General features: G+C 45.9%; 39 protein-coding genes (1 of these 39 running past the window's edge). 21 read left to right on the top strand and 18 right to left on the bottom strand.

Annotation, left to right across the window (positions count from 1 at the left end):
* Both QT990_RS12185 and QT990_RS12190 read left to right on the top strand, forming a co-directional pair.
* The coding region (locus tag QT990_RS12185; protein ID WP_333465285.1) for a DALR anticodon-binding domain-containing protein at positions 1 to 826 on the top strand (826 nt) is incomplete at its 5' end.
* Positions 827 to 1,529: 703 nt separating this feature from the next.
* Positions 1,530 to 3,059: an MFS transporter gene (locus tag QT990_RS12190; RefSeq protein WP_333140270.1), complete on the top strand. Its 1,530-nt coding sequence runs from the start codon at positions 1,530 to 1,532 to the stop codon at positions 3,057 to 3,059.
* Between the two features lie 190 nt (positions 3,060 to 3,249).
* On the opposite strand, the gene QT990_RS12195 is transcribed toward QT990_RS12190, so the two are convergent.
* From QT990_RS12195 to QT990_RS12210, 4 genes are all read right to left on the bottom strand, one after another.
* Positions 3,250 to 3,498, bottom strand: a complete 249-nt coding sequence (locus QT990_RS12195) for a hypothetical protein (RefSeq protein WP_333140272.1) — start codon at positions 3,496 to 3,498, stop codon at positions 3,250 to 3,252.
* 119 nt (positions 3,499 to 3,617) lie between these two features.
* Positions 3,618 to 4,778: an ATP-binding protein gene (locus tag QT990_RS12200; protein ID WP_333140274.1), complete on the bottom strand. Its 1,161-nt coding sequence runs from the start codon at positions 4,776 to 4,778 to the stop codon at positions 3,618 to 3,620.
* Positions 4,775 to 5,146 carry a response regulator gene (locus tag QT990_RS12205; protein WP_333140276.1) on the bottom strand — a complete coding sequence of 124 codons (372 nt, stop codon included), beginning with the start codon at positions 5,144 to 5,146 and terminating at the stop codon, positions 4,775 to 4,777. The genes QT990_RS12200 and QT990_RS12205 overlap by 4 nt, the downstream gene beginning before the upstream one ends.
* A gap of 639 nt (positions 5,147 to 5,785) precedes the next feature.
* Entirely contained in the window at positions 5,786 to 7,249 is a 1,464-nt protein-coding gene (locus QT990_RS12210; protein WP_333140279.1) for an ATPase domain-containing protein, read from the bottom strand.
* Positions 7,250 to 7,346: 97 nt separating this feature from the next.
* Between QT990_RS12210 and QT990_RS12215 the strand changes: the two genes are divergently transcribed.
* The 3 genes from QT990_RS12215 (at position 7,347) to QT990_RS12225 (ending at position 10,790) form a co-directional block, all read left to right on the top strand.
* Positions 7,347 to 8,783 carry an FAD-binding oxidoreductase gene (locus tag QT990_RS12215; RefSeq protein WP_333465286.1) on the top strand — a complete coding sequence of 479 codons (1,437 nt, stop codon included), beginning with the start codon at positions 7,347 to 7,349 and terminating at the stop codon, positions 8,781 to 8,783.
* 312 nt (positions 8,784 to 9,095) lie between these two features.
* The gene (locus QT990_RS12220) at positions 9,096 to 10,505 is read left to right on the top strand and encodes a heterodisulfide reductase-related iron-sulfur binding cluster (protein WP_333410937.1); all 1,410 of its coding nucleotides are present in this window, start codon (positions 9,096 to 9,098) and stop codon (positions 10,503 to 10,505) included.
* 90 nt (positions 10,506 to 10,595) lie between these two features.
* On the top strand, positions 10,596 to 10,790 hold the full coding sequence (locus QT990_RS12225; RefSeq protein ID WP_333140285.1) for a hypothetical protein: 195 nt from the start codon (positions 10,596 to 10,598) through the stop codon (positions 10,788 to 10,790).
* 106 nt (positions 10,791 to 10,896) lie between these two features.
* Here QT990_RS12225 and QT990_RS12230 read toward each other — a convergent pair whose 3' ends face one another.
* Positions 10,897 to 13,140, bottom strand: coding sequence for a beta-propeller domain-containing protein (locus QT990_RS12230; RefSeq protein ID WP_333465296.1), 2,244 nt, complete (start codon positions 13,138 to 13,140; stop codon positions 10,897 to 10,899).
* A 151-nt stretch (positions 13,141 to 13,291) separates the two neighbouring features.
* Positions 13,292 to 13,426 (bottom strand): hypothetical protein, encoded by a 135-nt coding sequence (locus QT990_RS12235; RefSeq protein WP_333305156.1) that lies wholly within the window; start codon positions 13,424 to 13,426, stop codon positions 13,292 to 13,294.
* 395 nt (positions 13,427 to 13,821) lie between these two features.
* On the opposite strand from QT990_RS12235, the gene QT990_RS12240 reads away from it, so the two are divergent.
* Together QT990_RS12240 and iscB are read left to right on the top strand one after the other, a co-directional pair.
* Entirely contained in the window at positions 13,822 to 14,346 is a 525-nt protein-coding gene (locus QT990_RS12240; RefSeq protein WP_333305235.1) for a phycobiliprotein lyase, read from the top strand.
* A gap of 239 nt (positions 14,347 to 14,585) precedes the next feature.
* On the top strand, positions 14,586 to 15,860 hold the full coding sequence (gene iscB / locus QT990_RS12245) for an RNA-guided endonuclease IscB (protein ID WP_333107803.1): 1,275 nt from the start codon (positions 14,586 to 14,588) through the stop codon (positions 15,858 to 15,860).
* Positions 15,861 to 16,093: 233 nt separating this feature from the next.
* Here the strand turns inward: iscB and QT990_RS12250 are convergent, their stop codons facing one another.
* The 4 genes from QT990_RS12250 to QT990_RS12265 all read right to left on the bottom strand — a co-directional run bounded on the left by QT990_RS12250 (position 16,094) and on the right by QT990_RS12265 (position 22,249).
* Complete coding sequence (locus QT990_RS12250; protein WP_333305158.1) at positions 16,094 to 17,038, bottom strand: hypothetical protein; 945 nt, start codon at positions 17,036 to 17,038, stop codon at positions 16,094 to 16,096.
* 40 nt (positions 17,039 to 17,078) lie between these two features.
* On the bottom strand, positions 17,079 to 19,607 hold the full coding sequence (locus QT990_RS12255) for a DUF3769 domain-containing protein (protein WP_333305160.1): 2,529 nt from the start codon (positions 19,605 to 19,607) through the stop codon (positions 17,079 to 17,081).
* Positions 19,608 to 20,053: 446 nt separating this feature from the next.
* Positions 20,054 to 20,170 carry a photosystem II reaction center protein I gene (locus QT990_RS12260; RefSeq protein WP_039887172.1) on the bottom strand — a complete coding sequence of 39 codons (117 nt, stop codon included), beginning with the start codon at positions 20,168 to 20,170 and terminating at the stop codon, positions 20,054 to 20,056.
* A gap of 78 nt (positions 20,171 to 20,248) precedes the next feature.
* Positions 20,249 to 22,249 (bottom strand): hypothetical protein, encoded by a 2,001-nt coding sequence (locus QT990_RS12265; protein WP_333305162.1) that lies wholly within the window; start codon positions 22,247 to 22,249, stop codon positions 20,249 to 20,251.
* Between the two features lie 182 nt (positions 22,250 to 22,431).
* Here QT990_RS12265 and QT990_RS12270 point away from each other — a divergent pair, with 182 nt between their 5' ends.
* The gene (locus QT990_RS12270) at positions 22,432 to 26,364 is read left to right on the top strand and encodes an alpha-mannosidase (RefSeq protein WP_333465287.1); all 3,933 of its coding nucleotides are present in this window, start codon (positions 22,432 to 22,434) and stop codon (positions 26,362 to 26,364) included.
* A gap of 141 nt (positions 26,365 to 26,505) precedes the next feature.
* Here the strand turns inward: QT990_RS12270 and QT990_RS12275 are convergent, their stop codons facing one another.
* The gene (locus QT990_RS12275) at positions 26,506 to 27,093 is read right to left on the bottom strand and encodes a cytochrome b (RefSeq protein ID WP_333140295.1); all 588 of its coding nucleotides are present in this window, start codon (positions 27,091 to 27,093) and stop codon (positions 26,506 to 26,508) included.
* Between the two features lie 255 nt (positions 27,094 to 27,348).
* The gene (locus tag QT990_RS12280; RefSeq protein WP_333305164.1) at positions 27,349 to 27,486 is read right to left on the bottom strand and encodes a hypothetical protein; all 138 of its coding nucleotides are present in this window, start codon (positions 27,484 to 27,486) and stop codon (positions 27,349 to 27,351) included.
* 387 nt (positions 27,487 to 27,873) lie between these two features.
* On the opposite strand from QT990_RS12280, the gene QT990_RS12285 reads away from it, so the two are divergent.
* Together QT990_RS12285 and QT990_RS12290 are read left to right on the top strand one after the other, a co-directional pair.
* Positions 27,874 to 31,827, top strand: coding sequence for a PAS domain S-box protein (locus QT990_RS12285; protein ID WP_333140299.1), 3,954 nt, complete (start codon positions 27,874 to 27,876; stop codon positions 31,825 to 31,827).
* 50 nt (positions 31,828 to 31,877) lie between these two features.
* Complete coding sequence (locus tag QT990_RS12290; RefSeq protein ID WP_333140301.1) at positions 31,878 to 32,006, top strand: hypothetical protein; 129 nt, start codon at positions 31,878 to 31,880, stop codon at positions 32,004 to 32,006.
* A gap of 243 nt (positions 32,007 to 32,249) precedes the next feature.
* On the opposite strand, the gene QT990_RS12295 is transcribed toward QT990_RS12290, so the two are convergent.
* A complete protein-coding gene (locus tag QT990_RS12295; RefSeq protein ID WP_333465288.1) occupies positions 32,250 to 36,701 on the bottom strand; it encodes a tetratricopeptide repeat protein in 4,452 nt (1,483 codons plus the stop codon).
* A 214-nt stretch (positions 36,702 to 36,915) separates the two neighbouring features.
* Here QT990_RS12295 and rpiA point away from each other — a divergent pair, with 214 nt between their 5' ends.
* From rpiA to QT990_RS12310, 3 genes are all read left to right on the top strand, one after another.
* The gene (gene rpiA, locus QT990_RS12300; protein ID WP_333140306.1) at positions 36,916 to 37,632 is read left to right on the top strand and encodes a ribose-5-phosphate isomerase RpiA; all 717 of its coding nucleotides are present in this window, start codon (positions 36,916 to 36,918) and stop codon (positions 37,630 to 37,632) included.
* A gap of 353 nt (positions 37,633 to 37,985) precedes the next feature.
* The gene (locus tag QT990_RS12305) at positions 37,986 to 39,191 is read left to right on the top strand and encodes an aldo/keto reductase (protein WP_333305168.1); all 1,206 of its coding nucleotides are present in this window, start codon (positions 37,986 to 37,988) and stop codon (positions 39,189 to 39,191) included.
* 216 nt (positions 39,192 to 39,407) lie between these two features.
* Entirely contained in the window at positions 39,408 to 40,163 is a 756-nt protein-coding gene (locus QT990_RS12310; protein ID WP_333465289.1) for a Fe-Mn family superoxide dismutase, read from the top strand.
* 267 nt (positions 40,164 to 40,430) lie between these two features.
* On the opposite strand, the gene rsmG is transcribed toward QT990_RS12310, so the two are convergent.
* A complete protein-coding gene (rsmG, locus tag QT990_RS12315) occupies positions 40,431 to 41,174 on the bottom strand; it encodes a 16S rRNA (guanine(527)-N(7))-methyltransferase RsmG (protein WP_333465290.1) in 744 nt (247 codons plus the stop codon).
* A 194-nt stretch (positions 41,175 to 41,368) separates the two neighbouring features.
* The gene (locus tag QT990_RS12320) at positions 41,369 to 42,034 is read right to left on the bottom strand and encodes an energy-coupling factor ABC transporter ATP-binding protein (RefSeq protein ID WP_333140315.1); all 666 of its coding nucleotides are present in this window, start codon (positions 42,032 to 42,034) and stop codon (positions 41,369 to 41,371) included.
* Between the two features lie 445 nt (positions 42,035 to 42,479).
* Between QT990_RS12320 and QT990_RS12325 the strand changes: the two genes are divergently transcribed.
* The 3 genes from QT990_RS12325 to QT990_RS12335 all read left to right on the top strand — a co-directional run bounded on the left by QT990_RS12325 (position 42,480) and on the right by QT990_RS12335 (position 44,703).
* On the top strand, positions 42,480 to 43,496 hold the full coding sequence (locus tag QT990_RS12325; RefSeq protein WP_333465291.1) for a Sll0314/Alr1548 family TPR repeat-containing protein: 1,017 nt from the start codon (positions 42,480 to 42,482) through the stop codon (positions 43,494 to 43,496).
* A gap of 128 nt (positions 43,497 to 43,624) precedes the next feature.
* The gene (locus QT990_RS12330; protein ID WP_190659407.1) at positions 43,625 to 44,077 is read left to right on the top strand and encodes a DUF3531 family protein; all 453 of its coding nucleotides are present in this window, start codon (positions 43,625 to 43,627) and stop codon (positions 44,075 to 44,077) included.
* 179 nt (positions 44,078 to 44,256) lie between these two features.
* Positions 44,257 to 44,703: an NUDIX hydrolase gene (locus QT990_RS12335; RefSeq protein WP_333410926.1), complete on the top strand. Its 447-nt coding sequence runs from the start codon at positions 44,257 to 44,259 to the stop codon at positions 44,701 to 44,703.
* Between the two features lie 150 nt (positions 44,704 to 44,853).
* Here the strand turns inward: QT990_RS12335 and QT990_RS12340 are convergent, their stop codons facing one another.
* A complete protein-coding gene (locus tag QT990_RS12340) occupies positions 44,854 to 45,219 on the bottom strand; it encodes a phage holin family protein (protein WP_333288002.1) in 366 nt (121 codons plus the stop codon).
* Between the two features lie 27 nt (positions 45,220 to 45,246).
* Positions 45,247 to 46,338 (bottom strand): redox-regulated ATPase YchF, encoded by a 1,092-nt coding sequence (gene ychF, locus QT990_RS12345; RefSeq protein ID WP_333410925.1) that lies wholly within the window; start codon positions 46,336 to 46,338, stop codon positions 45,247 to 45,249.
* Positions 46,339 to 46,459: 121 nt separating this feature from the next.
* On the opposite strand from ychF, the gene QT990_RS12350 reads away from it, so the two are divergent.
* Positions 46,460 to 46,816, top strand: coding sequence for a hypothetical protein (locus tag QT990_RS12350; protein ID WP_333410924.1), 357 nt, complete (start codon positions 46,460 to 46,462; stop codon positions 46,814 to 46,816).
* Between the two features lie 133 nt (positions 46,817 to 46,949).
* On the opposite strand, the gene QT990_RS12355 is transcribed toward QT990_RS12350, so the two are convergent.
* Positions 46,950 to 47,198 (bottom strand): gamma-aminobutyric acid A receptor, epsilon-like protein, encoded by a 249-nt coding sequence (locus QT990_RS12355; protein ID WP_332979482.1) that lies wholly within the window; start codon positions 47,196 to 47,198, stop codon positions 46,950 to 46,952.
* Between the two features lie 579 nt (positions 47,199 to 47,777).
* On the opposite strand from QT990_RS12355, the gene QT990_RS12360 reads away from it, so the two are divergent.
* The 4 genes from QT990_RS12360 to QT990_RS12375 all read left to right on the top strand — a co-directional run.
* A complete protein-coding gene (locus QT990_RS12360; RefSeq protein WP_333140324.1) occupies positions 47,778 to 48,839 on the top strand; it encodes a C39 family peptidase in 1,062 nt (353 codons plus the stop codon).
* A gap of 103 nt (positions 48,840 to 48,942) precedes the next feature.
* Positions 48,943 to 52,905: a caspase family protein gene (locus QT990_RS12365; RefSeq protein ID WP_333140326.1), complete on the top strand. Its 3,963-nt coding sequence runs from the start codon at positions 48,943 to 48,945 to the stop codon at positions 52,903 to 52,905.
* A gap of 67 nt (positions 52,906 to 52,972) precedes the next feature.
* Complete coding sequence (locus tag QT990_RS12370; RefSeq protein ID WP_333465292.1) at positions 52,973 to 57,466, top strand: nSTAND1 domain-containing NTPase; 4,494 nt, start codon at positions 52,973 to 52,975, stop codon at positions 57,464 to 57,466.
* Positions 57,467 to 57,524: 58 nt separating this feature from the next.
* Positions 57,525 to 57,671: the start of a WD40 repeat domain-containing protein gene (locus QT990_RS12375; RefSeq protein ID WP_333465293.1), read on the top strand. 1,044 nt of this gene lie beyond the right edge of the window; 147 of the gene's 1,191 nt are visible here — the first part of the coding sequence; it begins with the start codon at positions 57,525 to 57,527; its stop codon lies beyond the right edge, outside the window.

A 57,671-nucleotide genomic window follows, 5' to 3' on the forward strand; every position in this document is an offset into this window, starting at 1 on the left:
TTCCACAAGAGATGAATTTTCTTGTGGAACAGGCATCTTGCCTGTTCCTAAACAAGTAATTGAGAATGGTGCAATATTTCCATTAAATCGGAGTAAAGATAGCGCGCGGGTGCTGTACGTGTCTGCGATCGCCCTGAAATTGGCTAAAAGTTGGCAGCAGACACCGCAGACAATCGCGGCACAGTTGGCTGAAACTCTCCAACCGCTGTGCTACCCAGATTTCGCCGTTAAAGTAGCGCCGGCGGGAATTATTGAGATGGAGTTGACTGATGCAGGTTTAGCCGTCTGGTTGCAGCGTTTAGCTCAAACGAACCTCCCCATTCCCGAATCTCGAATATTATCTTCTGTTGTATGTGCCGATCGACTGTTTCCCATTCAGTACAGCCACGCGCGCTGCTGTTCCCTGCTGCGAATGGCCCACCGCGATCGGATAATTGCGATCGCCCAGCCAGATGTCGCTACAGCGCCGCAAATTTGGTCGCTGGCGAGTCCAAATCCTATCCCTTGGATTGACGAGGGCGATCGACTGCGGTTAGTGCATCCTGCAGAACGCAGTTTAATATCGCAACTGTTAACAGTGCTAGACAATTTATATCCTACTTTTGAGGTAAAGAACCGCGAAAAACCTGTCAATTATTTCAAATTAGCCAAGAGTTTGAGCGACGCATTTCAGATTTTTTACAGCCAGTGCCGAATTTGGGGAGAAGTTAAAATAGAACAGCCAAAGCTCGCCCAAGCTCGATTAGGTTTAATATTAGCAACTCAATCTTTGCTGCGATTTATCCTAGAAGACTTATTGAACGCTCTTGCTCCTTTAGAACTGTGATTATCTTCTCATTTTTAGCAACCTTTATTCATACTAATATGTGGGTTTCTTAAAGTTACATTGACTTATTCCATCTGAAAAGCTCTCTATTTTATCGGGTTCACCCTGAAGAACCCAGTAACCTAATGTCGCATAGAAAATTTATAAAAAATTAGCTATTTATTGATTAATACGGTTCAGTTAAGCCCGCTCCCCGGGCGCCTAGGGCGGGCACGGGGAGTAGGGGTAGCACCGCCCCTACGAAGGGGAGTAGGGGGTGGGACAAGAACTTACTCAAAGTCAACCCCTACTCCCCAACAATCAGGGGGATCTCCGAGGAATAAACAATTTAACTGAACCTTAATAATTAATTAATTAATTAATTATTAATAATGCAATTAATCATAATTCTGTAATTGGGGCATTCTTATTTTCTCTAATTTATTTAAGTAATCTTTCTTTTTGCTTTTGAGAGCGATAACTTTTAGATCAATACGGTTCAGTTAAGCTCGATCCCCCTACTAGCCCTCGTTAAAAAGAGGGATATCAGAACTTACTCAAAGTCCTCCTTCTTAAGGGGGATTTAGGGGCATCTCCGAGGAATAAATAGTTGTAACCCAAGCCTATAGACTTTTAGCTTGCATCTATGGCTGTGCTCCTTAAAATACTTAATCTTATGTTATACAATTAAGCTGCGTAGCAGCTTATCTATTGGCTATCCAGTATGCTCGAAAAACAAGAAGATTACAGCTTAGTAGGAACGAATCCTCTAGAACTTCAGGAAATCCAAGAGGATATAGCCTTACCAGAGACGGTACTTCTGACAAATGGGCATCTAAAACTTTCCAAACCGGAAACTCGATCGAGCCTCAGAGCACTAACTTTGGACGGTGTTTTCGCTACGCTTTTTTACAGCATCATCGGCGGCGCGTTGCTCAGTAATTTCTTGCTCGATTTGGGGGCTGGTCCAGTCGAAATTGGTATGCTCTCCTCCATTCCTCAACTGGTAAATCTGCTCCAACCGTTCGGAGCTTATATAGCAGACCGAACACAGAGCCGCCACTGGTATTCCTTCTACATTTTCGGAATGTCGCGACTGCTGTGGCTGATTCTCGTGCCAGCCCTTTGGTTGGGAGGCTCATTTCATCTGGCCCGACATCAGGTTGTGCAGTTGACATTGGCAATCATCTGGGTAAGTCAAGTCTTAGAATCTTTAGGTCGGGCTTCCTTCTTGAGCTGGTTGGCGGCGTTAGTACCTCAGCGGTTGCGCGGGCGGTATTTTGGCTTTCGCAATAGTGCTGTCAGCTTGACGAATCTCATTGGTGTGCCGTTGCTGGCTCTAGTGGTATCGAACTGGCCCGGTGGAAAGCTCCAAGGTTACAGTGCCATCTTGGTTTTAGGAATTGTGCTTGGTCTCATCAGTCTAGGTTGTCAGTTCTTTATGACCGATGTGAACCCAAAGCTTGTACAGGTTACGCATTCAGATACAGGCGAAAAATCATCCACAGGGACAATTTTTAGCTTTCTCAAGGAAGCCAATTTTTTAAAGTTTTTGCTTTACTCTGGTCTATGGAGCTTTGCCGTTAACGTCAGCGCGCCCTTCTTTAACCTTTACTTGCTAGATGACCTAAAGATAGATGTCAGCGTGGTAACGCTCTATAGCAGCTTAGGTGCTGGTGCTAACTTGCTGATGCTGGTTTTTTGGGGGAAGCTGGCTGACCGGGTTGGGAATCGCCCGATTATGCTAGTAGTGGGAGTTTTGGTGGCTCTGACCCCTCTACTGTGGCTAGAAGGTGGAACGGCTCCAATTTTCCTATGGGTGTGGTTCCCGCTGTTGCACATCATCGGCGGTGGGACGTGGGCGGCGATCGACTTGTGCAGTGGTAATCTGATGATGTCGGTGGCACCACTGTTGAATCAGTCGATATACTTTGCGATCGCGGCCGCGGTTCCTGGTGTCACTGGGGCAATGGGAATCACCGTGGGTGGCTTTCTCGCCACTTTGACCAATCTCGGTGGCTTGCCAGGGGTGTTTGCCCTCTCAGCCGTCTTACGACTGGTGGCTCTCCTGACCTTGGTTTTTGTTCGCGAGCAGCGTTCTGTGTCTTTGGGTAAGTTTTGGCTGCTCTTGTTGCCAGCTTGGTGGAGAAGAGTGGCAATTGAACCGGGAGACATCAGGTTTCAACCATTAATAGTTGAACAGTTGGACTGTCCACATGAAAGCTCAGGCGATCGCTCTTCAACTCTTGATTGATTGTACGGCACAAGAGTCCGAAAATAATTCCTAAAAGAGTTTATTAACCATTTTTAAAGTGTTAAAATACTCATCAGATAATCTCAGATGTGACGGTTGTTGGGTCGCTTTTTTTCATAAATATAAAGTCTGGCTACTCGGATAAGTTTTGAATGGTATCTAATTATTTTTTGGGTGCGTTCAACATTTTTTACGATGCCGATCGAGCTTTGAGGAACGATCGCCAATTCTCCGGCTTGTCGATCGCTTCTGGAACGACGATGCTCAATTTCATCAGTTGACGATCGGCTGTTATCAGTTTTTTGAGAATACAGGGGTTCTCAGGAAAGTAAGGTACTCTTCCTGCGCGGGCCAATGCCCCATGCCCCATGCCCCATGCCCTGCGCGGGCCAATGCCCCATGCCCCATGCCCCATGCCCTGCGCGGGCCAATGCCCCATGCCCCATGCCCTGTTTGCCCAAGAACACCTCATGTTACTAAGAAAAGCTATACCAAGTAGAGCCTCAGCGGGGCGTCAAATCCATCGATGAATATCCCAATATAATGCCTGCATCTAGTTTAAGGCGTTGCAGGCGAGATTTGCTTTTTTCCAGGTTGTGCGATCGGCAGCGTTACTGTAAATGTACTGCCAATGCCTTCTTCACTGGTCAAAGTAATTTCGCCACCCTGCAAGTCCACACATTTTTTAACAATGCTCAGCCCCAGTCCAGTACCAGGAATGCGACCGACATTTTTAGCCCGGTAAAATGAATCAAACAGCCGTCCTTGGTCTGCTACAGGTATGCCAATTCCTGCATCCTGTACCGAAAAAATAGCCTCGGTTTCAGTAACTTTTAATTCAAAGATGACTTCGGTATTTGGGGGAGAATACTTAATAGCATTGGACAGCAAATTGCCCAGAATGCGCCGCAGCAAGCTTACCTCCAAACACGCCATAGCAGATTGATGGTGATTGACAAAAATCAGCGTCACCCGCTCATTTTCATGTTTCAACTTCAGGCTGCTCTGAAATTCCTCTACCAACTCATTACACAACTTTGCTAAGTCTATCGGTAGCAAGGAAAAACCTGTTTTTCCCGACTCAACACGCCCCAGCAGCAAAACATCATCTAATAACAAATCTATGCCTTTGGCCGCTGCTTGAGTTTTGTCTAGAAGTTCTTGTGTTTTCTCCTCTGTTAATGTTAACTTGTACTTGCTAAGAAGTTGTGTAGTGCCGATGATGAAATTCAAAGGATTGCGAACGTCATGGGCAATCATGTACAGCAAAGATGTTTTCATCTCATTGAGCTCTTGGGCTGTTTGCAGAGTGCGATCGAGTTGGTCGTGAGACAATTTAAGAGTTAAAGACAACTGGCGCGATCGCAGCAAAATCTCCACCCGCGCTTGCAATTCAATCTTCTCGATCGGAGCGATAATCAAATCGTCAATACTTTGCCAAATAAATTGCGTTGCCATCCCTACATCCGAGCGGGATGTAATCAAAAGAAAAGGCAAGCATACCGGGTGTTCTGCCTGTTTTTGGGCGGCAACCCATTGCCAGTGGCGTTTCAGGGAAATACCGTCAATTATCGCCAGGTCAAAAGATTGATTAAATGGTAAAAACTCCTCACTATTTTCTGTTGAGTTTGGCAGCAATACCTCATAATAAACTGCTAGCCATTCTAATAACAAGCGGCGATTTTCTTTCTGTTCGACAAGCAATAAAATTTGACTCACGCACGTTCTCCTAGCAAGCTGTGAACAATGGATAGCAAATCTCTAACTATCAAAGGTTTTACCAACATATTCCGAGCACCGTGGCAGAGGCTTTCGTGCTGAATAGCAGCGCTTTGTTTGGGCGAGAGTATCAGAAAAGGGATTTGGTTATTTCGCAGTTGTTCGCAGCACTCCCAAATCCGGCGATCGAAACCAGAAATATCTACTAAAGCCATCCCGATCCTAGCAGGCTGACTGATAGCTTGTGCAACATCTTCAAAGTTATAAGCCGCGATCATCTGGTATCCTTCTTTATTGAGAAATTGTGCTAATAGTTCCAAGTTTCGCTGATTGCGGTCTACGGCTAAAATTATTGAGTTGCCAGTCATTTATCAGCTTCCTGTGAATACGGGTTATACCATTTTAGATTTTAGATTTTAGATTTTAGATTTTACAATGGCGAGTGATACCAATTTAATGTGAAGTTACACATATCTCGATCCCCCTCGCATCCCCCTGGTTGTTGGGGAGTAGGGGTTGACTTTGAGAAGAATCTTGTCCCCCCTTAGTAGGGGCGGTGCGACCCCTACTCCCCGTGCCCGCCCTCTTGGCTAGGGGGGATCGGATTCTATGCAACCTCATAAAAAATTGGGAGTGAGTGATTATATATGGGTTGGGAGGTGGTCTAAAGTTGGATTCTTTTTTTATCTGGTATTAGCTTACTTTTCGGGGAACTATTACATAGGTTTTCAGTTGAGTGAAGTACAGATGATCTGACACAGGACACGGCCGCGTGCCCTGTGCCCCTACTGTATTTCATAGAATTGAAAACTACATTACGATAAAAGTCGAAAAATACACAAATTTACCAATATATTTAAGTTTTCCAGGACTTAGGCTAGTGGTAAGGTGCGCGGTGCGCGCACTACTGCTAGTGGTGAGGTGCGCGACGCGCCCCCTACTCATTAGTAGATTCACGACTGCAAAATTAGCTGCACTTGCCCAGCAACAGCACGACAAGCGCCGATTCAATCTTCATCCGCTTCCCCATCAATCCACACCGGCGCCGAACTCAAAATACCGCGCAGCCCCCGTATCGGTTTGCTGACTTTGATGCCGTAGCGAGTAATCTCGAGTTCTCGCAGAGTTCTCTCGAAATTGCTGACTCGTTTTTTAATTACTCCGATCGCCTTGCGGATTTCTGTCCTATTATGCAGTTGGCGTTCCAGATAGCGTATAAACAGAAGATTATCCGCCAAATAGCTAATTCCGATCTCGGTCAGCCGAAAATCTCCGCTAATGGCTTCTACCTCATTAATCAAGATAACGGTGACTCCCATATTCTTCAGATACTTGCACAAAGCGTGCAAATTGTTCACCAAATCTTGTCCCTGCATCGAAAGCTGATAGCCAGAAATACTGTCAATCATCACAATCCGCGTCTTTTCCTGCTCAACCTCCTGCCGTACCATACAGGCAAACTGATCCGGCGAGTACAGCAAAGGTTCCACAGGTATCACCGAAAGACTTCCTTGCCCCATCATCGCCCCAACCGGGATGTTAATTGATTCGCAGCGCTGCAGCAGAGTAGAACTTGACTCCTCAAAAATGTAAACTACAGATCGCTCCCCCCTTCCTGCAGCTTCCTTCATAAACTGAATCCCCACCGTCGTTTTACCAACGCCGCTAGGCCCGCTAATCACCGTCACAGTCCCCCGTTCCAGTCCCCCGTGCAGCAGTTCGTCAATTTCTGGAACCCCAGAAGAAATTGCTTCAGCAACAAAATCCTGTTGAAAGTTGTCCGGCAGCAGTCGCGGGAATACCTCCATACCAGCCTGAGTCAGGCGCAGCGAATGGCGGCCGCTGCGGAAATTGGAGCCTCGCAGCTTGGTGACAGTCAGGGCGCGTCCTTCAGGGCGCAGTTCTAAATAAATTACCCCGTCGCTGATGAATTGCAAATCGTCATCGGGAGCACTTGAAGTGCCTTCGGAGGTAAACACCACCGTCGCCCCCCCTTCCACCAAAAACCGAAGAAAAGACAAAACTTGCTTGCGAAACTGAAACTCATCCGCAGCTAAGTAGCGAAATTGAGTGATTGCGTCCAAAAACACCCGTTGTGGCTTGACAGCTTCGACTCGCTCGATAATCTTTTGTGTAGTCGGTTCTCGCTCCACCTCGGAGGGGGAGAAAATGTCATAAGTTTGAACTTGGGTAAAAAATTCTGAGGATGGGCTCAAATCGAGGAAGGCCATCGCTTCCATATCAAAACCGAGACTTGTGGCATTGGCCCGCAATTGTGCTTCCGGTTCTCCTAAAGTAATAAACAGGGGCGTTTCTCCCAGAGCCACACCTGCTGCCAAAAAGTGAAAGCCCAGTGTAGTCTTGCCAGTACCGGGGCCGCCGCGCACCAGATAAGAGCGTTGAGAAATTAGGCCACCGCCAATCACTTCGTTGAGACCGGTAATTCCCAGAGAAATTCGGTTTTGAGACATTTGTTTCTTCATGTTTTGAATATCGGGCCCGTATTAATATTTAATGGTTTTAGGCAGTGTTTTGATAATTTTTTTTACCGGGCGTCTGATAACCTTCATGAAATCTTTTTCTACCGAAAATTACGTAAGCATACAAGAATTAGAAAGTATTGTCGGGACTGCTGGCATCTGTCGCTGGCAAGATACAGAGCCATTTTGGCAAGAACGGGTAGAAAAAGCAGTTGCCCCCGACACGAAAATAGATTGTACTGTTTACCCCAATACTCAGGAAGAACTGGCGGCTGTCATTGCTTGGGCACAGCAACATGGCTGTGCAGTCTTGCCTTGTGGCAGCGGCAGCAAACTTGATTGGGGCGGTTTAGTTAAATTAGACTCCGATCCCCCCCGGCCCAGGGCGGGCACGGGGGCACCGCCCCTACAAAGGGGGGAGCAAGATGTTGTCAAAGTGGGTCTTTTTAAGGGGGATTTAAGGGTATCTCCTGATGCAGCGGGGCTTGTGGCTGTCAGCACTTCGCGCCTCAATCGGCTTGTACAACACGCTGTGGGCGATTTAACCGTGACTGCAGAAGCGGGGATGAAGTTTGCGGATTTGCAACAAATTTTAGCTGCGGCAGGTCAATTTTTGCCGATCGATCCAGCATATCCGCAAGAGGCAACTTTGGGCGGCATTGTCGCTACTGCTGATGCGGGTTCCTTGCGGCATCGCTATCGGGGGGTGAGAGATTTGCTATTGGGAATTACCTTTGTGCGATCGGACGGTAAAATTGCCGTAGCCGGGGGTCGAGTTGTTAAAAATGTCGCCGGTTACGACTTGATGAAACTGTTTACTGGTGCTTACGGCACATTGGGGGTCATCAGTCAAGTAACTTTCCGAGTTTATCCGCTGCCTGAATCGTCGGGAACCGTAGTGCTGACAGGGGAAATTAATGCTTTGTCCCAAACGGCTCAAATCTTATTATCCTCTGCTTTGACACCAAGTGCCGTTGATTTGCTGTCACCTGAATTAGTGGCAAAATTAGGCTTAGGAAAGGGCACGGGATTAATCGTCAGATTTCAAAGTATCGCCCCAAGTGTTAAACAACAATCAGCCCGCTTGCTGGAAGTTGGCGAAAAGTTGGGTTTGCAAGGCACTAGCTGCAGCGAAAATGATGAGCATCAGTTATGGCAAAGATTGCCAGAAACAATGTGGGATTCTGGCACAAAGTCGGCAATTATTTGCAAAATAGGAATCAGACCGTCGGAAGCTGTAACGGCAATTAACGAATTGCCGGTACAGGACGCTTTGATTCATGCAGGCAGCGGTTTGGGGGTTTTGCGGTTTGAGACTGCGACTGCAGACACGCTGTTGCAGGTACGCAGAGGGTGCGAAGCAAAAGGCGGTTTTCTGACTGTTTTAGCAGCGCCGACCGACCTCAAGCAACAGTTAGATGTTTGGGGCTATACTGGAAGTGCGATCGATTTAATGCGCCGGATTAAACAGCAGTTTGACCCGGAAAATCTTTTGAGTCCCGATCGTTTTATAAGCGGTATTTAGTTTAAAGTTTGTAGTCAGGAGTTCGGTCTTTCTTGAATCTAGGTCTAATTCATTTGTGAACCAGATTTGTTTTTTAATGAACCGCGAAGGCGCGAAGACCGCGAAGGAAGAGAAAAGAAGAGAAGTTTTGGTTGGGACGTTTAGGACATTCTTAATTGCACTTTATCCATGCGGTCGATTGCTTCTGACTTCTCTCCTAGATAACTAAACTTTTTTTCTTATTCCTTCTTTCTTCTTCCGACTTCCATCGGACTGACATCCGTTACATCCGTTACATCCGTTACATAATCCGTTGCCGAACTTCTTCTATATATGCAAACTTCCGAAAAATCTCAATTTCCCAGCGACGATTTAAGACCTGCCAAAGAAAGCAATTTTCTAGCACAAAATCCCCACTTAGAAACCCTCGACATCCCAGGTTTCGACGCCAACAATCCGCCAGACCCGAAATTAATCGATACTTGCGTACACTGCGGCTTTTGTTTGTCAACTTGTCCGAGTTATCGCGTACTCGGCAAAGAAATGGATTCCCCCAGAGGCCGCATTTATTTAATGGATGCAATTAACGAAGGCGACGCACCTTTAAACGAAGCAACCTCACAGCATTTCGATACTTGTTTGGGCTGTTTGGCCTGCGTTACAACTTGCCCGTCTGGAGTTCAATACGACAAGTTAATTTCCGCAACTCGCCACCAAGTTACTAGAAATCAGGAACGCACTTTTTCCGACAATGTAATTCGCACTCTGATTTTTAATCTCTTCCCTTATCCTCACAGATTGCGACCTTTGCTTGTACCCCTGTTTATTTATCAAAAATTAGGACTGCCAAAACTTGTCCGCAAAACAGGTTTGCTGAAAAAAGTATTTCCCCGCTTGGCGGCGATGGAATCAATTTTGCCGAAAGTTACTGTTGATTCTTTCCGGGATAATTTACCAGAGGTAATTCCCGCACAAGGGGAGAAACGCTATCGAGTCGGCGTGATTTTAGGCTGCGTGCAGCGGCTGTTATTTTCGCCAGTTAATGAAGCTACGGTGCGAGTTTTGACGGCTAACGGTTGCGAGGTTGTGGTTCCTAAAAGTCAGGGATGCTGTGCTGCTTTGCCGGAACACCAAGGGCAAGCCCAACAGGCGAAAGCTTTGGCGAGACAAATGATTGATAGCTTTGAAAATACTGGCGTTGATTTTGTGATTATCAACGCTGCTGGGTGCGGCCACACTTTGAAAGAATACGGTCACATTTTAGCAGATGACCCTGAGTATCGGGAGAAAGCTGAGAATTTTGCTGCTAATGTTAAGGACGTGCAAGAGTTTTTGGCAAGTGCGGGAATTACGGCGAAACTTAATCCTTTGATTGACGGAGATTTGACAATTGTTTATCAAGATGCTTGTCATTTGTTGCACGGGCAAAAGATTAGTTTGCAGCCGCGTCAGTTGCTACAACAAATTCCGGGGGTGAAGTTAAAAGAACCTGTGGATGCGGCTTTGTGCTGCGGGAGTGCGGGGGTTTACAATATGCTTCAGCCGGAGATTGCTGATGAATTGGGAGTGCAAAAGGTGGAGAATTTGCTGAATACTGGGGCGGAGTTGATTGCTTCTTCTAATCCGGGTTGTTCTTTGCAAATTAAGAAGCATTTGGAGTTGCAGGGAAAAACAGTTACTTTAATGCACCCTATTGAGCTTTTGGATTATTCGATTCGCGGGGTGAATTTGCAGAGAAAGTAGTTTTCTAGGGCGGGCGGTGTCTGCCCTATTTTCGATGCGCTCTTTGGTGAATGAGATTTTTTTTAATGAATTGCAGGAATTCGCTTTGATTTGTCGGGTGAAGAGTTGCAAATTTATCGCCCTGACGGGGAACCTTTTACAAGTTATGAGGAGGTTTCTCGCAGCTTGGAACAAGCCGAACAGCGGGCAGAACAAGCCGAACAGCGGGCAGAACAAGCCGAACAGCGGGCTGCTGTACTGGCAGAAAGACTGCGAGCGATGGGAATTGACCCCGAACAATTGTAAACTAGATTGGGGAAAAGACCGATCGCACTTTTAAATTTTAGCAAAAGTGCGATCGGCATAATGACTAATGACTAATGACTAATGACTAATGACTAATGACTAATGACTATTTCCCCTCTTCTAACCTCAAAAAGTGGACCTGTCCCGAAGCTTCCGCCACTACGATTGTCACCCCATCCGGCGCAATAGCGCAAGCTTTCAAAGCACTATCTCCCGTGAAACTAGCAACTACTTTTCGACTCAACAAATCCCAAACTTTCAGAGTATTGTCATCCGAAACAGAAATCGCTTTATTACCCCTAGTCGCCACGGATGTTATCGTATCGGCATGACCAGCTAGAGTAAAAATTTCCTTTCTACTTGGCAAATTCCACACTTTCAAAGTTGTTTCTCGCCCCCCAGAAATTGCACATTTTCCATCTTCTGTAACTGCCACAGCATTCACCCAACTCTCATGACCTTTGAGAGTGAAAAGTTGATTTTTTACTCCTACATTCCACAAATGAGCAAAAATATTCTTTTCTTTCCCCAAACTCCAAACTTTGAGAGTGTTGTCGCTGGAAGCAGAAATTACCCGATTGTCGTCAGGAGTAACTGCAACAGATTTTATCCCGTCTTCATGACCTGTAAAAGTAAAAAGTTCCTCTCCTGTTTCCAAACTCCAAACTTTTATAGTTGTGTCTGTCGAACCCGAAATCGCCATCGTTCCGTCCGCCGTCACTGCCACAGAATTCACCCAGTCTGTATGACCCGTGAAAGTAAAGATTTCCTTTCCGGTTTCTAGATTCCAAACTTTCACAGTTTTGTCGCCAGAACCCGAAACTACTCGCTTGCTATCCGCTGTTATTGCGATCGCTTTTACCCAATCTTGATGTCCCCGAATTGTAAAAATTTCCTGTCCGTTTTTGAGATTCCATACTTTAAGGCTGTTGTCTCCCGAACCGGAAATCGCTTTAGTACCGTCCGCCGTTACTGCTACAGCATTTACCCAGTCATCGTGACGTGCAAATGATAAATTTTCTTTGCCTATTTCTAAGTGCCAAACTTTGAGAGTTTTGTCAGAGGAACCAGAAACTATCCGCTTGCCGTCGGGGGTAACAGCCACAGCATTAACTGGGGCAATGTGATTGGTAAAAGTGGAAAGTTCTTCTTTTGTTTCGAGATTCCAAACTTTTAGCGTTTTGTCGCCGGAAGCCGAAATTACCCGTTTGCCGTCAGGACTGATTGCTACAGCTTGAACAAAACTGCCGTGTTTTCCTAAAGTGAAAAGTTGCTTTTGTTCGGGCAAACTCCAGACTTGAACAGTTCCGTCGTAACTCCCAGAAATTATTTGTTCGCCGTCGGGAGTAACTGCTACACTTTTTACCCAGTCTTCATGACCCGTAAGAGTAAAAAGTTCTTTTCCGGTTTCTAGGTTCCAGACTTTAATGCTGTTGTCTCCTGACCCAGAAATTAACCGTTTGCTATCAGGAGTTACTGCTACCGACTGGACAAAACTGCTGTGACCTTTGAAGTTGAAAATTACTTCCCTGCTTGTCAAATCCCAAACTTTAATACTGCCATCCCAAGAACCTGAAATTACTCGCTTGCCGTCGAGAGTTACTGCTACTGCTTCTACGGCAAAAGTATCGCCGGCAAAAGTAAATATTTCTTGTCCAGTTTCTAAATCCCAAATTTTAATAGTATTGTCCCAAGAACCGGAAATTACTTTAGTGCCATCGGGCGTGACAGCTACAGCATTGACGTAGGTAAGATGACCTTTGAGGGTGGAAAGTTCTTCTCCTGTTTCTAAGTGCCAAATTTTGAGAGTGTGGTCGGAGGACGCAGAAATTGCCCGCTTGCCGTCGGGGGTGATTGCTACACCTTGTACCCAGTCTGTATGTCCGGTGAGGGTACGCAACAATCTCCCGCCGGGAGGGGTAAAGCTGGGCGTTAGCGGTCGCAGCCAGGGGGTTGTTTGGTGTTTGGCCTGTGCTAGCAGGGCTTGAATGTCTGGACTTTCAAAGCACATCAAGCGGGCTATTAGTTGGGTGGCTAGTTGGGTTTTATCTGTGGCTAGAATGTGGGCAGACAGCCGAATTGCTTCTTGGATTAATTTGAGTTGGTGGGCTTTTTGGTCTGAGGTAATAATATCGGGACTTGTTGCTAAATCGTAATCTTCTATTAGCGCCTGTACTCCCGATGCTGACAGCTTGGATTCAATAAAATTGTAATCTGTTAGTAAGCTGTATAATTTTTCGCAGTCTGAAGTCGCTGCTAGCTGACTTGGCAGGATTCCCAGGTAGTGCGTCTGTTCTGCGGGCTGCATTTTATCCAGCCCTTGTGTAAACTCGGTCATAAATTTACGGATGTGTTTTTTAAATGTATGCGATCGCTAGCTGTACCCTACCGAAAAGCCGATCGAGAATCTTTTCTCTTGACTTAGCATGACATATTTGAATGCTATGTGCTACGGGCTTGCTATCCTCGGTTTGGTGATGGTTCGATGAATTGCTTGTTTTTTAGTCGGAGTCTGCTTGGAGAATTTTCAAGCAGTGCCATGATAATAAATCGCCGCCAATATAATTAAACTCAGCAACGCCCAATTTACCGCTCGATCGACAAAGGCTCACATATATCGTTGCTTTTCTTAACATAGCTGGTATTTGGGCCAGGATGGTCGATCGATAAACACTCTCAAAGCTAAAAATTTTCAGGTATTTAAAGTGCGAAAAAAACTTTTTCTAACGAAATATAATGGCGGATGCTCTAATTTTCTGTCAAGTCGGCCGCATCAGCGAGGCAGATGTCCCCCTGGTTGGGTTTCGTACCTCAACGGCATCTGCAATCTGTTTCACCTAAAGCTCTCAGAAAGCTTTGCAGGTGCGCCCCCTTCCTCTAAAATATAGAAAAGGACTTGCACTCTTAAACCGGGTTTCTAAACAAAATCATGGGTTTGGTCGCTAGTACGCAGGAAGAAACCGGGTTTCTGACTCATAGCGCGCAAGTCACGATCGCAAATAAAGCAGTATTGACTTTAGAGACAAATTTCATGGATGTTATCGAGTTTTTCGAGTTAAGTGCAGGTAAATGGTTTTCTCAGCGTACCGTACACAATCTCAATTCTGGGGAATTGCAGGCAGGTAAATCCGACCTCAAAATAGAAATACTGACAGCTAGCGATGCAGCAGTCGTCAAACTTTGCCAACAACACTCGATTAACCCGGCTTCAACTAAGCTAACTAGCGTTCGGATTAGTTGGGACGGTATTCCCGATCGCGACCAAGCTAAACAAATCGGTTCTACAATACTAGCGATCGTACCAAATCCCGACAATCCAAGCGTTGGCAAAGTGTTGCAAGACAAGGGTAACAGCCGCTACGTGATGGGCGACGACGTGCTGACATTGATTACAGAATCAGACACCCTCCATGCCGAAGAAAGGCTGTGGTATCTCATGCCCAATTTGCGGCTGCGGACTAGCGTTGTTAAGCAAGCTAACGGTACGGAACAAGCATCTTTTTGTTCGGAAATTCGGATGGGAGTAAGTGCCCCAAGTCATGAACCCCATGCCTAAAGGCAGGGGCTTGTAGACTGCCCGACTAACGCAAGCGGGATGCGAGCCACAACATGACCAGCCCAAGACTTTCGAGGTCTACGTTTTCGAGGTCATGATACCTACAAATGCGTCGCTAGTTTGTAGCACTATCGTTGGTTGTTAAACATCTGTAATGGGTTAAGGAAGTGCAGCCAGCAGAACAAGCCTTGAAAACATTGGCGAAGCGAACATTACGAGAAATCAGAGGAGACGCAAAAATGTCTAACTTTGCCTTTGTAATTGATAACAATCTCAAACCTTTATCACCCTGCAAACCAGGAATGGCAAGGTCATTACTGAAAGCAGGCAAGGCAGCGGTATTTCGCCGCTATCCCTTTACAATTGTTTTGAAAAAAGCAGTTGAGACGAATCCTGAACTCTTAGAACTGAAATTAGATCCGGGATCTAAAATTACGGGAATCGCAGTCAAACAGGGCAACAAGATTATCTTCGGAGCCGAACTGCAACACAGGGGGCAGCAAATTAAAGATGCACTTCTCTCTCGCCACCAACTCAGGCGAGGAAGGCGAAATCGCAAAACTCGATATCGTCAAGCGCGGTTTCTCAATCGCACTCGTCCGGATGGTTGGCTAGCTCCATCGGGGCAGCATCGAGTTGAAACAACACTTACATGGGTACGCAAGTTAATTCGATTTGCGCCCATTGCTAGCATTGCTCAAGAGTTAGTGCGGTTCGATACCCAACTAATGCAAAACCCTGAAATCTCAGGCGTATTGTATCAGCAGGGAGAATTGCAGGGTTACGAAGTCCGGCAGTATCTCTTGGACAAATGGAATCGGCAGTGCGCTTATTGCTCGGCTGAAAATGTACCTTTTGAGGTTGAGCACATTCAACCCAAATCAAAAGGTGGCTCGGACAGGGTTTCTAATTTAACGATTGCCTGCCACGATTGCAATCAAAAGAAAGGCAATCAAGATGTTCGGGTATTCCTGGCAGCTAAGCCCGACCTGCTAAATCGTATTCTCAAACAGGCAAAACAGCCTCTTAAAGATGCAGCAGCGGTCAACTCAACCAGGTGGGCATTGTTTAATGCACTTAAAAAGACGGGATTGCCCGTCACTACTGGCACGGGCGGGCAAACTAAGTTCAATCGCCATCGGTTAGGATTAGCTAAATCGCACTGGCTTGATGCTGCGTGTGTGGGCAGCGTTGACACGCTTGAAGTCTTAACATCAAAGCCACTGTTGATCGCAGCAAAAGGTCACGGAACACGACAGATGTGCGGCACAAATCAGTACGGGTTTCCCATGCGGCACAAGTCCAGAGTGCAAATCCATAAAGGGTTTCAGACTGGCGATCTTGTCAGTGCAAACGTTACCGCAGGCAAGAAAATCGGCTCTTACACCGGGCGTGTTTTGTGCCGTGCTTCAGGTAGTTTTGATATCGTAACGAAGGCTGGGAGGGTAGCAGGTGTTAGCCATAAATATTGCAAAGCAATTCACAAAAAAGATGGCTATAGCTATGGATTTTGAAGGAAGAAAGCTTCAGGCGACGGTCGTCGCTGCCACTTTCCTCCCCATGTCTAAAGCCAGGGGCTTCTGGCTCGTTTTCTGGTGAAAAGTGAAAAATAACTATCTATAGCGGTTCTCAAGCGTTGTGAGGTATGGGGGCGAGTCTTATGCCCACGGACGCCACGGAGGCCACGGAGGCCACGGAGGCCGCGAGAGCACCTCATGTTACTGAGAAAGGCTATAGTTCCCAAAGTTTACAGTCTATTTCTGCTTTCTCCCTTCTTTCTTCTGCCTTCTCTGGCAATGGCTTTTAACTTGGTATGAAAATCAGTGTGTTTGACAACTGGGAAGGATTTTGCCACAGGTTTGTCAGCTAATTTTTGCTCGGCTTCGGCTCGATCGGCGAGGGCGGTAATAGCCACATCTTCATATACTACAAATTCTGTATTTTCTTTTGTGCGATCGTCGGCTGCGGGCAATTTTCCTATTCCCGGGGCGTCTGTGTTGGGGACTTCTGCATGAAGCGCCACATCAAGTTGCGCCTCTGACGGCAATCGCAAATCTAACTCGGCGACACCAACTTGCGATTCCTGGTTGGAGAAAAGTATATCCTCCTGCGACATTTGAACACCAATTTCCCCGGTTAAATTTTGAGGAAAATTGTTGCATACCAAGCGTTCAAACTCGCGATTGAAATGATAGAGAGGTTCACCTATCCGGTGCCACATACTCAATAGCTGTCCCACAGAAACAGCCTTGTAGCGGCCTTGATAAAGCGCTTCAACCACTGCTAAACGCAGCCAATAGCCGGGATACTTGGTTAGCCATTCACCCGCCAATTTCTCGGCTTTTTTGCCACCTAGGTCAAAACCGTAGTGAACCAGCAGAGCCGCTGCTTGTGCAGATATTGCGGTCACTTCTGTCATGTGTTGACTGTTTTCTGTTGACTGTTGACTGTTGACTGTTGACTGTTGAGTGTTTTCTGTTGACTGTTGACTGTTTTCTGTTGTCTGTTGACTGTTGACTGTTGACTGTTGACTGTTGAGTGTTTTCTGTTGACTGTTGAGTGTTTTCTGTTGTCTGTTGACTGTTGACTGTTGTCTGTTTTCTGTTGTCTGTTTTCTGTTGTCTGTGGACTGTTTTCTGTTGGCGGTTGACTGTTTTCTGTTGGTTCCAAATTCCCAATGACCAATGCCCAATGCCCCATGCCCAATGCCCCATGCCCAATTCCCAATTGAATTAATCGGATAAACGAACGCCTCCTTCTACAGTTCGCGCGTCCCCGGAAAAAGGTTGGGGAGTCCCATTCCAGTTGAAGTCGCTAATTCTAAAAGTCAGGCTGCCGACTTGACGCTCAGGGTTAAAACGCAAAATGATTGCGTAGCTGCGGCGGCTGTATTCTAAGGTGTAATTCGTACTGATTGTTTCCGCACTTTCTAAATTAATAGCACTTTGAAATCCCACTCGAAAGCCTCCGTAAACTTGCTGGACAAGCCCAAAAGACAGGACTCTCAAATCTACTAAGCGATCGAATAAAAACGGCGAGATACCGTCGCGCCCCACCTGGGTATAAGTCACGTTAAACCCAGTGTAATCGAGGAAAGGGCGGGAGAAATGACCGAACTGTCCTTGAATGCCGACGCTGCCAGCGAGGGAATTTTGTCTGTCGCCACTGCTGTAGTAAGTACCAACTCCCCGGAGTCCCAGGGCCAGTTGCAAGAAAGGAACCACTGGCGTCCGCGTATACCTCAAGCCCTGGGTGGGAGTGCGGGGCAGCGGTTGACCCTCCCACAGGTTAAAGCCGCGGCTCAAGGCGAAGCTAACTTGGGAACGGCCCAGATCGATGCGGTTGTTTTCCCGCACTGGTTCGAGCAAGTCTGGTCGATCGGTGTCAGCATTGATAAATTGATACCCAGCTTGGTAGCTGAGATTGAGGCCGGTGCGTCCGAGTGGGATGACTGGGGAGGTGAGGACTGCTCCGAGGCTGCTCTGCACGGTTTGATAGCCCAGAGAACCGTTAAACAGTCGATCGCGATAACTGTATTCTGCAGCCAGAGAGTGAGTGCCGATCAACTGTCGCAGGCGCAAATTGCCCCGAAAGCTGTTTTCCGGCAAATTCGGGAAATCTTCCAAACTCAGAAATATTGCCGATCCGTCCAGGCTGGTGCGCCGGCCGAGACTAGCGCGTAACCTCGCTTTGAGCCCGTAGCTATCGGGAGAAAACGGATTACCGCCGTGCTTTTCCACCACCCGCTGCAGGTAAATTTGGGGCGTCAGAGTCAGCCGCACCGGCCCGTTTTGCAACACCTCAAAACCGCACTCGGCATACAAACCGCCGCGTTCGCCTCCGTCGTAACCAAAGGTCAAACACGGGCCGTTTTGCTGCCTGCTGTCAAAGACTTGCCTGCGGGGATACACGGGTATTTTCACCCGGTTGTCGAACACCAAGCGGGGTTTAGTTGTGACTAATTCCTCTGCCGTGGGCGAAATCCTTCTAATCGTCGCCCTCCGGGCCCTGTATTCAAATTCCGGCGGGGAAAACGGGTCGTTAGTAAGCCGAATGTTGGTTGCTACCCTCGCGCCGTCTGGCAGCAGTTCGATGCGTTCTGCTTCAAAGCGGATGCGGTTGACGGCACCAGTAACTTGGGGGGCTGCTAGCTGTCCGCCGCCGCCGATAGTCACTGTAGCAGCGCCGGGGGATTTGACTCCGCGTAGGGGCTGCTGGCTGGTAATTCGATCGCTCAGCGGCTGTTCGAGAATCGTCCCAGCACTAATATCTGTCGGCAGTGTGGGCGTCAATTCGCTACCTGCTGCGGGCAGGAATATTTCGCCGCGTGCTTGTTCGACTGCACCGCTGTTGAGGCCGAGATTGAACTCCATCTGCTGGCCGCGCACTACTTGTTGGCCGCGGGTATAGGCGACATTGCCGGATGCTACCACTTGGCGGGTGACTAAGTTGACGATCGCTCGATCGGCATCAATCACAGTTTGCCGGAACCGCACAACGACATTACCAACCGCCGTGACAATTTGCTGCTTATCGTCGAATTCTTGGCTGTCGGCCTTAACTTCGATAGTATCGGCCGGAGTCACCGGAAAAGGCACCGTCCGCCCAGAAGGGGCGGTGCGGACTCCCGGCGCGGCTGGTTTAGGTTTCGGTGTCGGCGCAGGGGGGGTTCTGGGTGCGGGGGCGGTTGCTGGTGCGGGAATCTCGAACTCCTGTTGCCCGCTGGGTGCTGGTTCTAGCGCGGGTTCTGGAACGGGAATCTCCGCAGGTTGGGGAGAGTTATCTTCTAACTGCCGGCCTTGGGCCTGATACCAACTTTCCTGCTTTCCGGCAATATTTCTCTCCTGTTTTCTCTGCGCCTCTGCGGTTCGTTCCCGATTCCGAATGGCAATGGCATTTTCTACCGAACCCAATTGGTAAGCTGTAAACGAGGAATCTTTCGGAGTTTCCGCAGTTTCGGGTTCTTCCACAGGGGTCTGCCCCTGAAATCCCACCACTGCCTCGCCGCTTTCGACTTCCGCTAGGGGGTCGGCGATTTCTGGAGGCTGGTCGGTGGCTGGGGTGGTGCCGAGGAGTGTGGCTGCGGGTTCTGCTGGGGCCGGTGTGGGTTCTGGCTGAACGATATCTGGGCTTGGTTCCGGTATTTCTGCGGGGTGGCTGCGGGTGTCTCCATCGCCGGCCGCCACAGTGAGGGCAACTTTTTTTGGCTTTGCGATGTAGATGATGGCAGAGGGTTCTGGCGGCGGTACCGGATAGGGCATAGTTACAACAGGTAAGTCATCCGATTTTAGATTTTAGATTTTAGATTTTAGATTTTATAGGGTGCAAATTATTGAAAATTTTGCATCTAATAAGGCCATTGTTTAAAAATTAATCTGACATCTAAAATTGGCTGTGGCTTTGGCGCGCCAAAATCTGGCTGCTTTCAGAAGTTGCTTTCGCCACAAGATAACCTCGCTGAGTCAGTGCGAGGTCAATCGATTTTAGATTTTAGATTTTAGATTTTAGATTGGAAGCATTGACCCCACGGAGCAATTCGGGGGGCAAGTTTCATCGGATACAGGTTTTTTATTTCTCCACGGATGAATCCGGGGGCTTGTATCCTGGATGCTTTCGGTCAAGTTTTGTTCAACTAATTTTTGCGGGTTTGTCGGCTGTTGCAGGGGCTGCGGTGACGCGCCCCTACTCTGCGGTCGAGATAACTTGTTTATTCCATGTCTCTGCGGTTGGGGTTCCGGGCTGGGTCATTGGACAAAAATCCAAATATGAACAGGGAAACAAAAAATAAAACAACTACATTAACTACGATTTTGAGGGTTAGCACTGTGGGAGTCTCCAAAGATGGCATAATACTGAGCTGATTTGCTGCTGTTGCCGCAACTTTTTTATCATAAGCTAAAGATTAGTCAATTTTCTCTTTGCTTTTGAGGATTTTTGGCAAGTTGATTTTTGCCCAATTCCAGAGTTGCTCGGCGATGTTTTCTAACCGCAGCATGACTCGATCGAGCCATTCGAGCACTTGTTCTAGGGGGTGCTTAATGTATCCCATCGATTCTGCTTTTGTTTCTAAGTATTCGCCTTCCGGTTGGACGCCTGCGCTGTGATTTTTTGGTTCGGCTGCGGGGGGGGTTGTGGGGGTTGCGGGGGTGTATCTGCGGGTTGGCGCGGTGATTGCTGCTGGGGATTGGTTGTTTTGTCGGGTGTTCGGGTTTGTGTTTTTTGGCACTTGGGTTTCCGGCGCGCGCCCTGGGGTTGATTCTGCTGCGAGTGCAGGGCTATTTTTTTGAGTAACTGCTAAATCAGATAAATCAGATGCTGTTTGGGGTTGACTTTTTGGGCTTTGTGTCAGCAAGCTCTGTTTTAGCTGCCCGAGCAGGCGGTGAAGTGCTTCGGGGTAAGGGGAGATTGAGACTGCGGTCGATAGACCTTCTGGCAATTCTCCTACTTCTGCAATTTTCTGCTTGACTTTTGGACTAGATTGTGATACCAGAGTTTGAACTACTGCATCGGGTTCGGAACTTCCTTCGATTAAATGCTCCGGTGCAGCTTCCCCGAATAAGTCTTGCCACTTCAGCCACGGTCGATCGACCTCTGGGCTTTTTTGCGTGTTTTTTTCCTCTTGAAGCTGTTGTAAATAATACTTAATTGACAGGGATTTCTCCGTATTATCACTTGCGGCTGTTTCTTTGCCTAGGAGGTGGTCTACTGACGACCAAATAATTCCTTCGATGTTTCGCGCGTATTTTTCCAGGATTTCGCGGGCGGAAAAATCTAAATTGCCGTCTGTGCCGGATGTATTAATTTTTACTCCGGGGATTTCTGTTGGTGCGGCGGTTGTTTTTAGCGCTGGCGGTAGGGTTAATTCCTCGATGTTGACGGCTGCGCGATCGAGTAATGTAACAAAGGATAGAGGATTGCTGACTAGACGATCGAACTTGCTGTTAAAATTAGTTTCTAGTTTTGGGGTATTGTGGTCGATCAAATTCGATGCAGCAATTGACTGCAGTGCGGTTTTTGCTTCGATCTGGGCGCGGGCTTTTTGGACTAGGATGGCATTGCGGTCGATCGATTTTTTAACTGCGAGGATTGATTCTCCAAACTGATTTCTTTTGAGAGCAACCGGACTCGTCTGAAGCCAGGCCATCAATTCCCAAAAACGACGCATCGGCGGCAACTGCGCTTTTTTGGCTGCCGACTCCAAACCGAGATTAAATTTTAATTCTTTTTGGGTAATTTCCCGCCGTTCGGGCCCGCTGTTGGCAATTTCCCAAGTTATGCGACCTTCGAGCATTTCCTGCTGTTCGGGTGTCAAAATATCTAATATCTGATTTTCTCTTCCGACCAATACTAAAGTGCGGGCTGGGATAAAACTGGCAATTCCCTCAACTTTCGGTTGGGGTTTTAATTGAGTTTTAGCAAGCGGGTGTTCTAAGACGGAAGTTGTTTGATGCTTTGCGGTTTGTCCGCTAAAATTGATGGCCGGATGTAAATTGTTAGCAGTATTTCCCTGATTTATTAACAGCGGGAAGCTGGCTAAAGTTTTCGCGGTTTGCGACGAGTTTAGTAAATTTTCGGCGAGGTGCAAAATTTCGGCGATCGAACTTTCCTCGGAAGTTTCGCCCTGATACCAATTTTGTTGCCCATCGGGATTTTCGTCACCGCCAAATTCTTCTTGTAGTTCCGGTAAATCTACTTTTTGACTTGATTCCCGCAACTGTCGGCCCAGCAGTCGGGAACTTTGCACCAGCAAATAAGCTGGATAAAGCAGAATTTGGGTAGCCGTGAGAGTTGCTTCTTTAATTTGACGCCAAGTTCGATCGCAATTGTCAGCGACTTGGCGGGACTGTTTCGATATAAAATTTAATAGTCGGCTTTGGTATGGGCCGTAGTAACCGTTGGACATAAGTTTAATTATTGAATTCAGATTTTTGATTCGCGCCGGAATTGCTGAATATTGCTGTAAAATCAAAGCGAGATCTTAATCGCAGCTTCAAACCCTCTGAAACCTTTATTTCTTCGCGTCCTTTGCGTCGGGGCGGTTCAATCTGATTTTTGATTAATACACAATTCCTATTTTAGCGAAATATGAGCGCTTCTGTGTCACCTGCCAGCAACAATATTTCTGCCACTGTCGAAAAGTTGCGCCGCCTCAGTCAAGTGGAGGTTCAGTCTGGTTGGAGGTACTGCGATTCTGACTCGGCTGTCTCTTCGGTAAATATTTGTAACAGCCCTGTTGCCGAACTTAACGGGAAAGGACATATTGCTTGGCCGTCTGGGAAGCAAGTTTTGTATTTGGGCCAGCAATTTGTAATTCCTGACAATTTGCAGGGCTATCCTGTGGTTGGTTTGCGGTTGCTGCTGGGCTTGACTTGGTGGGCAGAAGATGCTCAAATTTTTGTCAATGGCGAGTTAGCCGGACAGGGAGATTTATTTGATTTTGCCGATCGAGTTTTGTTGAGTTCGTCGGCTAATCCCGGAGATGAATTTTTAGTAATTTTGCGGTTGGTAAGTCCGGGTCACGATAACGGTGCTTTAGTGCGATCGATTTGTTTGTACGAAGCTGCTGACTCTTCTTGTTTCGATCCGGGTTTTGTGGCTGCCGAATTAGAGATTTTGCAAAATTCGCTTAGTCGAAATTTAGAAATTGAAAATTCCCAATACCTCCCCACCGAAATAATAGCAAATACCCCCCGGTTTGTCAAGGGGGAAATGCTGAAATCTGAGATTGATTTGGCGCTTGGTTTGATTGATTGGTCGGCGGTGTGCGATCGCGAAAAGTTCGATCGCTCGCTGTCTGTTTTGCGGCACAATTTACTGGGATATCTTCGAGCTTTTTTGGGGGATTTAGATGAGGGAACCGCAGAGGGCGCAGAGGCCGCAGAGGGAGGAAGAAGGGAGGAAGTTTCGGAGGTTGGAGAAAATAGCGATGCTACATCTATATATATAGGAGAAAGTGGTGAGCTGACATCTTTTTCTGGGGATTTAGATGAGGGAACCGCAGAGGGCGCAGAGGCCGCAGAGGGAGGAAGAAGGGAGGAAGTTTCGGAGGTTGGAGAAAATAGCGATGCTACATCTATATATATAGGAGAAAGTGGTGAGCTGACATCTTTTTCTGGGGATTTAGATGAGGGAACCGCAGAGGCCGCAGAGGGCGCAGAGGGAGGAAGAAGGGATGAGGTTTTTGATGTGGGAGAAAATAGCAATCCGACATCTATATATATAGGAGAAAGTGGTGAGCTGACATCTATATATACAGGTAAAATCTATTTGGTGGGTCACGCTCATTTAGACTTGGCTTGGCTGTGGCCTGTCCCGGAAACTTGGGAAGCGGCCAAGCGAACTTTTGAGTCGGTATTGAAATTGCAATCGGAGTTTCCCGATTTGATTTTCTGTCATTCTACTCCGGCGCTTTATGCTTGGATGGAAGAACATCGGCCGGACTTATTTGCTGCGGTTAAAAAACAGGTGGCCGTCGGACGTTGGGAAGTTGTCGGCGGGATGTGGGTAGAACCGGATTTAAACTTGATTTCCGCTGAGTCAATGGTGCGGCAAGTTTTTTACGGACAGCTTTATGCAAAAGAAAAATTTGGCGAATTGATGCGGGTGGCTTGGCTACCGGATACTTTCGGTTTTGGGTGGCAATTACCTCAGATTTTGCGGCAAGGTGGAGTTGATTATTTTGTGACGCAAAAGTTGCGGTGGAATGATTCAACGGAATTTCCGCACGGTGCGTTTTGGTGGGAAGGGTTGGACGGTACTAAAATATTTAGTATGATGTCTCCTCCCATTGGTGAAGGCATAGAATCTGTGAAAATGGCAAGTTATGCTTTTGACTGGCAAGTTAAGACTGGTTTGCAAGATGCTCTTTGGTTGCCTGGGGTTGGCGACCACGGCGGTGGCCCGACTCGTGATATGTTGGAGGTGGCGAAACGCTGGAAAATGTCGCCTTTTTTCCCGAAGTTGGAGTTTGCGAAAGCGGTTGATTATTTGTCTTTGATTGAGAGTCAGTTTTTGCCGGAAGTTGCGACAACTACGCCAGAAAGTGATGTTCCCGAATCGGACAATCAGGAGATTTTGCGGGCGCTAGAATTGTCAAACTTGTCGGCAATTTCCGCAACTAAGCCCGAAAGCGATGTTTCTGAATCGGATAATCAGGAGAATTTGCGGGCGCTAGAATTGTCCAACTTGTCGGCAATTTCGGATGCAAATCCTCCCATCTCACAACTCAAAACTCTTCCCGTTTGGAAAGACGAACTTTATTTAGAATTCCACCGGGGTTGCTACACGACTCGCGCCGACCAAAAACGCCAAAACCGCCGCTGCGAAGAATTGCTCTACCAAGCGGAGTTGCTGTCTTCGCTGGCCACTATTTGTACTGGTGCGGTTTATCCGAAATCTGAGTTAGAATCTGCTTGGAAACAAATTTTGTTTAACCAGTTTCACGATATTTTGCCCGGTTCTGCGATCGCCCAAGTTTATGCGGATGCTAATCTAGCTTTTGCTGAGGTCGATCGCACTTGTCGCGAAATCCTGCTAAAATCTTTGGATGCCATCTCGGCTCAAATTTCTCTCCCTTCCCCTCCTGGGCCCGACGCTCAACCAATTTTGATTTTCAATACTCTCAATTGGTCGCGCTCTGAGGTTGTCGCTGTACCGCTTCCCGATGCCGCTGATTCAGCTTGGCAAATTTACGATTTTTCGCGACGGCGACTGGCTTCGCAGATTGTCAGGGGCGATCGACCGCAATCGCACTCTACACTGTTATTTTGGGCAAATAATATCCCCGCCGTTGGCTACCAGGTGTTTTGGCTGTGTCGCGAAGACGCTCAAACTGTGGATAATGCGTCCGCGAGTCCAGAAACTGAAAAAAAGACAGAGTTATCGAAACTTACATACGGTATAGCACAAAAAAACACACCTTGTCAAGAAACGCATTTTGCAACCGCAGAAATGGTGTTAGAAAATGAATTTATTCGGGCAACAGTAGACGGCAAAACCGGGGATTTATCCAGCATTTGGGATAAAGTAAATAACCGAGAAGTCCTGAATGCAGCCGGTGGCAATCAACTGCAAGCATTTCAAGACAGCGGCCAATATTGGGATGCTTGGAACATTGACCCAAATTATGAAAAACATCAACTACCAGCGCCGATACTCAAAGATATTTGTTGGGTAGAGGAGGGGGAATTACGGCAGAGTTTGCGCGTAGTCCGACAAATTGGCAAGTCGGAGTTTTGCCAAGATTATATAGTAGAAGTAGGTTCGCCGCTGCTAAAAATCAAGACAGTGACAGATTGGCAAGAAAAGCACGTTTTAGTAAAAGCAGCCTTTGGGTTAAATGTAGAAGCAGATTTTGTAACTTGCGAAATTCCCGGCGGTGCGATCGCACGCACAACTAAGCCGCAAACACCCGCCGAAAAAGCCAAATGGGAAGTGCCGATTTTGCGCTGGACTGATATCAGCAATGATGGTTTTGGAGTGAGTTTGCTCAATGATTGCAAATACGGTTGCGACCTTCAACCAAATCAAATTCGGCTGACATTGCTTCGGGGTTCGACTTGGCCGGATGAACAAGCAGATGTAGGAGTTTCGGAATTTACTTGTGCAGTGTATCCCCACAGCGGAAATTGGCAGGATGCCGACACAGTTCGACAGGGGTACGAGTTGAATTTACCGCTGCTAGTAAAGGTGTTACCCAAGTTAGAGGAAAATGGCCACAAGACTCTGCCGACAGTTGGCAAGTTTTTGGATTTGTCCGCCGAAAATTTAGTGTTGATGGCTTTCAAACAATCGGAAGACGATTCTAATGTGTGGATTTTGCGGTGTTACGAGTGTCATGGTGAAGAGGCGAAGTTGGAATTAAAGAGCGATTTGGGTTTGGCGATTAGTCACCCCGTCGATTTATTAGAACAACCCATAAATTTGCCCCAGAAGTTAGATGATGGGACAAGTTTCACAATATCACCGTGGAAAATAGCGAGTTTTGCAGTCAATTTATCATTACCAATTCAGATATAGCGGTTCTCAAGCGTGGTGAGGTATGCCCTATGCCCTATGCCCTATGCCCTATGCCCTATGCCCTATGCCCTATGCCCTATGCCCTATGCCCATGAGTACCTCCTATGAGAGCTCGAAAGGCTATAGTACCCCATCGCAAATTTATCCCACCTTTTGAGACTTTGGGAACTTAGTGCTAACAAAATTTGTCAACCTACGCCAATTAGCTCTCACAACTTTCTTCTGCTCTAAAATATGCAAAATTACGAACGCTAAAAATGTGTACGCCAGCCAAAAATGCAAACTCCTTCCCAGATCAACCATTGCGGAATTCTGCGGAAACACATCCGGCAAAACAATGCCGAAAAATTTCACATTGTTACTTTTGAAAGAGTTAGAAAAAAAGAAACCACTAACCGGAACTAGCCACATAAAAACGTACAAACTTGCGTGCAGAGCAAAATTTTTGTACCATTCCTTTGTAAACTTTGGCAGGCGTTTCGTATATTTTTTCCACCATACCCGGAGGAGAGTTAAAATCCGCCAAGTCAGCAAAGCCATTGTCAGCACGGCTACGGATTTGTGAAAATCGTACAGGGGGCCTCGAATAAACAATTCTCTCGGCAATTGAGCCATAAACGTACCGGTAATAAACAGCACTAAATAGCAAGCTGACATTACCCAGTGTAAGGACATCAGTTGTTTGAACGCAGAATTAAGTCTGGGTTTCGCAGCGGGTTGGATACTCACTTTTTCTTACCTCCTTAGCGTTTGCTGCACAAGATTAAGTATAAACTATAGGACTAAAGCTCGTGGCCGATTGTGCATTATAAGATTTACTTAACTTAAGTATTATAAATATTTATTAAACAGTCTAATTAATTAGATTCACGATCGTCAATCGATTTTAGATTTTAGATTTTAGATTTTAGAGGCGACCCCACGGATAAATGCTCTTTCTTGAGAATTTTCGATTTTCGATTTTGGATTGATTCCACGGATAAATCACGTGGCGGATACCACATGAAGAAATTCTTGGTCATTCCCAACACAAAACATCGTACTGGGGTCGATCGCCTCCCAAGCAGTTTTCAGGTCGAGTATCCCCAAAGCCACCGCACTCATCTCACCCGATAATTGCAACCGTCGCCCGGTTCATCCGCAGCCCCGGCCAATATCCCAAACCGAATCCGAAGTAGGTCAGTCCCAATACTAGGTATTTGAGTGTTATCGTATATACTTAAAATCAGTGATTGCCGGTTTTTTTTATTGTCTAGGATGCTAAAAGTACAGACTGGGTAATTGCAGCTAAACCTGCTGGCATTGCAACTAGCGGGAAATATCGTCGGCCGACCGTGTACCAGCTACAAACAAACACAGTGGTTGCATTGGGAAGCGAAAATCAGGGTGCTGGACAAGTGGTAATTTTGTTACAAGTTGTAACTTTTTTCAAACAACAGGTTTAATTTAGTTTCACAAAAAAGTTAAATTCCAGAAAGTAAAATTAATTACAGTCGAGTTAAGCTAAAAGTGTTTGCTAAAAAAAGTAATTCAAGCAACCCCGAAACCAACTATTCTCACTTGCTCGACACCGACGGCAACTTCGCGACAGCCAAACTTTCGTGCAGCCAACAAGTCGAACAAGATTGGTATGGAACTCTCTACGAGAATTTTCCGGGCATTTACTTCGTTCTAGACGCTTTGGGAAGAGTTTTTTCGCTCAATCAATTCGGCGCGTCTCGCCTTGCCTACAAATCGCAGGAATTAATTTGTCATTCAATTTTTAACATATTTTACTGCCAAGAGCAAGGCAAAATGCAGGCAGAATTTGCCGGATTGGCCCAGCCGGAAAACGGTACGCCCACTCCAAAAATTGCCTATTGGGAAGGCTGCTTGACTTGCAAAGACGGCAAGATTATTAGAGTAAAAGCAACCGCGCGCCCAATGCCGACGGTAGATTGGAAAATAGAGGAAAATACTAATGGTCGTTCAATGGCGAATTTCCAACGGCCGGCTATACTGTTAGTTTGCGAAGAAATTAAGGCTGCTTCGCAGTCACCCAGGTCGCCCAACCAGAGAGCAAATTGGCGCAGTCCAACTTTAGCGATCGCAAAATTAGCCAAAAGTCAACTTAAAGAACGCCACAATATAGAAGGCTTCATCCGCGAAGTAACAGAAACCGCTGTTAGTATTGTCAACTGCGATCGAGCCAGTATTTGGCTGTATGGCGAAGACAAAACGCAGCTTCACTGCATCGACCTTTACGAACAAAATACTAAACTCCATTCCGTACAAATCATCATCACAGCAGCCGACTGTCCGGCATATTTTCAAGCTTTAAAATCTGCCAGTGCGATCGCTACTGTGGCAGCAGAAAATGACCCGAGAACGCGAGAACTTGTCAGTCTTTATTTGCTCGATCGGGGCACGACTTCCCTGTTAAGCGTACCGATTGTGCTAGCAGGTAAAATGGCGGGAATAGTCAGCGTTGAACGCCAGGGTTCCGACGGTGATTGGACGGAAGAAGAACACGAATTTACGCAAATATTAGCAGATTTTGTATCCTCAAGTTTGTCAGCTAGCGAAAAGTTAAAATTAGAAGCATTGCGACACGAACAGCAGCAAAACTTGCTGACGCAATACTACGATCAACTCGAACAAAGAGTAGAAAGACGCACTGCTGAACTCAAAAAAGCTAACCAAAAACTGCAAAAAGAAATAATAAAAAGAAAAGAAGCAGAAGCCGAACTACGCCTGCAGCAACAAGAACAGCAAATTATTTTTGATTCCGTGCCGGCGATGATTTGGCTCAAAGATACCGAAAGTCGCCTGCTGCGAATTAATCAAGCCGCCGCTGCATCGAGAGGTTTGCCTGCTGCTCAATTAGAAGGTAAATCTTTTTATGAAATATATCCTGACGAAGCAGAGCAATATTATTTAGAAGATTTGGAAGTAATCAATTCTGGCGTTCCCAAACAGGGGCAAGTCGAACTATTACCAACAGCATCGGGTCAAAAATGCTGGGTGCGGACAGATAAAATACCTTACCGCGATGAAACAGGTAAAGTCGCTGGCGTAATCGTGTTTGCAGTAGATATTACTGATTTAATTAGAGTCGAAAAAGAACTGCGAGAATATCGCGATCGCCTCGCACAAAAAGTCGAGAAACGTACTGCTATGTACAGGCAAGCCATGACCGCTTTGTACTCGGCAAATACGCAATTGCAACAGTTAATTAACAACAGCTATTCGGCCGGCGAAAATGGCAGCAGCCAGCCAGCAGCGCGCTTGCTCGAATGCGAAGCTTATTTTGAAGCAGTTGCTGTGGCTGACCGCGACACAATTTTGAGCGTCAGCAGCAATTTTGCCCAACTTTTCGGTTACGAACCTGCGGAAATGGCGGGAATGAGCTTGCTGGAACTACTGTCGCCCAAATCATACAAACAGGCGTCGCAAATGATTTCTGCAGCCAGCAATACAGTCTGTGAAACTATTTTTCTCAAGCGAGATGGAACTGCTTTTCCTGCTGACGTTCGCAGCAAATTCGTATTTTGGGAAGGTCGTTTAGTACAGGTGAAAGCAGTCCGAGACCTCACGGAACGCAAATTGACCGCAGCAGAATTAGAGCGATCGCGGTCTCTGCTGCACGCTACCTTAGAAGCAACGGCAGACGGCATTCTCGCCGTTACTACCGCCGGAGAAATGATTAGTTATAACGAAAAGTTAGTCCAAATGTGGGGAATTTATGAAGAAGTTAGAAACTCAATGGATAGAACTGTGCGGCTGGCATTCCTCACTAAGCAAGTTAAAGATCCGAGGGCTTTTTTGCAGAGAGTTAAAGAATTTTATAGTGATGCGGAGTCGGAAGGTTGCGATATTCTAGAATTTAAAGACGGCCGCACTTTTGAGCGCTATACGCAGCCAATTAGAGTCGGACAAAATATTATTGGCAGGGTGTGGCGCTTCCGCGATATTACCTCTCGCGAAAAGGTAACGGCAATGTTGGGAGATTCTCAAAGGCGCTTTCGGGCAATTTTTGATTCTTCTTTCCAATTTGTCAGCTTATTGAAACCCGACGGCACTCTGCTGGAAGCTAACCAAACTTCTCTGGATTTTGCGGGAATTAAGCTACGGGATGTTGCCAATAAACCGTTTTGGCTTTTGCCTTGGTGGGGAGATTCTCAGGAAGTTCGCCAACAGTTGCAAGAGGCGATTTCTCGATCGGCAAAAGGTGAATTTGTCCGCTATGAAGTGGAAGTTCAAGGTGTAAATCGGACGGCAACTGTTGATTTTTCTCTCAAACCGGTCGCGGATGAAACTGGCAAAATAGTCTTGTTGCTGCCGGAAGGCCGGGACATTACTCAAAGTAAGCAAGCCCAAGTCGCGCTGCGGCAACAAATAGAACGGGAACGCCTGATCGCACAGATTCAATCGCGCATCCGTTCTTCTCTGGATCTCCAAGATATTCTCAACACTACAGTAGCGGAAGTGCGGGAGTTTTTGGTAACAGATCGCGTGCTGGTTTTCCGCTTCCGACCCGACTGGAACGGAGATGTGGTGGTGGAGTCGGTTGCAGAAGGATGGATGCCACTCAAGGGGATGGGAATTGAGGATTGCTGTTTTGCCACTACTTACATCGGACAGTATTTAAAGGGTCGCATTCGCGCCATAGAGGATATTCATGCTTCTAATTTGAGCGAGTGTCACCTTAATTTTTTGGAGACTTGTCAGGTGAAGGCAAATTTGGTAGTGCCGATTGTCCAGCAGGGAATAGAACCGAGGGAAGGTAACAGCTCTTGTCAAGTGCCGAAGTTGTGGGGTTTGCTGATTGCCCACCACTGTTCGGCACCCCGCCAGTGGCAGCAGTTTGATGTGGATTTGCTGAGTCAGTTGGGGACTCAAGTGGCGATCGCGATCGAACAATCTTTACTTTACCAGCAGTTAGCTGCGGCCAACCAGCGGTTGGACGGGTTAGCGAATTTGGACAGTCTGACTCAACTAGCTAACCGCCGCCGTTTTGACGAGGTGATCAATCGAGAATGGGAACAGTCGAGCTCTTTGGAACCGCTATCTTTGATTCTGTGCGACATTGACTGTTTTAAACTTTACAACGACAATTACGGCCACCAAGCCGGGGATGCTTGTTTGCAGCAAGTGGCGCGGGCGATCGGGGAGGCTTGCACAAACGCACCCGCAGAACGCCTTTATTTGGCTGCTAGGTACGGCGGCGAGGAATTTGCGGTAATTTTGCCAAATACGGATGTCGTGGCTGCACAGGCGGTTGCGGAGGGAATCCGCAGCCGCGTCAAAGCCTTGGCAATTCCCCACATTAAGTCTGTTGTCAGTGATTCTGTGACTCTCAGCTTGGGAGTTGCGACCGTTTCGCAAAGTCAAAATTCCCCAAAAATGTTGATTGAAGCTGCGGATAAGGCATTGTATCGAGCTAAGTCGGGCGGGCGCGATCGAGTGGCGATTAGTGAGTAATCAGGTTATTTTTGATTTTTGATTTTTGATTTTTGATTTGGGAATTACTGATGAAGCTGCTGGTTGGGAGCTTGTCTACAGTTGCATTCTTGTTTGAAACTGGTATTACTAAAAAAACGATCGCCCTAACTGGCATAAAGTTAGTGCGATCGCGGTACTATGAATCAGCTATGTATTAATCAGACTCGGCGCAGAATTTTTACGCATTTTCACGGATTTTTTTACAAAACTTTACTGGGCGTTGGGTAAAAATATCCAGAAATCGTTTTTCTCTACCTGATATCTCTTTTTTTATTGAACCGCAGAGGGCGCAGAGGGCACAGAGGAAGAGAAGAGAGTAAGAAAGGAGTTCACTAATGATGAGGGATTGCTATGCCAATGCCCAATGCCCAATGCCCAATGCCCAATGCCCAATGCCCCACCTATTTAGCTAACAGTTTTTGAAACACTTCATACATATCCTCAGCCAACTTTTTAGGATTCCACAAAGGTGCGAGATGTTCTGGCTGCTTAGATTTTACTAAATGCTCTTTCACCGCATTTCTGAAACCCGTATCGCGGCCAAACTTAACTCCCCACTGCGTGTATTCCTCCCAACTCCACGCCGCACCAACATCAAGATTTGCACTTTTCAGAAAAGCGTAACCCATCCGCGAAAGATATTGGTCGCCCGATCGAGTTACCACTGGCAAATTCGCCCACAAAGCCTCTAAATTGTGAGTCCCGCCGTTGTAAGGATAGGAATCTAAAAGCACGTCGGCTACATAATAAATAGCCCGATGTTCTTCTTCACTTCGGGTTTGCCCTATAAACTTAATCCGAGCAAAATCTACTCCCTGAATTTCGCATTCTTGGCGGTAAGTGCTGTGAATAACATCGGGGTCGCCTTGACCTTTGCGGATTAACACACTATCTGGTACTTCCTTCAGAATTGTAACTTGAGCTCGTACCATTTCTGGATTGGTTTTTCTCCCTGGCGCAACGCACAGATAAGTCATTTGATCTAAGCCAATTCCGAGAGCATTTCTAATCGCCTCTCGATTCACAGGAATGCTTTGCAGTGCGCCAATTGCTACCGAACCACCAGGCAATCTTACTAACTGTTCTAAGTAATTTTTTTCAACACCAGGGGGGTGAGTGTGTTCGTCGCACAGAAAGTAGTGATTATCTGAAATGTAGGGTGCGTCGAATCCCAGCCAAGAAACGCAAATTCCCGCAGGATATTGATACAGCACTTCGACATTTGTTGGGACTGTCATCGAGTCTAAGTCTATCAAAACATCCAAGTTGTCTTGCGCTACTTCGGCGAAGATTTCACCGCCATCAGCAAAGCCGTTTGGATATTTTTTAGGCCAGTAAAACTTGCCCGCCATGTCTTCAAACCGCTGCGTAACCTCATCTCGGTGGAGTTTCCCGGTGACGTAAAGGTGAACGTGGGGGGTGATGTGGCTTAATTCGCGAATTAAAGCTTCGCTGCACCAGCCTACTGAGTGGCGGCGAAAGTGTTTGGAAAGGAAGCCGATTTTTAAAGGACGCTGTTCTTTTGTTTGGTACTTGGCTAGGTTGCTTCTGTTAATTTCCTGGCGCTTAGGAACGGCTTTTTGGTAGTATTCTTTGGCAATGAGTCTGTAGAAACTGGCATTCTTTTCGCGGTTGTCTCGCAGGTGAGAAACTGCAAACAGGAAGATTTCGTAGAGCAGTTTTAGTTCGATCCCGCTAAAGGTTTCGACCTTTTCGTAGCAGAGTTTTTCGATTTCTTCGAGTTTCTGAATTGCCTGTTTGCTGACACCTGATTGCAGGTAGGAAAAGACGTAGGCTGTAGCTGACATGACTGGGGCGACATCGCCGCAGTTTTCGCAGTATTTGTCGGCTACGCTGCGGGCTCCGGCGAGGTTGGTGGAATGGCTTAGCAAGTCGCACAGTTGTTGGTAGGCTTCGCTAAATTTGGGGTTGCATTCGATCGCCTTTTCAAAATGGGCGATCGCCTCCAACGGCTTATCTTGTTTTTGAATGTGTCCCATCCGGCAGTAAACCTCTGCCCAATTCGGTTTTAATGCCAAAGCTTGCTGATAGCTGGCTACAGCTTCTTCCAGCCGCCCCTGCATGGAAAAACAATTGCCGAGGTTAGCGTGAACTTCCGGCCAGTCGGGCTTAACTTTCAGAGTGTTTTGATAATTAGTAATCGCTTCATCGTACTTGTTTTGCTGTAAAAAAGAGTTGGCTATATTGAAGTGCAAAACTTCTAAATGTGGCTTTAAAGCTACAGCTTTCTGATAGTAAGCGATGGCGGCGTCGAGATTTCCTTGTTGCGATCGCGCGCTGCCGATGTTACCGTAAGCTTCGGCCCAATCCGGTTTAATGGCGAGCGCTTTTTCGTAGCATTCGATGGCTTCGTCGCGCTTTCCTTGGCCCAAAAGTCGATTACCTAAGTTAAAGTGGAAGTCTGCACCGACTAGCTGCGGGTTGAGTTCGGATGTTCTTTTAAAACAGGCGATCGCTGCTTCGATGTTGCCGTGTTGGTGATATACTTTCCCTAAATTCCAGTGAGCTCCCGCTAAATCGGGACTCAGGGCGATGGCTTGCTGGTAATGGGCGATCGCTTCTTCCAAACGCCCCATTTTGAAATACATACTGCCGATATTGGCGCGCACTTCCGCAAAATTTGGCTGCAATACTAGGGCTTGAGAATACGATCGAATTGCAGCTTCAGTTTTGCCTCCTGCTTGCAAGGCATTGCCTAAAGTGACGTAAGCGTAGATGAAATCCGGTCGAATTTTTAGCGCTTGCTGACAAGCTGCGATCGCCTCTTTAATTTTACCTTGAACTAAAAAGTTTTCTGCGAGTTTATTGTACGGTTCTACTTCTTGAAAATTGGCAACTTGTCCGCTATCTGGAACATTGAGCGAGGTAACTTCTTCGGAAAGTTCAGCGGGGTTGGTAAACGGAGTATTTAAAGTCTGAGTGGTGGGCGCTGCCGGCAAATTGATACTCGAAGGCTGCAAGCCGTAGCCTTCATCTTTGTTGACAGATACTGGTTGCGATTCCCCTGATTCTGTTTCTAATTCGATAAAGTTGCTGTCAGTAGTTTGCCGCTCTTTTTGTGCGATTAAACTCGCTAATTTCTCAGCAGCGCTGGCATCTCCCGGTTGCAGATGCAGCACTTTTTGATAGCAACTAATTGCTGCATCTAAGTTTCCTTGCTGCTGCAAAACGCTGCCCAGCATCATATTTACCGAAGACAATTGAGGATTAATTACCAGAGCTTTTTGGTAATAACTGGCAGCCTCTTCCAATTGCCCTAACTTGTAATACATACTGCCGAGATTCGCGCTAGCTTCGGCAAATTCCGGCTGAATTTTTAAAGCTTGCAAGTAAGCTTGAATTGCCATTTCCAGTTTGTCTTGACTGTGCAGGGCATTGCCCATTGTCAAGTAAGCAGGAGCAAAAGTGGGTTGAAACTGAAGAGCGACATTACAAGAGGCGATCGCCTTTTCAAATTCTCCTTGTAAAACATAAACTTCCGCCAACTTTTTATGAACTTCTGCATCTCCTGGATTAAACTCTAAAGCTTTCTGATAATTCTCGATAGCGCCACCGAGATCACCCTGATCTTTCCGCCAATTTCCCTTTTGAAAATAATCTCTCACTGCCTCTAAACCTACTAAATAATTCCCGATCATTTGCTCTGCCACTCTTACAGGTTTTACACTAATACTATTCAGCCATTCTACCCACTTTCGGGAACGTACAGACCAAGTACACCCTTGATTTATATATTCTACCTGCTGTCTTAAATGATTTTCAGCAGTGGCGCTGCCCGCACCCAGGTTCTCATTTAAAACTCCGACTATCGCCTCTAAAAACCGCCTTGTATATCCCTCCCAATCTGCGTTGCCCGCCCGCTTCCAATTAGTTATCGATGCAAAATTTTCCACGCCTGACATTGAAACTAGACGGGCAAAGCCAGCAGTTGTTTCCGGCAACGCTGCCAATTCACTCGTCACCATCCGGCAACCGCAGGCCATCGCCTCCATCACGGCAATAGATGAGGTTTCCAAATAGGTATTCGGGTAAGCTAAAACCGCGACTGAACGCAGTTGCCGGACGAGTTCGGGTTGCGGTACGGAACCGACGTACTCGACGCCTTCTGTTTCCTGGCACTGGCGGTAAAGTTGACCGAAAAAAAGCTTGTTATCATTGTCGTCTATTTGGTGTACTTTCATGCTTGAAAATACTTTTAATCTGGTTCCGGGGACAGCTTGACGAATTTCGGGAAAGACTTTTAACAAAATATCAAGTCCGCGAAATGGAGTGCTGGTGTAAGCTAGAATGGGCGGTCGAGATTTATAAGAGAGGATAGAAATATTATCGGCGAAAATGTTAGCAAAACAAGGTGCGATCGCATTTCTTAAAACACAACTGCGATTAGAGTCAATCCCAAAGCGCCGATGAAATTGCTCGCGCTGCCAGTCGCTGACAAATACAAAGGCATCGCAAGCATTGATTTCTCGCTCATTCTTAAAATTTTCGAGGAATACAAAGCCCGGTTCGTTATGAATCCACAAAATTAACTTAGTTCGATGCCCCAAAAGCGGTTTGATTTCCAGCGCTTTGCCGACTATATTGACTATAACTAAAAAATCGAGCGATCGCAGCAATTCTAAATTAGATTTGTCCCCCACCCTGCGCCTGCAATCAACGCCGCGCCACATCCCCGACTCGGAAGTATTGTTGAGCAAAAATACCTCATTTCCCTGTGCAGCCAACGCCTCAGCTAAGTAACAAATAGCCGACTGAGTGCCACCCAAAGGTTTGCAGTAAGGAGTTTCAATATTGTAATCCCAAGTGTAGGTATCGAGAAAGCCGATTTTCATTGTGGCAATTATCCACCGATTTGTGAACTAGATTTTTTTTATTTAACCGCAGAGGACGCAGAGGGCGCAGAGAAAAAAGAGAGAAGTTCCCACTTGAAATAATTTGCGAGTTCCCTCTCTTCTTCTTCTTCCTCTCTGCGTTCTCTGCGCTCTCTGCGGTTAAATAAATCCATAATAAATGGTATAATCTTAAAACTATTAAGGAGTACCGAACATGACCACAGAACAAGATCCCGTAAAATTGATGAAACAGCAAGTCGGCTTTGCTGCAGCCGATCGCGTAAAATCTGGTATGATTGTCGGACTCGGCACCGGGTCAACTACAGCTTATACTATTCAAGCATTGGGCGATCGCATAAAATCCGGTCAACTCAAAGACATCAAAGGAGTTCCGACATCTTTTCAATCAGAAGTGTTAGCCAAACAGTACGGAGTACCCCTGACAACACTAGATGAAATTGACAGAATTGATGTGGCTATTGACGGCGCTGATGAAGTAGATCCCCACCTCAACTTAATTAAAGGTGGCGGCGCAGCCCACACCCGCGAAAAAGTAGTCGATTACCTCGCCACTCAATTTATTGTAGTAGTTGACAGTTCCAAAATCGTAGATAAATTGGGTTCGACTTTTCGCGTGCCCATCGAAGTTATACCGATGGCATTAACACCAGTGATGCGCGCCATTGAAAAATTGGGTGGCCAACCCGAACTCCGCATGGGTGTGAAAAAAGCAGGCCCCGTAATTACCGATCAAGGTAATATGGTAATAGATGTCAAATTTGATGACATTGCCAACCCCGGAGAAATGGAAAAAAGCTTGAATAACATTCCCGGTGTGTTAGAAAATGGTTTGTTTGTAGACTGTACCGATTTGGTTTTAGTCGGGGAAATCCAAGACGGAAAACCCGTAGTACGGGAGATTTCTAAATAGTCAAAACTGCCCACTGGCGGTCAAAAACTCTTTGTGGAACAGGCATCTTGCCTGTTCAGGAGAATGCTGCAATATGGGAGTTAAGCTGTAGGGCATCTAAATTGTATTTTTAGGGCGGGCTTTCTGGTCCAACCCCTACTCCCCACAAGACTTTTCTTAAATTTGACTATACAATTTAAATGCACTTGGGCTTACCTTGACTTTGATTGTCAAAATTCAGGGGTTTAAACTCCTGTATGACGGAGGAATATTTTTAGGGTGGTTTATAAATCTCCATCCTAAAAACCACGCGATTCATCTGTCAACTGTCAACTGTCAACTGTCAACTGTCAACTGTCAACTGTCAACTGTTTATGATGCAATATCGCAGATTCGGTCGCACAGAATTATCCATGCCCGTCTTTTCCTGCGGTGGCATGAGATATCAGTATAAATGGCAAGACGTGCCAGCCAATGAAATTCCCTCAGACAATCAACAAAATCTAGAAGCGACGATTAGCTACTCGATTGAATGTGGCATAAATCACATAGAAACAGCTCGCGGTTACGGCACTTCCGAAATGCAACTGGGGTGGATTTTCCCGAAATTTCCCCGCGAAAAGTTGATAGTGCAAACGAAAGTTAGCCCCAAACCACACTCGCAAGACTTCCGCGAAGACTTTGATAAATCCTTAGCTTATTTGCAACTAGAATACGTGGATTTACTGTCGCTGCACGGCATTAATACGTGGGAATTGCTAGAGGATTCTATGCGTCCGGGCGGCTGCATGGATGTGGCGAGAAAGTTGCAAGCAGAAGGGAAAGTTAGGTTTATTGGTTTTTCCACTCACGGCCCGACGGATGTGATTGTCAAAACAATTGAAACTAATCAATTTGATTATCTTAACTTGCACTGGTACTACATCAATCAAAGTAATTGGCCAGCTATTGAAGCTGCTAAACGTCACGATATGGGCGTTTTTATTATCAGTCCTTCCGACAAAGGCGGTCAACTTTACAGCCCGCCGCAAAAATTGGTAGACTTGTGTTCTCCGTTGAGTCCGATGGTGTTTAATGATTTGTTTTGTTTGTCGCATCCGCAAGTACACACTTTGAGTTTGGGCGCAGCAAAACCTGAAGATTTTAACGAGCATCTGAAAACTGTAGAATTGTTAGATAGAGCCGATGAAATATTGCCACCGATATTAGAAAAATTAGAAAAAGCAGCAATTGATAAATTAGGAGAAGATTGGTTTAAGACTTGGCACGTCGGTTTACCAACTATCGAAAATACTCCCGGAGGTATTAATATTTATGTGATTCTGTGGCTGTGGAATTTGGCGCAGGCTTACGATACGATCGACTATTGCAAGATGCGCTACAACCTTTTAGGTAATGCGGGCCACTGGTTCCCCGGCCAAAAAGCCGTAGCTTGCGGGGCGGAACGCCATCGCCTCCATGAATTAGACTTGCGCCGCTGCCTAGCCCACAGTCCCCACGCTGCTAAAATTCCCGGTATTCTCCAAGCAGCCGATCGGCTTTTTGGAGGCGAAGCCATCCAGCGTTTGTCCCAAGAATAATCGCAAAAAAACCCGGTTTCGACAGAGAAACCGGGTTGGTTAGCCGGAGCACGCGAGATTTACTTACGCACACACCATTAGCGTAGACTTGAGAAACTCTCACAACCATCGCCCATCCGTCTCATCCATTCGGGCGATACAACTTTTTTTCTCAACTCACTCCCATTTTGCTTCAATCTGAGATAAAACAGTTAATAATTCACTTAGGTACTTTTTATGACTCTCAAACGCCGAGATTTCTTGTATTTGCTGACTGCCAGCGTCGGAGCTATTACCGGAGGTGCTTGCCAAGCATCAGGGAATAATTTAACGCAACCAAGTCCAACTGCAGAAAGCCCAAAAATAGCCCAAACTCCGGGGCCTTTTACACTGCCACCTCTGCCCTACGAATACAATGCTTTAGAACCGCACATCGATGCGCGGACAATGCAATTTCACCACGACAAACACCACGCCGCTTACATTAAAAACCTCAACGAGGCTATCAGCAAATACCCGCAACTAAAAAACGTGAGTGCGGAAAATATGCTGCGAGACTTGAGTAAAGTGCCGGAAGATATTCGCACGGCTGTTCGCAATAACGGCGGCGCACACTTAAATCACAATATGTATTGGAAAATCATGAGTCCCAATGGTGGTGGCGAACCCACAGGGGAAATTGCCACAGCAATTAAGCAAACTTTCGGCAGTTTTGACGCTTTTAAAGAAAAATTCAATGATGCAGGTACAAAGCGTTTTGGCAGTGGTTGGGTTTGGCTAGTCCGCACAAAAGCCGGCAAACTTGAGATTGCAACTACTCCCAATCAAGACACTCCTTTCATGCAGGGAAATTATCCAATTATGGGTAACGATGTTTGGGAACACGCTTATTATCTCAAATACCAAAATTTGCGCGCCGACTACTTAAAAGCTTGGTGGAATGTTGTTAATTGGGCGGAAATTAACAAGCGCTACGAAAAGGCGATCGGGTAGTTTTCAATTAGATGAAATAAAGCAGACGGCGCCGTGCCCTTCTTCGTGTCAACTTAAGACTGAAACCCCTGAGAAATCTCGCTTTTAGCCCAGTCTCGATCCCCCTAAATCCCCCTTAATAAGGGGGAGTAGGGGTTGACTTTGAGAATATTTCTTGTCCCCCCCTTATTAAGGGGGGTTAGGGGGGATCGGGACCTAATCGGTAGACGCTATACTAATACTACTTTTGACATTAAGTTGACACTAACGGGCAGTGCCGTGTCCCTACTAGCGCACGGGACGCTCGAACTGCTGTACAACTTTCCGCAAGTAAACGCAGTGCCGCGCACCCTGACTCGTCGGCGTTGTGAATGCTTCTACTGACTCAACTGTGCCACCCAAATGCTCGATCGCCCTTTGCAACTCCGTCTCTTCCTCCACCGTCCAATTTCCACGGTAAAGTACAGCCAAACCGCCATTTTTCAGCAGAGGCAGCGCGCATTTAGCGCAGAGAGGAGCGGCTCCCACTGCTCGGAGAACGGCTAAATCGTAAGCTTGTTTGTGCTGTGGCGCTCTGGCAATTTCATCGGCTCTGCCCAACAAAGTCGCCGCATTTTCTATCCCTAAAGACGGCACAATTGTTTCCAAAAAAGTAATTTTCTTGCGCGTAGAATCGAGCAAAGTAACTGATAGTTGCGGCAGGGCGATCGCAATTGGCAGACCAGGAAAACCCCCTCCTGTCCCGATATCGATCGCTTTCTGCACCGACTCGGCGGCCAATTCTGGATTTTCCGCCGAATTGTGATTAGCTGGCAGCAGTCTCGCAATTCCCCGCAGAGAATCCCACAAATGTTTTTCCCAAAACTCCATCGGCTCAGTAATTCGAGTTAAATTCAAGGAGCGATTTCCCTCGACAATTAACTCGTAAAGCCGCTGAAATTGTTGTTGCTGCGACTCATCCGGCTGCCAATTCAGCGTTTTTTGCCACAACTCGTTCATCTGGGGCAACACAGACATTTTAATCTCATTCATCAGATTCTATTTCCACTCTTTTCTTTGAGTCCGCGCAGGCGGACTTTGTTTGTGTAGTCGCGAATTTTATTCGCCGATAATTTCTTCAGTCCGCGCAGGCGGACTTTGTTTGTGTAGACGCGAATTTTATTCGCTGCCAATTGATTTAGACGCGAATTCTATTCGCCGGGAAACCATTGGAAACGCCATAAAAATCAAACGCAACTTGTTTCCTTAGCTTCTAATTTAGCCCGATCGACCTCCTGCAAATCCCCGTGGTTTAGAGTCCAAAATCGGTCAGCAACGCTCAACAAATCGCTAGCATCGTGAGTAACAATCAACAAAGTCCAGTGACTTTTCAACTTACTCAACAAGCTTACCAACTGCCGTCGCATCGACCAATCCAAACCCGCCGTCGGTTCGTCCAAAAGTAGCAAATGCGGCTGCCGAATTAGCTGCACTGCCAGGGCTACCCTGCGCTGTTGTCCGCCGCTTAAAGCGTGAGGGGAAGCGCGCAGCGGCAAATGTCCGAGCCCCACTTCTGCCATTGCTGAGTTAATTTGTTCTTGTCCCAATTCAGGATGCCCCAACCGCAATTCTTCTAAAATTGTGCCACCGCAAAAATGCCTTTCTGGAAACTGAAACACTAACCCTCCTAGCTGTTGCAAGTGTTCTGGTGTTAATTCTTGTTCCCGCCAACGGATGTCGCCGCTAGTTTTTTCGGCTAAACCTGCTAATATTTCTAATAGCGTACTTTTGCCTGAACCGCTGCGACCCACAATCAGCCCCATTTGCTGCGATGGCAGTTCTAAGTTAATATTTTTCAGAATAGGATTCGGACAGGCGGTAGGATGATATACTAAGTTTTTTAGATAAAGCATTAACGGCAGTTGTTAGTTGGCAGTTGTTAGTTGGCAGTTGTTAGTTGGCAGTTGGTAGTTGGCAGTTGTTAACACTCAACAGTCAACTGTCAACAATCAGAAAAATAGTTATTGTTGGATCGGGGAACTTCGGGTTGTGCTATTGACAGTTAAGGCTGTTTTTGGCTGGGGCCGCTCGCCCACAATTATTTTACATAAATCTTAACAAAAAATTTCCTTTTTTTTTCAGGATTGGTGTTTGCTTTTTGAGTTTTTTGATGGTATATTTTAATAATGGAAATCTGTGCGTCTATATACTTAAAGTCACACTCCCATTATTAAAATATACCGCAACAGCTAGAAAAAATCAAGCAAATTTCACTCTTTTTTTGACCGCGGCCCGATAGTCTGAGAATTTAACTCTCTTGTTTCTAGTTTAGAGTATATTACATTGAGAGAATTGACGATGACGAAAACCCCTTTAGCATCGGTGGGCAAGCAAATGTTAAGTTCTAAACAGACAGTGCGGGCGATCGCCTGTGCAGGAGCGATCGCCCTCAGCATCTGCATTAACTCAGCAGTAGCGGGCGATCCCTTTCGCAGCAGCAACCAGCAGGCGATCGGGCCCAACACCGAAACCGCTTTCAAAACAATGTTTCAGCAAGGAAACTACAAACAAGCAAAAACTCAAGTTCAACAAGCACTATCAGCCGAACCAAACGAGCCGCTAGCCTATGCGATGGCCGCATCCCTATCCTACATCGAAAAAGACTTCAACTCGATGAATTCCTACGCGCAAAAAACCCGCGAAGTCGGCGAAAACTTGACTAAAACTAATCCCTTGCGCGGCAATATTTACACAGCAGCCGGTCACTTTCTAGAAGGGGCGAACATTATAGCCAAAGAAGGAACAGCCAAAGGCGCACCCCAAGCTTTGAGTAAATTGCGAGTAGTATTTCAATACCTAGAGGCCGCCGACAAAATAGCGCCCAACGACCCAGAACTAAACCTGATCAAAGGCTACATGGACTTAATGCTAGCCACAAACCTGCCCTTTTCCAACCCCAACGAAGCAATTCAAAGACTCGAACAAAAAGCCTCTCCCCGCTACTTAGCTTATCGCGGCATGGCAGTAGGCTATCGAGACTTGAAAAAGTACGATCGCGCTTTAGAGTTTGCCAACAAATCCCTAGCAGAAACGCCCAACAATCCAGAAGTTCTCTATCTAAAAGCACAAATCTTGTTTTCCCAATCCCAGGGAAAAGACAGCAACAAAACCTTACTTGAGGAAGCCCGCAAAAACTTCGAGGCAGCCTTAGCAAAACCCGACCAACTGCCGCGCAGTTTAGTAGCCGAAATCTTCTTTCAGCAGTGCAGAACCCGGAACCGTCTCGACAGCAAATCTCGCGACTGCGACCCGATGCGCGATAAAATCAGAGATGCAGATGGAGTCTGGGGGCCGGCGGCCTTACCACCACTATAAAAAGAGTCAGAGGGAAAGTCAGAAGTCAGGAGTCAGGAGGAAACTTTTCCCTGTCTCCCTATCTCCCACTTTTCCTCTCTCCTGCAATCCAATTCCTGCAATTCCATTCCCTTTCTTTGATAAAATTGATGCAAGTAGAGTTTCGCGAGTTTAACCCCTTTGACCTCTGGATTTGGCTGAAGTTCAGCAACGTGCCTTCAAACGGTGAAAAACAGTATGTTGAAGAAGTGTTTGACTCTTGGTTTTTCTTGGGAAAACTGGGAGGATTTAATGCGGAAAATTTGCAAGTTCAAGATGAAGGCTTAGACATCAGTGATATGAATTACGATGTTAATCTAGCCGACCAAAGCATGATGGCTTTGATGCACAATATGGGAGAAATGGAGTATCAAGGTTCTTGGGCTCGCTGCTGGTTTGATTTAGGTACTAGCGATGCAATTGGGCTCGACGTTTTGATTAATGTTTTCCAGCAACTCAGTAAAGAATTCGTAACGATTGAAAAACTAATTATCGGCGGTGAAAATATAGACTGGCCAATTGAAAATAGGAGGAGCAGAGAGGGTTTTGCTGCTGATAATTAGTCATTAGTGATTACTCATTAGGGGCGGATTCTACTCGTTACTAGGCTCTGCCTGGTAACACATATCCGGAGGCTCTGCCTCCTATGAAAGCTGCTCCGAAAGCGAGGCAGAGCCTCTGGACATTGATTCCTAGGCAGAGCCTAGGAACCAGTTAACTGATAACTAATGACTGATGACTAATGACTGATGGCTATATTATGCAAGGTAAAATTCGGGTCATTGTTTTAGGATTGATTCGATCTGGCGATCGCATCTTCGTGTCCGAATGCGAAGATCCGGTAAAACAAGAAACATTCTACCGCGCTTTGGGCGGTGGCATAGAATTTGGAGAACACAGCATCGACGCTTTGCGAAGAGAGTTTCAAGAAGAAATTCAAGCCGAGTTAACAAATATCAAATATTTGGCTTGTTTGGAAAACTTCTTTGTTTATAATGGCAAAGCCGGACATGAATTAATACAACTATACCAGTGCGATTTTGTCGCTTCCAAATTTTATGAATTGGAGAGTCTGGATTTTGCAGACGGAGATGGGGAACATACTGCATTTTGGATGCCGATCGATCGCTTTCGATCGGGCGAATTGCGCCTAGTTCCCGACAAATTTATCGACTACTGTGAAGGCTAATAACTCAACCCATACCAAAAAATAAATACCTGATATGGGGGAATTAAACCTAAAATATTTGCCGTCGGGGCGGGTTTCACCTGAAATATTGGCGATAACTAACAGGATGAATAAACCCGCCCCTTCCTTCCGCCCGCGCGTTACCTTTATCTACCGTACATTTGGCAGCTTATCCAACACGTCATAGAGAAGAGAGTTAATAAAACCGAGGGCGATCGCCCCAAGCATTGCACTCCAAATTCCCCACCGCAACCGAAATCCTTCGACTAGCCAAGCCGCCAATCCAAACATAGCAGCGTTGATAACAATCGCAAACAAGCTATAAGTTGGCAACGCAAAGGGTTCAACATTTCCAACAAAAATAGGCCGCACAAAAGCATTCAGCAATCCAAAAACCGCCGCCGAAATCATCGCTTTTCCAAAACTGTCAATATCTACCCCGATGGGCAGCTTGGAAATTATAAAAAAGCTCACTGAAGTAACCAGCCAAGCAATTGCCAGCGAAAAGATGTCGATTTTCATGCGGCCATCTCCTTAAAAAAGCTAAACATTAAATCGGAACAACAGCACATCCCCCTCTTGTACAACATACTCTTTTCCTTCACTGCGAACTAAGCCTTTTTCCTTAGCCGCATTCATCGCGCCCGTAGCAACCAAATCTTCATATGCTACAGTTTCGGCCCGGATGAAACCCCGTTCAAAATCCGAGTGAATAACCCCTGCAGCTTGCGGTGCTAACATTCCCGCGATAATTGTCCAAGCGCGAGTTTCCTTCGGGCCGCTAGTAAAATAAGTCCGCAAACCCAATAATTCATAAGTAGCTCGAATCAGAGATTTCAAGCCACCTTCTTTTACCCCCAGAGATTCTAGGAAATCCGTTCGTTCTTCCTCGGATAACTCCACCAATTCTGACTCAACTTGCGCCGAAACTATGACAACCTTAGCCTTTTCTGCTTCTGCTACTTCCCGCACTTGTTCGACATAGTTATTTCCCGTTGCTAAATCGTCATCAGACACGTTAGCAGCATAGATAATTGGTTTGTTGGTCAGTAATTCCAAACCTTTAACTAATTCAGCTTCTTCCTCTGTGAAATTGTACTGCCGCGCTGGTTTCCCCGCATTCAAAACGGCGACTAATTTTTCGAGTACATCCACTTCGGCCTGAGCTTCCTTATTGTTGCGGGCTAGCTTGCGAGTGCGATCGAGCCTGCGTTCAATTTGAGCTAAGTCTGCTAGAATTAATTCGAGATTGATAATGTCAATATCTCGCTGGGGATCGACAGAACCCGCAACGTGAATAATATCGTCATTGTCAAAACAGCGGACAACGTGGACGATCGCATCCACAGCCCGGATGTGAGACAAAAACTGATTTCCCAGTCCTTCTCCCTGACTCGCCCCCTTTACTAAACCCGCAATATCCACAAATTCCATCCGCGTCGGCACAGTTTGCGCGGAATTGCAAATATTGCTCAGCACCTTCAACCGTTCGTCTGGCACTGCCACGATACCCGTATTTGGCTCGATCGTACAGAAAGGAAAATTAGCAGCAGTCGCCTTGGCATTAGCAACCAGAGCATTAAACAAAGTAGATTTGCCAACATTAGGCAGTCCGACAATTCCGGCAGTAAGCATAGCTATTTAGAAACATATCACTGTTTCAAAATATCATAAGTATCAGCAATATATCTGACTCGTGTGTTCTAACTTCCACAGCTAAGCTTGAATAAATATCTAACTTGAGGTAGATGGCTAAATGCTTAACAACTTGTTAAGCAAAGTAACGATCGCTGTGGGGCTGTCGCTGCCCCTGTTAGCGCTGACAGCAGCTAGCGTTTTCGCTCAGATGGTCAAAGTTTCGGTGGTTAACAACAGCGGCAAGACGATGACAGCCGTCTATATGTCTCCTCCCGATAAGGATACTTGGGGAGAAAACGAGCTAGAGGCCCCGATTCCCGATCGGGAAAAGGCAGGTTTTGAGTGGGATCGAGCTGACTACGAGGGTTCGGAGGCGGGCTGTGTTTTTGATGTCCTGGCCGAATACGAGGACGGCAAATCGACTCCTTTGTCTGCTGTTGACCTTTGTAAAGAGACTGCGCTCAACTTCAATTAATCGATAATCTACGCAAAAACCGAGTTTTTTCAAGTCTGATATTCCACAAAAAGATTGGGGACTTGGGAGAAAGCCGGTTTTTGCGATCGGCCTGACAAACAATCTTAAATTTCGCGATCGACTAAAACATAATTTACACCGGTTCAGGGATTGTCTGAGGAATAGGTTCCGGCACTGTTTGAGGAATTGGAGAGGGTACAGTTTCCGGCACCGGTTCGGGAATTGGCTGGGGAATTGGCGCAGGTACCGGTTCCGGTACAAGGCCGGGAATCGGTTCGGGTACGGGGCCCGGCACTGGTGGCGATGCGGGTATAGTCGGCAGCCCCGGTTCGGTACTGGGAATCTGGGGGCCTGGAAACGGACTAGGGTTGGGAAAAATCACGGCAATTCTATTAATAACTCGATACAATCAGCGTAGATAAAAAACTAAAAATACGACATCTATCTAAATAGTGAAAATTTGTTTTAAGTGGAATTTAGCTGCATTTTATATCGGCTGTTTGGAGTAGATGACAGCAACCGGGTTTATTTGTATTTGATTTTTTATGCTGACGGAATGCAATTTGGGCACAGGCCCCCGGTACAGGCCGTGAACCCTTGAAAAAAGCGTAGCGTACTCATCACGTGCGATCGCTACAGCCCGTGGGAGCAATTCTAAAATCTCAAATCTCAAATCTCAAATCGCCCAATCGATCGCCCTCCGAAAAGCCTTGCCAGCCTGTGGTTTTGCACGACACCTAGCCAAAAGTACAGGTTCTGTCCTGTACTTACGGCCAGTGGCGAGCTGGCCTTTTGGCTAATTTAAGACTCAACTAAAAGCTAGGAACTTTTTGGGAATTATTCTCCTACTATTAAACCTACGCTGTCACAGATTTTTAGGATTAAGCAAAAAGTTTCTCCCAATCCAAATCTGTTTCGGTCTATGCAACAAGGAAACCCGAGGCATAAAGGGGCATAAAAAATGCATCTCCAAGATTTTGTCGAGACAAATATCAAATACGATGTCAGCAAAATAGTAGCCGATCGAGAGTTAAGCCTGGAAATCCAAGAGCTTCTGATCGCTCAAGGGCTACTCTCTCCCACAGTAGAAGATATCTTTGGCCCTGTTTCTATTGCTGTTTTAAAACGCTTCCAAAAACTAAATCGCTGCTATGAACCAGGATTTTTGGGAAAACGAACAGCTACCGAACTCCTCGAAGTTGATAAAGTAGCAACGCGAGGAGCGGAAGGGGTTCCCTCAATTCAGGTTAAAATTATCCAAGATACTCTCCTTAAAAATAAACCGTTGCAATCCGATGCTTTATTGCCGGCAGAAAAACACAATCTCAAAGTCGGCGTCACCCTCAGAGTTGCATCATTTGAAGTTGAGCGCGGTCATTTAAAAATCACCTTAGCTGATACTCCTGTTGAGAATACTTGGACTGGATATATTTTTGGAGAACACGCCGAAGTTTTTGAAGGCACTACCAGAATTTATCCAAAACGCGATGAAGTTAAATTGCCGGTTCCTTACAAATCTCAGAGAGATAATGAAATGAACCCTGATGGTTCTTGCAATGTTACTTCAATAGCGATGTGTTTGGAGTATCTAAAGATTCCTCGTCGGCACAGTGAGGGGCAGTTTGAGGATGAGCTTTACAACTATGCCTTAGATCAAGGATTAAGCCGGCATAGTGGTTACGATCTAGCTCAAATTGTGCGCGACTATGGAGCGAAAGATAACTACAGTGAAACGGCCACCATTGAACAAGTTACAGATTGGTTAGCGAGTGGAAACCCAGCAGTTGTACATGGCTATTTTACTTATCCAGAAGGTCACATCGTTGTCTTCGTTGGCTATGACAGCACAGGCTTCATTGTTCACGATCCTTATGGGGAATGGTTCGCCGATGGATACGAGCGCAATGAACCCGACGGAAACGATGAAAAGGGTAAATTCCTGCATTACTCCTACGGAATGATTAAAGATACCTGCATCCCCCCCGATGGAAGGTTTTGGGTACATTTTATTTCCCGCTCGTGAGAGTTGGTGTCATTTTTCCATTTCCTAGAATCGTTAATAGCTAGAAAATATTAGCTATTAACGATTAAAACCAATTTAAACACTTTAATTAAACAAGGCAGTTATGGCAAAAAAAATTTACGCGCTGTTAGTTGGTATTGACAACTATTCTCCCGCATCTAATCCTCTCGTCCCTCCCTTAAAAGGTTGTGTTAACGATATTAAAGCTATAGAAGCTTATCTGCGAGAGCGAATTACTCAAGATAGCGAATGGAAACTGATAGAGCCTACAGACCAACCTTGGATACTGCTCAATCAAGATGCCACTCGTCAGGCAATTATCAGCGGTTTCCAGCAGCATTTGTGCAACGCTGACAGCGAAGATGTTGTCTTATTTTACTATTCCGGTCATGGCGCTCAAGAGAAATCACCAGAGGAATTTTGGGAATTAGAGGCAGACCGCTTAGATGAAACTTTAGTGTGCTATGACAGCCGTGCAGAAAATGGTCGGGACTTAGCTGATAAAGAACTAGCCTACCTCATATCCAAAATAGCCCTAAAAGAACCCCGCATTGTTGTCATTCTTGACTGCTGCCACTCCGGTTCGGGCACCAGAGACTTACCCGCAGAAACAACAGTGCGCCGCGCCTTAGTAGACTCGCGAGAGCGACCCCTAAGCACGTTTATTTTTGCCGAAGACGCACCAGCAATCCAGGAAATATTAAGCACTTCTAAAGAATCAGAAAAAAAGACAACAGGTGTCATTTTGCCCAAGGGAAAACACATTTTGTTTTCGGCCTGTAGAGACTACGAACTGGCGAAAGAATACAAAACTGAGGATGGAGAAACTAGAGGAGCTTTCTCTTACTTTTTGCTGCAAACACTACAGCGAACCAATGGCAACATAACCTATCGAGATTTAGCGAGAAATATGAATGCTCTCGTGACCGGAAAAGTCAAAGAACAGTCGCCGCAAGTAGAAGCAACCGACAGGCAGGATTTAGACCAACCTTTCTTGGGCGGTGCTATTAAAGAACGGCCTCACTACTTCACCTTAACTCACAGTCAAAACCTTCGGAATTGGGTAATTGATGGAGGGTCTATTCACGGAATTCCTAAACCCTCTAATGGGGGAGATACTCGATTAGCATTTTTCCCCTATGGCAGCAGTCCCGAAAAGTTGCGCCAACTTTCAGAAGCTTTAGGCGAAGCACGAGTAACTCAGGTATTGCCACAACGCAGCCAAGTAGAAATTATTAACGGTCAAGACAGCTTATCAGAAACTGAGAGCTATTGGGCCGTGGTGACAAGTTTGCCGTTGCCAGCGTTGAAAATTTACATTAAGGGCGATGAAAGTGAAGTCCAAGGCATCAAAAATCTGCAAGAAGCACTGTCAAAAGCAGCAATTGGCAACAAACCTTCCTTGTATGTGCAGCAGGTAAATGAAGCTAAAGATGCAGATTACCATCTGTTAGTCAGTCAGGGTCAGTATTGGATTTTACAGCCTGATAATAACCGGCCTTTAGTTGCTCCGATCCCCGAAGAACCAAATCAGTCGGAATACACAGATGAAATTGCTTTACAGGTGATTTATCGTTTAGAACATATTGCCCGTTGGAATAACATTTTACAACTCTCCACTCCTGCGACTAGCCGCATTAAAACCGACGAAGTGGAAATGGAAATAATTCTGCTTTGCGGTCAGCAAGAATCTTCGCCAGGGGATAGAGACGGAAACATCTCCTCATCTGAGATGCGTGTCGATTACGCCTATGACAATGGGGAGTGGCAAGCGCCAAACATCCAAATAAGGCTGACTAATAAAAGTGACAAGAAGTTGTTTTGTAATGTAATCGTTCTTTCCGAAAGTTTTGCCGTAGACACTCCATTTTTTGACAGAGATAGCAGCATATTGCTCCCCGCCAACAATTCAGAAAATCCCTCTAGTATTACCAGCTTTGATGATATTATATTTCAAGTGCCAGACGCATATTTTGAACAAGGCATTACTGAATATAAGGATATTCTCAAGCTAATTGTATGTACCACAGAATTTGATGCTAGCTTGCTAAAACAAGATGGACTAGCGCCGCCTAAACTGACTCGTTCTCTTGGAGAAACAGAGGGAACTCTGAATACCTTGATGGCACAACTTAATACTCGCGAAGCCGTGAGAGCAAAAGGAAATTATGATGATTGGATGACAAAGGAAGTCACGATTACAATTGTCCGACCTCAAGATGCTCAACCAATTAAGGCTAATCGCAGCACTGCCTTACAACAGGGTGCCGTCGAAGTTCAAGCTCATCCAACTTTAAAAGCGAAAGTGAATCTCACCACTGTACCGCAAGCGAGTCGAGATTTAGGGAATTTGATTTTACCTGCGATTTTGCGGCAACAAAATCGCGTGAGTGAATCTTTCCAATTTACAACCAGCCGAGGCACTGATCCAGGGTTAAGTGCTTTGGAGTTAAGTGATGTAGAAGATTATGAAGCGGTGACACCAACAACCCCTCTCAACTTGTTGGTCAATCAAGAATTAGCGGAAAATGAGCATATATTACCTTTTGCTTATGATGGGGAATTTTTCTTGCCATTAGGAAGAGGGGCGAGAACAGAAGATGGCAAAACAGAGATTACGCTGGAACGCTTACCCAAACCAACAGTTAGCAGTCGCAGCCTTCACGGGTCCATCAGAATTTTCTTTGAAAAAGTCGCCCATCAAAAATTGGGAAGACCTTATGAATATCCTATTTTAGCTGTAGCAGAGGTCAGCGAAAAAGGTGATGTCAGCTACGAAAAAAATCCAGAGCAAGTTAAAGCTAGAGTTGCCAAAGCCCAGCGAATCATTCTCTACATTCACGGGATTATAGGGGACACGCAAAGTATGGTTCCTAGTGTCAGACAGACGTTAGTAGAAGTGGAGGGACAACAGCGACAGATTGCAGAAATTTATGACTTAGTTTTGACTTTTGACTACGAGAATATCCAAACAACCATAGAGGAAAATAGCCGCTTATTAGGTCAAAGATTGCAAGCAGTTGGTTTGGGAGGAAATCACGGCAAGCAGTTGCATATTGTGGCTCACTCAATGGGGGGCTTGGTTTCTCGCTGGTTTATTGAGCGAGAAGGTGGGAATCAGGTTGTCCAGCACTTGGTGATGTTAGGGACACCTAATGGGGGTTCTCCTTGGCCTACAGTACAGGATTGGGTTTTCACAGCGCTTGGGATAGGGTTGAATCAACTTTCAAAAATTATTTGGCCGACCAAAATAGTTGCTCAATTACTGGAGTTTTTAGAAGCAAATGATTACTCGCTAGAGCAAATGCGACCGGATTCTGCTTTTCTGAAAAAACTTGCCGAAAATCCTGACCCAGGGGTTCCCTATACAATTATTGCGGGCGATCGCTCAATTGTTTCAAAAGCTCTAGAATTTCAACCAGACAAGGAATCAAATCCCTTACAGCGGTTATTGACCAACCTTTTTGGTAAAACTAAAGACAGAGTTGTAGAATTGGCATTTTTCAGTCAACCTAATGATATTGCCGTTGCTTTAACGAGCATCAAAAATGTCAGTGCTAACCGCTCTCCTGCCCCCAAAATCCTATTACCGGATACTGCGTGCGACCATCTTAGCTACTTTACACATCAGGCTGGGTTAGATGCTCTGGCAGCGGCTCTTTTCCTCAGTCCAAATGGCAATAGCCCGTTATTAGTAAAGCCTTTGGCGGCGGCAAGAGTAGAGGATGAGCCAGAGAGTATGAATTCTCAGCCTGTGGTTAAAAATACAGTCAACCATCTACCTGTTGCACAACAGCTTGCCAAAACTCCCGTAGAAAGTTCTTCTCCAGCCTCGAACAATCTCACCCGTGCACATTCATTTGGATCGGGTACGCTAAACGTTCAAACAGAAAATAATTCAAGGATAACAGGTTTAGGAATTTGGCTAGTTGCGTTTTTAATCGCAGCGGCTATTGGCTTAATTGGTCTCTGGCCTCGTTCTCCCGTGCAACAACCAGTGAATCAAAAATCAACGAGTCAGTCAAACGAACAAGAACTCTATCAGTTTAAAAGAACTAGCAATTAGTTTTTGGTTGACAGTTTTACCAGAATTAAACTGAAACTTGAAATAAATTAGTCGGGGGAATTAAAGAATGTCGGAGATTAAACGCAGTCTGGCAGTGGTGATTGGTATCGATCGCTATTTTAACAACATTCCCCCCTTGCAAACAGCAGCCAATGATGCTCAACAACTTGCCCATCTGATCGAGGAAAAGTATCAATACCAAGTTTTGTTACTGTTAGATACAGATGCCACTCTGTCTAATATCAGCGAGCTCTTGGCAGGCTTTGCCGAGAAAATACTGGTTTTTCCCGATGGCAATAAAGTGCAAGTTGCAGCGGACGATCGCATTTTGTTCTACTTTGCCGGACATGGCATCGCCTTAGATGGACTCGACAATGCAGAAGGCCCGGCTGGCTTTTTGATTCCTCAAGATGGTGAACGAGATGATAGCGACACTTGGCTGTCGATGCAGCGATTGCACGATAGCTTAATCCAACTGCCATGCCGCCATTCGTTAATTATCCTGGATTGCTGCTTTGCTGGGACTTTTCGCTGGGCGGCAGTTCATCGGGAGGCAGTGCGATCGCAAAAAGTATATCGCGAACGGTACGCTCGCTACACATCAGGCTGCGCCCAGCAAGTCATTACCTCAGCAGCGCATGATGAAAAAGCCGCCGACTCCCTGTATCGGTTTGGACAGCGAAGCGAAAGTTCTAATCACTCTCCCTTTGCAGAACTTTTACTCAAGGCGCTTGAGGGAGAAGCAGACCTTACCAAAGATGGCGTGATTACCGCAACCGAACTCTATGCCTATTTACAATCAGAATTCTGCAAAATAGCAGCTAAACAAACCCCTGGTTTTGCACAGTTAAAACACCATGATAAGGGCGAATATATTTTTATTCTTCCTGGTTTTGACATTAATCAATTGCCCCCCGCTCCCAAACTCAATGAAAACACCAATCCCTACAAAGGATTACAATCATTTGAAGAAGCAGATAGCGACAAATTCTTTGGGCGACAGGCTTTAACTGAAAAATTAGTTGTATTCGTCACAGAACATCCCTTAACTGTGGTTCTAGGCGCATCAGGTTCAGGGAAATCTAGCTTAGTCAAAGCTGGATTACTTCCCCAATTGAAAAAAACTCAACCCAACTGCCGCATCCTCTCTCCTATTCGTCCGGGTGAGTCTCCTTTCAGTGCTTTAAACTCTGCCCTAGAAAACGAAAATTTACCAGAATCACTTATCTCTAACGAGTTGGTTTCTGACAAAGACTTACCAGAAGCCAGCACTAGCTCTCCCAGTTTGCAAGCAGGAGAAACTTTGCAAAGCTTGTTATACAAACTAAGTGCCTGGAAAAATTTTACTACTCACACAAAATTGCTGTTAGTCATCGACCAATTTGAAGAAGTAGTGACTCTCAGCCAAGATAGCCAAGAACAAGAATTATTTTTAAACTGGTTAGAAAAATCCTTAGAAACTCTCCCTGATTGGTTGCGAATCGTCATAACTTTACGTTCAGATTTTGAACCTCAATTTAGAGATACAGCATTAAAGCCCTATTGGAAAAAATCACGATTTGTTGTTCCCGCCATGACACGGGAAGAATTACGCCAAGCGATTGTCGATCCTGCTGCTGCTAAGGTAATGTATTTTGAACCGGCCACCTTGGTAGAGCAATTAATTGATGAAGTCGCACAAATGCCCGGAGCACTACCTTTACTTTCTTTCACCCTGAGCGAACTTTATTTTAACTATATTAAAAACGTCAGAGAAGGGAAAAGAAATAATCGGGCAATTACTCAAGAAGACTATGAAGAATTGGGCGGAGTTACACGCAGTCTCACCCAAAGAGCAGACGCGGAATATGACGAATTACTTAAAAGCGATCGTGCTTATGCAAAAACCATCCGCCACATCATGCTGCGAATGGTAGCTGTAGGCGGTGGTGAATTAGCTCGGCGGCGGGTATTAGATGAAGAATTAATTTATCCCGAACCGGAAAATCAACGAGTCCAAAAAGCCATCGAGCAATTTTGTGCCGCACGTCTATTAGTAAAAGGGCGAGATACCGAAGGCAAAGGCTATGTTGAACCGGCCCACGATGTCTTGATGCGAGGATGGCAAAAGCTAATAGTATGGGAACGAGAAAATCAGGAAAATTTAATTTTGCAACGGCGGCTAACTCCAGCAGCTATCGAGTGGAAAAGCCAAGAAAAACTACTTAGTTTTCAAGAAAAAATAGAACCCATTGTTAATTTTATAGACAGCAGCCTCCTCTCTTGTCAAAACGTTCTTGACCAGGTTAATGCAACTTTGATTAAAGCCTGGAAGCGCAAACCCAGCCTCCAAAAACGCCGCCAAGAAAAACAAGAAGAATTTCTCTGGGATACCAACCCTTATCTGAACGTATTAGACGAACATCTCAAATACGATAAAAATTGGTTTAACGAAGTAGAGGCAGAATTTTTACAGCGCAGCCTCCGACGCCGGCGTAACAACCTCCGCCGCAAAATTAGCCTGATTTCTACAGCCTTTGCTGTGACATTAGGATTTCTATTTTATCAATGGAATCAAAATCTACAAGCCCAAAGCAGAAGCTTAGCGCTATCGGCTGAACAACTTTTTAGCTCCGATAGAGAATTAGATGCTTTGATAGAAGCTTTAAAAGCCAGAAAAATAATGAAACAGGCAGTTTGGGTTTCTTCAAACACGCAGGAGGAGGTTGTGTCAGCCCTGCAATCCGTTATTTATCGCATCAGAGAATCCAATCGCTTGAAAGGTCACAAAGCTCCTATTTATAACATCAGTTTTAGTCCTGACAATCAAATCATTGCCTCTGCTAGTGCAGACAATACGATTAAACTTTGGAAATTAGATGGGACTTTACTCAGGATTCTTTCGGGACATACCAACGAAGTTTATAGCATTAGTTTTAGCCCGGATGGAGAAATTATTGCCTCGGCTAGTGCGGACAGGACGATTAAAATTTGGAAATCCGATGGCACTTTGATTAATACTCTTTCTCAGCATAAAGGGGAGGTTATTAATGTGAGTTTTAGGCGGTATGGTCAGATGTTTGCTTCGGCTGGCACTGATGGAACAATTAAGCTTTGGAAACGCGATGGCACTTTGTTGAAAAACATTCAGGATAAAGGGCCGATTAGTAGTGTTAGTTTTGGTCTAGACGGACAGACTATTGCTTCTGGCAGTGCGGATGGAACGGTCAAGCTTTGGAAACTCGATGGCAGTTTACTGAAAAGTTTTTCTGGTCATAAAGCGCCGGTTATGAGTGTTAGTTTTAGCCCGGATGGTGAGGTTATCGCTTCATCAAGTCAAGACAAGACGGTAAAAATCTGGAAACCCGATGGCACTTTAGTTAAAACTATTGAGCATAATACTCATATTTTCAAGGTTAGTTTTAGCCCAGACAGTAAGTTGCTCGCCTCATCAAGTGCTGACAATATTGTTAAAATTTGGAAACGCGATGGTACTTTGCTGAATACTTTAACTGGACGGAGCCCTTCTTTTAGCCCCGACGGTCAAACTCTTGCCTTTGCCGGCATTGATAATAGCATTGAACTGTGGAAGTTAAATAATAGCTTACGTAAAACTTTGACGGAGCAGACTGATATTGTTTTGGGTGTTAGTTTTAGCCCAAAAAATGACACATTGGCTTCGGCAAGTGCTAACGGATTGGCTGGAGTTTGGAAACGAGATGGCTCTTTACTTAAAACGCTTTCTGGGCATCAAGCACCAGTTTATAGCGTCAGTTTTAGCCCCGACGGTCAAACGATCGCCTCTGGTAGTTTGGATAGCAAAGTAAAACTTTGGAAACAAGATGGCACGTTGCTGAATACGCTTTCTGGTCATAAAGCTCAAGTTGTGAGCGTTAGTTTTAGCCCTGATGGTCAAACGATCGCCTCTGGAAGTTATGACACCACAGTGAAGCTTTGGAAGCCAGATGGTACCTTGCTCAATACTCTTTCTAAACATAGCGGTTCAGTTATGAGTCTTAGTTTTAGTCCTGACAGTAAAACTATTGCTTCAGCAAGCCTTGATAAGACCGTCAAACTGTGGAAAATGGATGGAACTTTGCTAAATACTATGAAGCATGAGGCTCAGGTTTATGGCGTTAGTTTCAGCCCAAATGGTGAGACTCTTGCCTCGGCTAGCAATGATGGCACGCTTAAAGTTTGGAAAACAGATGGCACTTTGCTCAAAAGGTGGACGGGGCATAGGGTGGCAGCTAATAGTATCAGTTTTAGCCCGGATGGCAAAATATTAGCTTCGACGGGTGACGATAAGACGCTGAAATTCTGGAAACCGGATGGCACTTGGATCGCTACTCTGCCGGGGCATACTGCGGCGGTTCGCAGTCTTAGTTTCAGCCCTGATGGTAAGACTTTGGCATCGGGTAGCGATGATACGACGATGATTTTGTGGAATTTAGAGGGATTAGAACTCGATGCTTTATTAAAGCATGGTTGCTTTTGGATGCGCGATTATTTCAATAATCCTAATGTCAATCTTAGTACAGAAGACCGCCAGGTGTGCGATCGCATAAATGGCGGTTCCTAGAGCATCGTGAAAGTAGAAGCGTCTAAATATTATTCAGGGTTAAGGGAGGAAATCAGCTATGGAGTTTAAGGCTATATTTGGCAAAGAAAAATACCACAATTTTTTCATAAAATTGACTGGTTTTTATAGTTTAGCATTGATATTAGCCTATTGCTTGACAGGGTGGCAGTGGCGATCGGTAGAAAAAGCGACAATTAAAATGCGT

It is taken from the genome of Microcoleus sp. T3_B1 (assembly GCF_036700445.1).
Taxonomy (GTDB): domain Bacteria; phylum Cyanobacteriota; class Cyanobacteriia; order Cyanobacteriales; family Microcoleaceae; genus Microcoleus.

Bases quoted from the DNA above. Each gene is read 5' to 3' on its own strand.
- QT990_RS12265 (WP_333305162.1), bottom strand. From the start codon at position 22,249: ATGTCCAACGGTTACTACGGCCCATACCAAAGCCGACTATTAAATTTT.
- iscB (WP_333107803.1), top strand. From the start codon at position 14,586: ATGTCTAACTTTGCCTTTGTAATTGATAACAATCTCAAACCTTTATCA.
- QT990_RS12330 (WP_190659407.1), top strand. From the start codon at position 43,625: ATGCAAGTAGAGTTTCGCGAGTTTAACCCCTTTGACCTCTGGATTTGG.
- QT990_RS12195 (WP_333140272.1), bottom strand. From the start codon at position 3,498: ATGGGGCATTGGCCCGCGCAGGGCATGGGGCATGGGGCATGGGGCATT.
- QT990_RS12370 (WP_333465292.1), top strand. From the start codon at position 52,973: ATGTCGGAGATTAAACGCAGTCTGGCAGTGGTGATTGGTATCGATCGC.
- QT990_RS12365 (WP_333140326.1), top strand. From the start codon at position 48,943: ATGGCAAAAAAAATTTACGCGCTGTTAGTTGGTATTGACAACTATTCT.
- QT990_RS12360 (WP_333140324.1), top strand. From the start codon at position 47,778: ATGCATCTCCAAGATTTTGTCGAGACAAATATCAAATACGATGTCAGC.
- QT990_RS12205 (WP_333140276.1), bottom strand. From the start codon at position 5,146: ATGACTGGCAACTCAATAATTTTAGCCGTAGACCGCAATCAGCGAAAC.
- QT990_RS12350 (WP_333410924.1), top strand. From the start codon at position 46,460: ATGCTTAACAACTTGTTAAGCAAAGTAACGATCGCTGTGGGGCTGTCG.
- QT990_RS12235 (WP_333305156.1), bottom strand. From the start codon at position 13,426: ATGTTAAGAAAAGCAACGATATATGTGAGCCTTTGTCGATCGAGCGGT.
- QT990_RS12240 (WP_333305235.1), top strand. From the start codon at position 13,822: ATGGATGTTATCGAGTTTTTCGAGTTAAGTGCAGGTAAATGGTTTTCT.
- QT990_RS12210 (WP_333140279.1), bottom strand. From the start codon at position 7,249: ATGTCTCAAAACCGAATTTCTCTGGGAATTACCGGTCTCAACGAAGTG.
- QT990_RS12310 (WP_333465289.1), top strand. From the start codon at position 39,408: ATGACTCTCAAACGCCGAGATTTCTTGTATTTGCTGACTGCCAGCGTC.
- QT990_RS12320 (WP_333140315.1), bottom strand. From the start codon at position 42,034: ATGCTTTATCTAAAAAACTTAGTATATCATCCTACCGCCTGTCCGAAT.
- QT990_RS12335 (WP_333410926.1), top strand. From the start codon at position 44,257: ATGACTGATGGCTATATTATGCAAGGTAAAATTCGGGTCATTGTTTTA.
- QT990_RS12190 (WP_333140270.1), top strand. From the start codon at position 1,530: ATGCTCGAAAAACAAGAAGATTACAGCTTAGTAGGAACGAATCCTCTA.
- QT990_RS12295 (WP_333465288.1), bottom strand. From the start codon at position 36,701: ATGAAAATCGGCTTTCTCGATACCTACACTTGGGATTACAATATTGAA.
- QT990_RS12255 (WP_333305160.1), bottom strand. From the start codon at position 19,607: ATGCCCTATCCGGTACCGCCGCCAGAACCCTCTGCCATCATCTACATC.
- QT990_RS12220 (WP_333410937.1), top strand. From the start codon at position 9,096: ATGCAAACTTCCGAAAAATCTCAATTTCCCAGCGACGATTTAAGACCT.
- QT990_RS12290 (WP_333140301.1), top strand. From the start codon at position 31,878: ATGAAGCTGCTGGTTGGGAGCTTGTCTACAGTTGCATTCTTGTTTGAA.
- rsmG (WP_333465290.1), bottom strand. From the start codon at position 41,174: ATGAATGAGATTAAAATGTCTGTGTTGCCCCAGATGAACGAGTTGTGG.
- QT990_RS12325 (WP_333465291.1), top strand. From the start codon at position 42,480: ATGACGAAAACCCCTTTAGCATCGGTGGGCAAGCAAATGTTAAGTTCT.
- rpiA (WP_333140306.1), top strand. From the start codon at position 36,916: ATGACCACAGAACAAGATCCCGTAAAATTGATGAAACAGCAAGTCGGC.
- QT990_RS12305 (WP_333305168.1), top strand. From the start codon at position 37,986: ATGATGCAATATCGCAGATTCGGTCGCACAGAATTATCCATGCCCGTC.
- ychF (WP_333410925.1), bottom strand. From the start codon at position 46,338: ATGCTTACTGCCGGAATTGTCGGACTGCCTAATGTTGGCAAATCTACT.
- QT990_RS12270 (WP_333465287.1), top strand. From the start codon at position 22,432: ATGAGCGCTTCTGTGTCACCTGCCAGCAACAATATTTCTGCCACTGTC.
- QT990_RS12215 (WP_333465286.1), top strand. From the start codon at position 7,347: ATGAAATCTTTTTCTACCGAAAATTACGTAAGCATACAAGAATTAGAA.